Origin of the sequence: Marivita sp. S0852, from assembly GCF_046591575.1 — a bacterium.
Taxonomy (GTDB): domain Bacteria; phylum Pseudomonadota; class Alphaproteobacteria; order Rhodobacterales; family Rhodobacteraceae; genus Marivita.
The window spans coordinates 1-57,671 of the sequence record NZ_JBIQWA010000007.1 but is presented as its reverse complement, the minus strand read 5'-3'; the positions used below and the strand labels follow the sequence as shown (position 1 = coordinate 57,671).

The window sequence follows — 57,671 nt, the reverse complement described above, 5'->3', positions numbered from 1 at the left end:
AGTCGGTCATTCACATGAAACGGAGAATGGTCAAAATCAATGGCCGGGTTTGGTTTTTCAAACCCAAGACTGGGCGGTATCTGCTCATTGTAAACGGCCATTGACGCTTTGATCAGGCTTGCCACACCAGCAGCCGTATCCAAATGGCCGATATTGGTTTTCACCGATCCAACCCGGCACTGTCCAGCGCTGTCGCTTGTCGCTGCGAATGCCTGGGTCAAAGCCGCGATTTCGATTGGGTCACCAAGATACGTCCCGGTTCCGTGGCATTCGACATAGTCGATACTGTCGGAGGTCACCCCCGCCATTGCATGCGCTTCGGCGATGGCATCTGCCTGCCCTTCGACCGATGGAGCAAGATACCCTGCTTTGGCCGCGCCGTCGTTGTTGACCGCGCTTCCCTTGATCACAGCCCAGATGTGATCACCATCGGACTGGGCGTCCGACGCTCTGCGCAGCACCACCACCCCGGCACCAGAGCCAAACACCGTCCCTTTTGCACGGTGATCAAAGGCGTGGCATTGACCGTCCGGCGATAGAATTTCGTTTTCCTTGTAAAGATATCCCTGCCCCTGCGGCAGTTCGATCGTCACACCTCCGGCAAGGGCCATGTCGCATTCGCCATTCAGCAAGGACTGGCACGCATAATGGGTGGCCACAAGAGAGGTCGAGCACGCGGTTTGCACGTTCACGGACGGGCCATCAAGGTCGAAGATGTGGCTGACACGCGTCGTCAGAAAGTCTTTGTCATTGCCGGTATGGCGCAACAGGAACATCCCCGTGTTTTCGACCAAATCCGGATTGGAACACAGGTTCACGTAAAAATAGCTGCCCATGCCACAGCCGCCGAACACGCCGATCCGCCCGTCGTGACGTTCTGGCATATGACCTGCGTTTTCCAACGCCTCCCAGGCGCATTCCAGGAATTTGCGATGTTGCGGGTCCATAATCGCCGCATCTTTGGGCGACAGGCCGAAAAACTCTGCATCGAATTGATCGTACCCCTCAAGCCGAGCCGCGTATGGCACATAATCTTTGTGCCGCAAGAGACCCGGAGAGACGCCCGCTTCGAGCAGCTCTTCCTCGCTTAACTTTCGGATAGAGGAGACGCCGTCGCGAAGATTGCGCCAGTACGCAGCCAGAGTCGACGACCCCGGCAAATGCGCAGACATGCCGACAATCGCAATGTCCCCATCCGCGATCACAGACGATGCGGTTGTTTCCTGAGCCATACTCGAACCTTAATATGTTATCGCAGCTGATACCTCAAAAATATGATAAAACTTTGGCGGCTCAGGCAGTCTTTAAGCGTTGGATATATGACCGTACTTTTTCGCTGCTACAACAACGCCAGCTCTGCCACCGCATCAGCATTTATCCACACCGCCGCGGCGATCACCAGCACACCGACGCCGGCATAGATAGCATCGTGTTTGGAATCCCAGGCCCCTGCGTGGCGAGCCAACCAAACCACAAACGGATAGGCCGCCACCCCGGCCAGGCCCTGCCCGATCAAAGCGCCGATTAACCCAGCATACATCAGACCGATGTACAAAAAAGATAGCGTGAAACCGGCTCGCGCTGCAGACAGCACAAAGAAGCGGCGGGAATCGCCCGCCGCCAATGCCGCCTGCTCGTATGTCAAAACGATCAATTGCGGGATTTGCATCGCGGCGATCAGAACAACCACGGCCCCGGCCATTTCATATCGCGGGTCATACATGACGTTGATCAACAAAACCCCCGCTGCAGACACGGTGCCGGTCATGGCAATCATGGCCCCGGTCAACAAAAACCGCATTTTCTGGAGCTTTCGAAAATTCTCTTCGCTCGCGGCAGGCGGTCGTTCCCGATATAGCGGGATCAGAACCTTACGCGTCAGAACACCCCCCATCAAAAGCGGGAAACTCGCCAGAAAGAAGCCGATATTGTAGATACCAAATTGGTCCAGCGGTAAAAATTTACTTAAAAAAAGCTTGTCTCCCTGCATGTAGAGAAACCCGCAAATTGTACTCAAAAATATCCATTTACCGAACCCGATAAGCTCCTGTGCTGCGGCAAGCTCCCACCGGAACCGATTGCGGGTGCCCGGCAGGAAGACGCTGTAAAGGACCAGTTGGATAAACGCCCAGGCGATACCACTGATCACCAACGCCCAAACCGATTCCATATACCACGCCAACCCCACGGCAATTGCGATCATGGCTGCCTGGCTCACCAGTTCCAGCACTGTCAGCCGACCAAGAAGCAAATGACGGTTCGCTGTGTCCATTCGCGTCGGATTGAATCCGGAAATAAGCAGGTTCAGCCCGGCGAAGGGCATAATCCAAGCAAGCAGTGGTTCTTCGTAGAAATACGCGAGCGGATATGCGATGGCACAGGCAAACAGCCATAACAGCGTTCCGCGGATGACCTGAATGGTCCAGGCTGTATCCAGAAAATGCTGATCGTCACCCCGTTTGGATTGCATGATCGACGGGCTGACGCCAACGTCCGAGAACATCGCTAACCCCTGAAGGATGACGGCAACCAATGCCATCAGACCGAAGGCTTCGGGAAACAGCAACCGCGTCAGGATCAGGTTCGATCCAAGCCGTAACACCTGCGCCGCGACATAGCCTGCCATGGTGAACATCGAACTTCGCATGAAGCGCGCGTTCAAAGATCCGCCTTGGAACCGGGACATCAACGCCTGAATCACCGCCCTCTGCTCCAGGTGGATGTTTTGGCAGGAATGAATTTCACGGCCAGCGCAACACCCGCATACACCGCAAATCCAATCGGGTCTTTCAACGCCAATCTGGCTTTATCAATCAAAGGGAAGTCAGGTTTGTCATCATTCAGCATCAATTCAGGATAAAGCCTTCTGATTTCATCCACACCCGCGTTTTGACGTCGCCGCACCCGAACAAGATTGCTCCAGCCTTCGACGAGAGGCCACAGATAAGACGCATCCACACCGACGCGCTCCTCTGGTCCAAAGCTTAGCCGCACAAATGTATCGTCGGAGATGATTGCTGGGAAGACGCCCCACCGCACCCGCCCTGCCGCATTGACAGCGAAAAGCCCGGCACCCGGCACACCGGACGTCATGAATGGAACTTGTGCATAAATCCGACCATAGGCACGGGTCGTCCAAGTGTTTGCCGCGCTGAGTGTCAGTGACCCACTCACATACCGTGCGTCCGGCACATCAAGTGCAGTTACCAGTTCGATCAGGAGTTTCTCCGATACGACCACATCGGCGTCGAGATATACGCGAAAGGTGCCGGATGCGATCAGATCACCGGCATTCAACGCCCCAAGCTTTCCACCTTCAGCTCGCTCCAGAACCTTGAACGCCCAACCTCTGTCACAAAAAGACTGACTATATTCCAGCGCCCTCGTTGCGGTTTGATCTGTACTTCCATTCGAAATCACAATAATTTCAATGGGATAAGAATTATCCCACTCAGACCTCAGAAGCGCCTCAAGGCAGGAACCTATCAATGCCTCTTCATTCGAGGCAGGGATCAGGACGGTCGTAGTTGGGAACACGCCTTGATCCTTTTCACCGGTTTTAAATGACATGGATGGGGCTGTCTTTGGATTACACATCCCTGTCTTAGGTCATACGTGGCGGTAACACAAAAGGGCAAAGATGTCTGGATATGATTTTGCTCGGTTGCCCGCCCCTGATTGACACAACCAAAAATGGGCACCGGATCGCACTGTCAAACTTATGACTTCCAATGATCATGCAGAACTCAATAACTGTTGGTTAGGAACGGTCGTTTTCATACAGGTCGGATACCTGTCGGATGGCTCTGTTTGCTTCGACATCGACAATAACGCCATGGTCAATGTCGATCATATAAAGCGTCCTTTCGAAAATCTGAATCACTGGAATTTCTATATTGCAGTTTTTATGATTCATGCTGTTTGTGAGGATGGATTTTGTCAGTACTTTTGCCGGAGGCGCTGTCGGAGATTGGATGAAGAAGGGTCAAGCGAGCGCGCGAAGGTTAAAGCTGCTGCGTTGGTCGGACGCAGTGTGTCATAAAAGCTGCTCCAGCTTATGCAAAGCAACCCGGCCTGACGTGCCAGGTTCAGATTGTGATCATGGTTTTTCATTTCGTTATCCTCGGCAACAGACCAGCGTTGTCGAGCGCACCTCCCAAAAAACCATTCTCCACCGTCAGCTGGCCAACCTTCGGACGCACGATTTCACGTCGATCTTTGGGGCTTTCGGCACCTTCGCCATGTCACCGAAACCATCGGATACGTCTTCGAGCGATTGGTCTTTCAAATGCTTGGTCTTGACCTGCTCTTCTGAAATGTCCTGGAATTTTGGTTAGCTCTGTTCAGGGTTTGGTCCTCTCTTGACCGTTGGTGATACTCCCACGAGCCCGTCGAGGCTCGAAAGCGGCCAGACAGTCCCGGCTAAAGTCATCAATCACGTTCAACACCCTGAACCGACGCCCGTCTTCCAGCGCATCCGACATGCAGGCGAGGGACCACCTCTGGTTCGGTCCCTGTGGGATTGCCATGGGCGTTCTGGTGCCAACCGCGCGCTTGCGACCGCCACGTTTGCGAACGGTTAACCCTTCTTCGCGGTAGAGCCGATACAGTTTCTTCCAGTTCACCCGTTGCCCGGCAGGCGATTTGCAAAGCAAATCTGGCGAGATGGGCCAGCCTTCCCGCTTCAGCAGCATGTGCAGGCGGCGATAACCGAACCGACGCCTCTCGGACGCCAGCTCCTTCATCCTGGCGCGTAACGCGGTGTCTGCCGGACGCTTCGACGTCCGTCGATAGACACGCGGATCGATCCCGGCCAACGCACAGGCGCGGCGTTGATTGTAACCCTTGGTCTTCATGGCCCAGTTCACAGCATTCCTCCTTGAACCAGGCCTCAGAAGTAATGGGATAGTCCGCCCCGCATCCAGACTCCACACTCAGTGCATTGATCAAAGGAGGACTTACGGATGCGCACAAAACCAAACCCTGACGCGGCAGCCTATGGTATCGACATTGGCAAGAAGGTCTTTCACGTCGTCGCAATGGATGCTGCTGGACAACCAATACAGCGCGCGAAGTTTGCGCGGGAGACGTTGCTTCGTTTCTTTGAAGCTGCCAACCCAGTGCTCGTTGGCATGGAGGCCTGTGCTGGATCGCAATGGTTGGCGCGCAAGCTGATCGCTCTGGTTCATGATGCTCGGATTATCCCGGCCAAATTTGTGAAGGCCTATGTGAAGTCCAACAAGTCCGACACCATCGACGCCGAAGCCATTGCAGAGGCAGTAACACGACCGACGATGCGCTTTGTACAAGTGCGCTCAGATGCCCAAGTCGACCTGCAGGCATTGCATCGTATCCGGGATCGCCTTGTGCGCAATCGGACGGGTCTCATGAACCAAGCACGCGCGTTTTGCATCGAGTGCGGTTTGGCGATGCGCACCGGTGCCGGTGGCTTTCATTCAGACATCCGCCGTCATCTTGCGAATGAAGAGAATGATCTGTCCGGCGCAATGCGCACTTTGCTCACGAGTTTGTTGGACGATCTCGATCACCTGGAGCGGCGTATCGCGGAGTTGTCCAAAGAGATTGAAGCCATCGCACATAGCGACGAGACGATCAAACGCCTACTCACAATCCCCGGCATCGGACCACTCGGCGCGACCGCACTTGTTGCAGCGGCTGGAGATGGCAAGCAGTTCAGGAAGGCGCGAGACATGGCGGCATGGCTTGGCCTCGTTCCAGCTGAACACTCATCGGGCGGCAATCAAAACCTGCTTGGCATCAGCAAACGTGGGAACGGATATGTCAGACGACTTCTCATCCGTGGCGCAAGGTCCTGTTTCTTGCACCTCCACCGCGAGACACACGCGCTAGGTCGATGGCTCAGCGCACTCGAAGATCGGACGCATCGCAATAAAGCCATTGTCGCTTTGGCGAACAAACTCACCCGGATCGCATGGGCCATTCTGACGAAGCCCGGCGAGAACTACCTGCGGACGGAGGGGGCGGCAGCATGATCTGACACCTCAACCGCAGACCGATTGCAGGGGATGTGATGACCAAACGGCTGATCGACCACGGGTAAGCTACGCGCAAAAAAGAGGGACATGATCCCGGAGCTAGTAATTTGGAACCTGAGGTGCGGATCTCATCAAGGCCTAGCTGGCAAAATCAGCCACTGATCAGAGGCCGGATACATTTACGCAAGCCAAAGACGTCATCAAACAACTTGCAACCGCGGGGCGGACCATACATTATTCCGAGCATCTCCTTGAGCGTCGCAACATCCATCATCTGCTCAGCCAGCATCTTCTTCAGTTTAGCGTTCTCAGATTCCAGCGTCTTCAAACGCCGCGCATCCGACACTTCCATGCCGCTACACTTGGATCGCCATTTGTAAAAAGTCGCGTCGCTGATCCCATGCTTGCGGCACAGCTCCTTTGCGCCAAGCCCAGCCTGGTGCTCTTTCAGAATGCCAATGATCTGTTCTTCACTAAAACGGTTTCTCTTCATCGTCTGTCTCCTCAGTTGGAGAACAGGCTAACCAAAATTCCAGGACATTTCAGGGGAGCAGGTCAGTCTGGTTGGCATGCGGATCAAACTGCGGCCAGTTCGCTCGTCGTTCTGTCGCCCTTCACCACCGCCAATGCGACCTTCACCTTAAAGACTGGTCTGTAGCTCTGGCTGGGTCGTCTTGTCATATTCGCTCCAACGTCGCGGCCACGCTGCCAGATTGACAGCGGAAAATCCACTTAACTCAATTGTTAAGATTTGTCGAACGACCTCTGCCGAAGCATTAACAGACAGTGCCGATAAAACCTGTATTGCGCTTTCAATGAAATGAGGTTTGACATTTTCATTTATGGTACAGATGGTTTTTTGCGAAATACTCGTGACCCCAAACCCTTGAGGCTTGGTAGCGCCTGCGCGTTCGGGAAATTCCCGTTCACGTCTGAGCGTCGAATGCCCCTTTCTCTCACGCACGAAGTTGGCACTGTTAATTTCGGAACCACCAAGACAAAAATGTGCAGGCCAACGCGCGACAGCACTCCGCACATCAAATGGACATCATTCTAGTGACAGGTCTAGCCCCGGATGTATTGCCCACGCATGCCCATCTTCCCGCTCCAAACCTCCACGCAACGCCTGATGGACCTGAAAACGCTAGACTAACATTAAGTTTCCATCATCTATTAATGTCATATGATAACATTATTATATAGCTCTTTCGCGCAAAAGCGCGCTCGTCGGAAACCTCGAGGGCGAGAAAAAAGTCATAAATATTGAATATAAATTACAAAACGATAATTGACCAATTATGTATTTAAAATTGATCCCGAATCCTGTCCCGTGCTTCCCCTGCATGACCAATAATCTCTTTGGCAATCTCTACTGATATATCAAGATCCGATTGAGGAATATCAATTCGATCAGCGCTCTCCAATACAACAGACGATTCATTTATTGCCGTAACTTCACTCGGCGTTCTCAACGATGTCATCTGTTCAAGCGACTCTTCAACAGCGATTGGGTTTTCGGCCGTAACAGTAGAAATACTCTTAGTTAAGTTACCTGACCCCTCAAATGACGAAGTAGGATTAACATCGGAATCGAGGAACATTTGAGCGAAATTGCTGGCAGCTGCTGTAAAACCATCGGTCACTAATCTAGCGTATATTTGTCGCTTTACCTCACTTGATACATCCTCACCAGCCAGCGGGAACTCTTCAACAACAATATGCAGGAATACCGACACCTCAGCATACGAAGTAATATGTTCAAAAAACTGATTAATTAGTATTACTTTTTTGTCTAAATTAAGCCCCTCCCATCCTTCTAGAAACGCCAATGCATCAAAATACCGCCCGGAAGTTAGATAAGATTTAAAAGTGACGGCAAAGCTTTTGTCATAATGTACGGTGCCCAATAACTCATTTGATACCGCATTTAACTGATCAGAAGAAATATTATTTAATACCTGTTGATCTTCACCATAGGATATGTCGCCAAATAAATTTGGTAATGATAGCTCAGCTTGTCTTTGTCGCTCAAGAGAAGCAAATGTTGGTTTCTTATTAACCTCACCAACCTTAACGAGCTTAGGGTATAGATATAATTGCCATCCGATGGGAAACTTAAAAAAATTCTCAATTAAAGTCAACATCTCGATATCTGTGACAAAATCTTGTTTAACAGATCCATGCACAGCCGTGACAAAGGAGCTTATTGGCGAACACGACTGACTACCACCTTTCTCAAGAAAAGACTGTCGATCTAAAATATTGTAAATCAGCCTCTTCACTTCTTGGTGGTAAGAAGATTTCTGTTCTTGTATTTCTAAATATAACAAGATCTCCTCAAAGCGCCCTTTTAACATGTACTGCCTAACAAATAACTCCTCGTAACTATCTTCAAGAATGCTATCATATCCGTCATGATATTCGACTCTTTGCCCTAAAGATGGATTTTTAATCATATCTTGCCATAAAGCAGTTTCAAATTTACATTTATTTATTCTATTAATATTAGAATTATCCTTAAAGTATGGTAAATTACCAATAAAGCTGACCGACTGATAATCAGCTATAAGCCCCTTTGAAATTGAAGCATTTCTATTGTTTAAGGGTACCTTCATTAACCACATAGAAATACTAGCGGCAATTTGCCGAATAGACTCGGAGCTTACGAATGAATTATCTTTAAAATTGTATGCTAATCCAACATTAGTCTTGCGTCCTTGATTAGAGCTTAAAAATGAACTACTTTCAACTCTATTACTTATATCCAAGACAATTGCATCCTGGTTAAGCATATACGCGAAGAGCTCACACTTACAATTGAGTTCTAAAACTAAATTTCCATTGCGTAGAAATAAATTGCTTACGCGTTTTGCCGATTGCTCCGCAAACATACTTCGAATATCAATATCCACCAACTTATTATTTACTTCGATAACAAAAATCTTCGACTCAAGCTGTTTGACCGACACACCCTCAACGACCTCATTGGTCGCTACAGTGATCCGCGTAAAGTTATTAAACTCCTCACTACGCGCAACTCCACTCATTGCGGCAACTTTACTACATGTAAAAACAATAAATGTGATTTTAACAAATATTTTAACTATCGACTTTTGCATTCTTCAGCACTTCCTCAACCTTAGAAAATGACGGGCGCAAACTATGAGGAATATTTTGCCTTGCGACCTCCACACACATCTTTGGCGGATGTTTATGAAAATAAGATAATAAAACCTCTTTGATAGCCAAATAAAAACTCATGTCTTCATCAACGACTGCTTTTACCTTCGCTGCAAAAGGAGCCACAAGACAGTACGCTAAAAATACACCTAAAAAAGTTCCAACTAGCGCCCCTCCGATAAGCTTACCCAAAACTTCGGGAGGTTGATCAATTGATCCCATAGTTTTTATCACACCTAGAACTGCTGCGACAATACCAAGCGCAGGCAGGCCGTCTGCAATTGATTGCAAACCATGAACTGATGCCAGGCGATGGTGTTTTATTTCTTCAATTTTACGGTCAAGGAGCTCTTCTACTTGATTTGGATCGCTATAATTCATTGACCCTGAGCGAAGAGTGTCGCATATTGAGTCGATTGCTGCTTGATCTCCTAGTAGTTTTGGAAATTTTTGAAAAATATTTGAATCGAGCGGGCTTTCTATATGCCGCTCAAGAATAATTGGATTAGATTTTGCAGACATAAGCAATAAATATAGCACCTGAAGCAAACGCTCGTAATCCTCTTTTTTCCATTGACCTCCCTTAAAGACCTTGAGAACGTCTTTTCCCGTTTGTCTGAAAGAGTTTGTTGAATTTGCCACCGCAAAGGATCCTAAAGCTGCACCACCGATCATCATTATCTCAAAAGGTAAGGATTTTAGGATTATTCCAAGCTTCCCACCTGCTAATAAGTAGCCGCCAAAAACCATAAAAAATGTAAATGCAATCCCAATTACGGCAATCATGCCTTGAACCTCCTTACAGCCTAAAATTATAATACAATAAATTCAGCATGGAGAGCACCTGCCGCCTTTACAGTTTTCAAAATATCAATTAAATCAATTGGCGAAACGCCAAGAGCGTTGAGCCCAGTAATAATATCGCTTAGTGTTGTAATAGTTGATATTTCTACTAATGACACCGCCGGTGCCTGTTCAATGTCAACAACAGACCTCGGCACAACAACTGTTTCACCCTCGGAGAAAGGATTAGGCTGAATCACTAAGGGATCCTCCTCCACTGTCAATACTAAGTTACCTTTAGCTATAGCGACCCTAGAAATACGAACATTTTCGCTAATAACGATTGTTCCAGATCGTTGATCGACCACTACTTTAGCCAAATTATCTGGACGGATTAACAAATTTTCTATTTGCGATACGAATTGCGAGGGCGATATCGATGAAATACTGTCAAGCTCTACTTGAATAGTACGCGAATCTAGCATTTGAGCAAAGCTCTTATCGTACAGAGAGTTTATAGCTTTCTCAACCTTCGACGCTGTGGAAAAGTCTGCTGATTTTAAGCTAATAATAATTGACTTAAGCTCATTAAAGTTGAAATCGATTTCACGCTCTACATATGCACCGGACGGAATGCTACCGGAGGTAGGTACGCCTTGCACCTGTTTAGCCGCTTCTCCGTCTGCAACGAAACCTCCCGCGATTATCGCACCCTGTGCCACAGCATATATATCTCCATCAGCAGCCTTGAGTGGTGTCATAATTAATGTACCACCTAATAAACTTGAAGCATCTCCGATGGTTGATACAGCTATATCAATCTGACTGCCTGCTCGAGCAAAGGCTGGTAATGTCGCCGTTACAACAACTGCGGCAACATTTTTCGCGCGAAATTGCTCGCCAGTCACATTTACACCAAGTCGCTCAAGAATGTTTGACATCATATCTTCCGTAAAAGGCGAATTTCGCAAGCCATCACCTGTTCCATCCAAGCCTACGACCAAACCATACCCTACAAGATCGTTCCCGCGAACTCCTTCAAAGTTAGCCAGATCTTTTAGTCTGACCTCCTGTGCCTGAGCGTGGAATGACAAAAGAAGAAGAAAGACAAATGGAAATAATACTCTCATCTCAAATAATCCGAAAAAGACGCTTGTGATTGTCGAGCCACTATTTGATATAATATTTGTAAATTCTTCTGCGCTGCCTCAAACTTTGTTACTTCCTCAAATTGATTAATACCGATCATATTTTGAATCATCAGCTCAGTTTGAGAAACTTCTTGAGAAATTCTGTCCTTACTTTCAATTATATTTTCTTCAATTATGCCCAAGTTTGCCTGCTCAGTAATTAATGGACTACCACTCTCTATCAACCCTACATATGCATCTTCTAGAACCAACTTCCTCTGGGCACTTGATAAACTTGAACTTGGATCGGTAGCTATAGCAACCTTACAAATATTCTTCAATAATTGTCTTACTACTACGTCATCTGCTCGAAACCCATATTCCGCTTCGACATCTACGCCAATAGGAATATTTATGTAGCTACTAGATGATCCTTTATAGGCGATACTGTCAAAACCACCACCCACTGACTCAAACCAAGTATCGATTTCTGAGATAACACTAGACGCGGTATTATACCCAGCAGTCTTAATTTTTACTTGAGACAATATAGTTGACGACTCAATTAATGGCTTATTATTATTTTCAGTTCCAGAAAAAACGTGTTTGCCAGCAATAGCTTTATTGAGGGCTTGCACCACATTTTTCATATCAGCTTCAGCACGTTCGGACAATGGGACCAATTCATTTTGTAAATTTTGCTGGCTAATTGGCGGCAAGCTATTTGCAAGGTCTTCGCTTACATTTCTTATATATTCAAGGCTACTTTGTTGCCCATTAGCATATATAAGAGCCTCAGAAAGATTCGCCTGTAATTGTTTCAATAATGTTGCTTTTCTCTCTAGAAGAGACAGTCCAAGCGTGGATCCCCCTAGATGTTCGGTTTTATCCGCAACAATACCGGTCGTTACTGACTGCGCCGCCTGATTCACAGTGCGCTCAAGAAAATTCTGTGAGTTCCTCGATTTAAGCATAACGCTAAGATCTCCGATTGGGCGCATTTGTCTCTCCTTAAATTTGCAAAAGGTCCGTTAACATTTCATCGACTACCTGAATAATACGCGCATTTGCAGCAAAAGATTTTTCAAGTATGATAAGTTTTTGCAGCTCCTCATCACTATTCACACCATTTTTTGCATGGGCTTGATTGTACATATCGAATTGTTGTCGTGCTAAATCAGTGGCTTCAGTTGTTTCGTTTCGATTTGACGCTATAAATTCAGAAAAATTTTCCACATGCCCAATTAGTGTTTTAGCAGTGAGCCCTAATATTGCTGACGACGGGAGGCGTTGGCTTAGTATTTGCCCTCTAATATCTTCTAATAGGCTAGAATTTCCTACCGCTCCAATAGTTGTTGCATACAATCCATCTCGCCATTTAAAAAGCTCATTAGATTCCGGCAATAGATTTTCATTTAGAGACAATCGACTGGCCAAACCTACTTCATTAGATGCATTGAATACTGCTCCTGCATCAGTAAATACGCCTAAATCCCCAGGAGTTATTGTGTTATCTCCACCACCATGCCCGAAACGTTCAATCATTTCCCGTGCTATCGCATCAAGCCGTGCTTGAGAGCGTGGAGCTATAGTATCACGAACTTCGAATAATGCCGAAAGTTTTCCGCCGGAAAACATATTTTCTAAGGATATGGAGTTTGTGACATTAATTTCAGTTAAATCTGACAACAAACCATTTTCGATTGTCATTTCCGGTTGGATGATCTGTGATTTTGTGAAATTAAATTGTGTTGCTTTTACATCAAGGAGTGTTCGCCCTTGATTTGAAAAAATAGCGATGGCACCACTATCTCGTTCAATTACTCGAAGAGGAATAAATTCAGATAGGTCATTTAATATTTTTTCGCGACTATCGATTAAACTCAGCATGTCTTGGCCGCGATGCCGTGCAGACATTATATCGATATTCAAGCGTTCAAGCTGGGACAATTGTGTATTTATTGTATCAACGGCTGATGCAATTTGATGATCGGCTGTCGTTCGGACTGCCTGAACACCTTTGCTTGCTGATTTGATACCATTGGCAAGAGTGTCAGCTGCTTGACCTACAGCGCGAAGTCTTATGTCTGATGAAGGGTCACTTGACGCAGACAGTAGAGCTGTTTCAAATTTTGTTAACTTTTTAGACATTGAAGTTATAGTGTCGACACTCCCCCAAAGGTTTTCAAATTCAACACTGAATTTAGAAAGAGTCTGTTTTTCAGCAAAACTGGCTGAGGCAAGACGTTTTTGGTGGTTTAACACTGGATCAGAAAATCGTTCAATTTGAGTAACGCGTACTCCGCCATAGGATTGGTTTACGTTCGTTGTTAAATTTACAGTTCGGCGGCCATAATTTTCATTCAGTGCGTTTGCAACGTTTGCAGAAAGAGTGGATGTACCAATCGTATTCGCCGTTAAGCCACTGATTGCATTTGATAAAGCCCCAGATAGACTCATATTAAAGTTCCTTTTACAATCGGTTAGCGCTTAATATTGGTGGCTTCCTGGAGCATTTCATCAACAGTCTGAATAACTTTTGCATTGGAAGAATAGGCTCGCTGCGTACGGATAAGTTCGGTTAATTCATTGGCGACGTCTGTAGCTGATTCTTCAAGGGCGAAAGAGAGAATATCGCCAGTTGATCCATTACCTGCATCCCACAGAAAAAAGCTGCCGCTTTCTGGTGTTGGCATGTAAAGCTGGCTTCCAACGGCGGCCATTCCATTTGGGTTCGGCATGTCAACAAGTGGTACCTGATATAGGGTCCGAATGGTGCCTGTGTCATAAAATGCATTTACCCGGCCAGTTTCGTCCACTTCGACGGAAGTAACCTTCCCAACAGGCGCGCCATCCCGACTTATATTGAAGGGCGCAAATATGTCGGATAGTTGAGATAATCCTTCGTTAAGACCGGGGCGCCCAATGTTGATATCAATTGGTCCGCTAGGCGCGGTCACCGTTAAAATGCCGGTCGCCGGATCATATGGCCCTCCGCCAATGTCGGTAACTCCTAAAAGGGTCCCGCCAAGGGTGGGTGCATCGTTAAACTCAAGATCATACTCTCCGATAATCGTAGCGGGATCTGCACTATCGACAATCTGCAGGGCCCACTGATTGGATGTCCCAGCGCCGGGAACAACCGGAGTGAACGTGAACTCTAGTGTTTCGGCGCGTCCAAGATTGTCGAAATACTCAATGGTCTGGATCAACGGATCGCCGGGCGCGCCAAACTCTGTTTCGGTCGCAGGCAGGTTGATGCCCAATTCAATCCGTGTTGTCGGTTCGCCACTGAGTTGGTTTACATTTACGCGCACCGGTTCCAAAGCTTCGTTGGTGGCACGGGGGAAATTCGGGATGCTGCCGTCCAGATTTGCTGGCCAGCCAAGGAGCATCTGCCCTGATGGGGTTCGAAGATATCCGTTCGCATCGGTACGGAAAGAGCCAGTTGTTGCGAGGAACATCTGCGGATTCTCTTCTCCCGCAAGAACTTCAGTCGCTTGGGCGACTGGTAAAAAGCCCCGTCCACTGACAGCGAGGTCAGTGGCATTGGACGTGGATGCAATCGCACTGTTCTGGTCAATATAGCGTTGCGTCGTGGCGCGAACGCCCCCAGCGGTGTAGCTGCCGTTGCCAGATGTCACAACCATGGAATGGAAGTTTGCTTCTACCCGTTTATAGCCAGGCGTCTGTGAATTGGCGATATTATCGGAGATGGTCGCAAGCCTTGTTGCATTGGACGCAAGCCCAACGATGCCTGCGCTGAAAGAAGAAGAAATCGACATGTATCGCCTTTCTAGAGTGTTGGCACATTTGCAAGCACATCTATAAGGCAGCCTATTTAAGGATGACCTAACAGATAAAATTCGAGTGATTTAAGGACTTCGCCTAGTACCGGAGGAAGATGATCTCGAGGCGATTGTTCCGCGGTGACATCAGGTTATCGACGACGGGTTCGCGATCTCCGTAAGCCGTTACGCGGCGCAAACGGTCTGGCGGAAACCCGAATCCTGTCAAAATGTCAGAGAATTGAAACGCACGCGCAGATGACCAGTCCCAGGTCGGATCTTCACGCTGGACCAACGGAATGGTCGCAACATGTGCCTCAATGGCGATTTCGTTATTAAGCATCTTACTTGCTTCCTGAACTGCGAAGCCAATCTCGTAGAGAATATCGGTTGGCGTCGCGCCGTCCGTAAAAAGCGGGCTTTCTGGTCTGTCGTGAAATTCAAGCACAAGACCTTCATCTGTGACCCGGGTCACAACATGCCGGAGCCATCGGTCTTCCAGCATGCTTTCGCCACCGAGACCAAGAAAGACATCCGTCATCTCTTTGAAAGTTTTATCCTGCGCCGTGTCTTCTTCGGATGCGTCACCGCCGCCGGATGCATCCCCCTGTGTTTGGTGCAGCGAGCTTGCACCCACGCCCATACGTGGCAGAACATCATTAGCGAACACGCTTTCGCCCATCATCATTCCGTCAGACCCGCTCGACAAACGGCTGATCGGTGCGGTTGGGCTGAAATAGTCAGCGATGCCTTTACGTTGTTTTTCCGTTGTCGCATTCAACAGCCACATCAACATAAAGAACGCCATCATTGCGGTGACGAAGTCGGCATACGCCACCTTCCAGGCACCACCATGATGCCCGTCCTCAACGACCACTTTCTTACGTTTGATGATGACCGGCGCGACATTACTGTCGAACGCCATACCCATACCTTTCCTTACACCCCAAGGAACGGGATAGCAGAAGGACGTAAACCTTGGCTTAACACTTAAAAGTCGACATGTTTTGAATGGCTCACGCGTATCCCTTTAAACCGACCGTTTTTACAAGCTGTTCAGCGGAACCGATGGGGGTCGAACAGCTTTAGATTCAGGTTTGACGATTGGTCCATAATCAACCCCGCGACCAGTCTTCCTGTTCTCGGGCCTGCGGTCAGACCTACGTGCTGGTGTCCGAACGCCGTATAAACACCTGTGTTTCTGACCTGACCAATCAAAGGAAGGCTGTCGGGTGTCGCCGGACGATGACCCATCCAGGTTTCCTCACCTTGAAACTCTAGGTTTGGGAAAGCATCCCGGACCTGACGTCGTAAAAGCGCAAAAGGTGCATCAGACGGGCCTGCCTCCAGTCCGCCGAATTCGACAATTCCGGCGCACCGCAGCCCAGCGCGCATGGGCGTCGCAACGAATTTTCCCGCCGATATCATAGAGGGCGCACGCGGACCGCCAGTGGCGTCTTTTAGCACAATATGATATCCGCGCTCTGTTTCGAGAGGTACGGACACCCCCAATTTTGACATCAGGTTTTTGGACCATGCCCCTGAAGCAAGGACGATATTATCACAATCCAATGGACCAGCTTTTGTAACCACGCGCGGGCGAAGATTGTCATGTGTTTCAATATCCTGCACGGATGCTTTTAGAACACGGCCACCCATTTCTTGGAATGCCGCTGCAAGTGCTGCAATATATCCACCCGGATCAACAATGAAGCCGTGATGTTTGACCACTGCCAAACACGCGATTTTCGGGCCGAAACCTGGATCATACTCTTGAACCATTGGTCCCTCGATAAGGGTGGGAACAAATCCGTGTTCCGCACGGAGATCCCATTCATAGCGGTCTTTTAAGTATTCTGCCCTAGAGCCGTAGGCGAAAACGTAGTCGCTGCAGGTAATAAACTCCCGCGCGGTCAACCCGTCGGTCAAGGCCATATGTTGATCGACCGTATCCGCGGTGATGTCAGTCAAACTTGCTGCAATTCGCTGCGTGTCGGCGTCATTGGCGTGTTTGAGGTAGCGAAACAGCCACGGGGCCAGTTTCGGCAAATAAGACCAACGCAGAAACAGTGGCGAGTTGGAATCCAGGATCATTCTGGGCGCTTTCGCCAAAAGGCCTGGTGTGGTGACGGGAACCATCGCGCAGGCCGCAAGTAAACCGGCATTGCCGAACGAGGCCCCTAACCCGGGATCTTGCCGATCCAAAAGCGTGACGTCGGACCCCAACCGCTGTAGCCAGATGGCGGTTGAAACCCCAACAATTCCAGCGCCGATGACGATTACATGTTTACGGTCGGTCGGCATTAACACCTCATTCAACTGCCACTTGTGGCATTAATCCTTGATGACATAGTTTCAAAAAGCAGAACAAGGATCTCCTGAGCCATTGGCGGGTTTCTCTTGAAATTCTCGGACTTTGAAACATCTCAATTTCTATGATGGAGATGGTTGATGCGCGGTAAACTGATGTCAGCTCTCGTTGCGATCGCAACATCCCAGATCGGTGCAGTCCAGGCGGACATTTTTCATCGCGAAACACTCCAGAATTTCCGAGCCGTCAGCATCGCGTATGATGCTCAGGTTTGTGGAATCTGGATCGCGAATGAAAGTTCGGAAATCGTTCTGCTTTCGACCTTTGGCAAAGAGCTGCGCCGGCTCGACACGAAAATGAGTTCGGTACGGAGTTTGACCGTCGAACGGGATGGTCTTTTGATCGCCAACGGCTGGGGGGAATTCCGCAGGCTGGATCGTGACGGACGGGCCATTGATCAACCTTTTAGGTTGAGCGACACGTTATTTGATACAGAAGGCCTGCACAAAGACGCTGATGGCAGCTTTCTTGTCGTGGAAGATGATCCATCGCGCCTTATGCGCATCGCACCGGACGGATCTGTACTGATGGAACTGTTCGGCGACACATTTGATCCGCCGATGACAGAACCTCAAGGCGTCACGCGCGACCCCTATTCCGGCAATATCCTTGTCGTCGACGACAATGAAGGCTTGAACAGTCTGTTTGAGCTTGCTCCTGATGGGCGCGTCCTGTCGGTTCATCCACTGTCGGCTTATGGTGTGGATGCGGAAGGCGTCGCCTTACAGCCTGAAACCGGTACGCTTTATGTTGGGTTTGACAGCGGACAGGCTTTGGCAATCTTTGACTGGATGCCGACCGAGAGAACGATTGACACGCCACTCGAACGTGGCCCTGATTGCGCCTATTCCTGAACGCGCAATTCTTCGCAGTGGCTTGGCGAAAACGCCACGCGCCTCTGAAGTCGTTCAATTTGCAATTCTAGACCGCGACTTCGGTAACCGAATTTTTGGTGAACCGAATATTCCAAAACAATAGCGCAAGAACCGCGACCGCACCCAACAGATTGGCGATCACCGCACCGGGCCAGAGACACGCCACACCGGCAAGAAAACACAGCCCGCGCATCAATAACCCGAACGGTTTTTCCATACATCCCTGAAGCGCAGAAGACAGACCGTAAACACCGATGACTGCAAAACAGAATACCTGAATCATCACGGGCCAGTCACCGGACAAAAACGGTGTATAGGCGAACAAGACCGGCACAATATAAAGGCCTTTGGCCAATTTCCAGCTGGCCACCCCGGTCGCCATGGCGGGTGCTTTGGCAATCGCAGCAGCGGTAAAGGCGGCCAGAGCCACGGGTGGCGTCACGTTGCTATCCTGCGAGAGCCAAAAAATAATCATGTGCGCCGACAAAAGAGCACTCATCGCAACCGATTGCGGAACAACAAGCTCGCGCAGTGGTGCCGCGATTTCGAGTGGCAGGGTTTGAATCAGGCTGGCGGCCTCGGCCCTGGTCACGTCCCGGCTCAATAGTTCTGCCTGTTCAGGCACACCGAACATCAACACCGCTTTGGCAGCCTCTGGCAAATTGCCAGCCGCCAACTCTGCGATCACAAACTGGTCACTTATCATGCCCGACAAGGCAGGTGCTGACAGTGTCGCCAGCACGATATAGGCCGCCGTGACAGGCAGCCCCATGCCAAGGATAAGGCTGGCCAGTGCGATCAGGATCAACGCGATCAGGATGTTTCCACCGGCCCAGCTTGAGATCATAAGACTGAACGTATTGCCGATGCCAGCAGTCGCAATCACGTTCACAATCAGACCAACAGAACACAACAAGACTGCGGTCAAAACCATCCCTTTCGTTCCCATGACGAAGGCTTCGAAAACGGCCCTTGGCCCCATGCGATTTTTCGTCAGCCAACTGGAGGCAACGACCGCCAAAATGCCAAAAACCGCAGCATAAGTCGGGGTAAATCCGGCCACCAACATACCGATCAACGTGGCAATCGGAATGCAGAAACTTGCACCACCCTCTTTGAACGCCGAGACCAGAGTCTGGCCTTCATCCGGCATTGGCGGCAAATTGTGGCGACGCGCTTCAATACGCACAAAGAATGCCACCGACAGAAAATAAAGCAGCGCCGGAAGTGCAGCAACGGCGACGATTTTTTCGTATGGGATCTGCGTAAAACTGGCCATGACAAAGGCTCCTGCACCCATGATTGGCGGCATCAATTGGCCACCGGTTGATGCAGCGGCCTCAACGCCACCCGCGAATTTTGGCTGAAACCCCGCGCGTTTCATCAAAGGGATGGTGATCACACCTGTTGACGCCGTATTGGCAACCGCAGACCCGGAAATCGTCCCGGTCAAACCAGACGCGATGACGGCAACTATGCCCGGCCCGCCCACCATTTTGCCTGCAACGGCGCGGGCCATATTGATCACGAACTCGCCCGCCCCAGAGCGTAAGAGGAATGCCCCGAAGATAATGAACAAAAAGACATATGTGGAAGAGATGCGTGCAATCGTTCCAAACATCGCGTCATCCCCAAAAATGGAACGAAATGCGACGGTCTCAACGCTCAGACCGGGAAAGGCGAAAACGCCGCTGACATATTTTCCCCAAAACGCAACATAGCTAAGCGCCAGAATGATAAGGATCGGTATGATCAAACCGGCAACACGGCGGGTCAGCTCGATTGCTCCGAAAACGCAGATGGCTGTTGCAACCCAATCTACCGGAGCAAGCTTAACGCCCCGCGCATAAATCGCGTTTTCGGCAAAGGTCAGCCACACCGCTGACATGGCAACCGCCACGCCAAGCACAAGGTCAAGCGCAAGCGGCGCTGTCCTTCCCGAAGGCGTACGCCACATCGGATACAGGATTGCCGCCAGTGCCGCGAACCCGGCAAAATGAAAAGCATTGCGTTGGAATTCGGACAGGATCGGGTCAAAGGCAACGTAGATATGCCCGACCGCAATAAGAAAACAGACAATCGACAACGCCGTATCTGCCATCCCTTTGAAAGACCGCAAGCGGCTTCCGTCCTCGTTTTCGTCGATCTTTGACATGATCCCACCCCAACGTCAGAGAGCCAGCCCCAGATCGACCGGGGCTGGTTAAACAAAGCGGTTGGTTATTGGGCGATCAGGCGCTCTGGAACGTCCAATCCGACTTCCTGGTAATATCTTAAAGCACCGGGATGCAGCGGAAGCGGCAGACCGGCTATTGCCCGATCAATCGCCATTGCCTTGGTTGCAGGATGGATCGCTTGCAGGAATGGCAGGTTTTCATACATGGCTTTGGTGATCTGATACACATGCTCTTCCGGCACGTCTGCGCTTGTTGCAAGGAAGTTCGGCTGCGCAATTGTTTGCACATCCGCATCCTGACCGGGATACGTGCCCGCCGGAATGGTGAACGGGGTCCAAAGACCGCGATCGCCATCCCCCATCGCCATCTCTTCTTCGGTGAAGTTTAGCAATGTGACCGACTCCCCCGCGGAAGCCATCAGCTGGCTGATCGCGCCCACCGGAATACCGGCCGGAATGCCGACACCCTTGACCTGACCGTTCTGAAGCGCCTCGGACGACGGGCCATAGCCGCCGAACACCAGTTCGTAGTCGCTTTCGATATCAATGCCGAAACCAGACAGAATCGCTGCATTTGATCCAATGGTCCCCGAATTCTGGCTGCCCAGCGCCATGCCTTCACCCTTGAGCGCAACCATGTCTGCCATCGTACCGGTGGTCACTGCATCCGATGAAATTATGTAATGCTCGACATTCTGCCACAGCATTGAAACCGACCGCAGGTTTTCCTGCGGCCCCACCTCTTCCAATGGGCCTGTGCCGGTCGCGGCGTAGTAGCCGTAAAGACCTTGCATGATGCCGAATTGCGCTTCGCCTTCGCGGATCAACCGGACGTTTTCACCAGATCCGGCAGAACTGATCGCAGCCATGCCGATCTTCTGCTTTGGCTCAAGCTTTACTTTCACCAGTGTCGCAAGCGCAACGCCCACCGGGTAATAGGTGCCGCCGGTCGATGCGGTTGCCAACACGTAATTTGCGCCGTCGTCCTGCGCCTGGACGGCCGCACTCGACAACGCAATGGTCGCCGCAAGCGCGGCAGTCTTGAAATGTTTCATAATGTCCTCCCACAGAAATGCACTTTTGCAGTGCTGAGGCAAATATAGGGGATCGGTGGGACATTTGGTATGAAACAATCCGCAGGCCGCGAAAAACATGGAATGCGCATTTACGCGGCACCGGGTCCAAAAGCTTGGACGTCGCCAAACCCAGCTTCACGATTTTCTCATTCAGCGGTCCGCGCCTTAGTCCCATAGCTTCGGCAACAGCATCCGCGTGGACGAGGTGGTGCCCCGAAAGACGGGGCAGATGTGGTCATTGTTCGATCTATGCCGAAGGTTTCTGCGCACCATCAGCGTCAAACCAAGATTTACTCAGCCGCAATCGGCTCCGGACCTCGTTCTGCCTCGGATGTGCGTGCTTTCAGCACAAGGCGCAACAGCGGGGGAACCGTCAACAGCGTCAAAAACGCCGACATGGACAGCCCGCCAACCACCACGGCACCCAATCCACGGTAAAGCTCTGATCCTGCTCCTGGGAACAACACCAAAGGAAGCATTCCACAAACCGATGTCAGCGTTGACATAAAGATCGGCCGTATACGATTGCGCGTTGCCTCCTCGATCGCGTCAGTCGGGGACATCTGGTCTTCACGCAAGTGATACAAAGATTGGTGTACGATCAAAATCGCGTTGTTCACCACAATGCCCACCAAAATCACGAAGCCCAGCAAAGTCAGCATATCAAGGGGTTGCGTGCCAATGATGTTCAAAACCGCAAGCCCGCCAACACCACCGGCGGCCGCAACCGGGACCGAGATCATCACGACAAGCGGAAGAACAAAGGATTCGAACAAAATCGCCATGACAAGGAAGACAATCACCAAAGCCACCCCAAGATTGATCTGAATCGCACTCCAGGTCTGCGACAGCTGATCAGCCGTCCCGGACACTGACAGACGTACACCCGCAGGAAGCCCTTGCTCCTCCAGGACGTCGATGACGCCAGTCTCTAAAAGGTCAACAGCCGCCTCCAATGGCAGAGCGTCTGACGGCCGGACTTCCAAAGTCACGGTACGCAGACGTTCCAGATGCCGGATCTCCGTAGGCCCCGCGGTCACGCGCACTTCTGCAAGCTCGGATGCCGGAACAATCTGTCCCGACGGCGTGACAACCGGAAAACTGCCGACATCCTGTGTGCGCAGTCCGCTCAACACCGTGCTGTCACCTTTTAGGGTCAGATCCAGTCGCCGGTTGCCCACATTGATCTCGGCGACCCGCAAACCGTCATTATAGGCGTCCAGAGTCGCCGCCAGATCCTGCGTTGTCAGCCCCGCATCCGCCAGGCGGACGCGATCCGGGATCAGGCGTACCTCTGGCGCGCCAAGTTCGAGTCCGGGAAGCGGGCGGAACTGATGTCCTTCTGACCGGGGAAGCAGTTGGCTGATCCGACCGGCAGCTTGCCCGGCAACGGCAAGGATATCTTCGAGCTCGTCACCGGAGACATTCAACTCTATTGATCGTCCTCCACCGACACCGCGGCCAAACAAGGACGGTTGCGTCATAAAACCAAAAGTGCCGGGTTCGGCAAAGATCGGACGAGACAGGATCGGAATAACCTCGGCCACGCGGCTGCCATCCATTGCAGCTGCGCCAACAAAACTGTTACCGGGTGTGGCCACAAAGAAGAACGATTCCAGCGCCGGCAATCCATCTTCGGTTTCCAGTGCCGGACGCGCCGTCCACATCGGCTCTGCGACCTCCTCGATGCGTTGCGCAATCGTTTCAGTGGTTTCCAGATTGTATCCGGGTGGCGGAATGATCAGGCCAAAGACAAGGTTGCGGTTGCCCTCTGGCAAGTATTCCAGTTTGGGCAGAAACAACCACGCCGCCACAGCAGCGCTTGTGGCAATGGCGGCAACCATCACCAAACCAGCGGCCCTGAACCGAACTGTAAACCGCACATAGGCCATGATCAGCCATGAAAACCCGCGACCGAAATGATCAATGCCCGGCAAGGGAATTTTCTTGGCTTCGCCGCCTTTCAACAGCCGACTGGACAGCGCTGGAATGACCGTTACAGCCACAACCAGCGACAGAAGAACAGACACCGAAATCGCAACAGCGATGTCCCTGAACAATTGTCCAGCCTCAAGCTGCATGACCAGAATGGGAATAAACACCATCACAGTGGTCAATGCTGATACAAGGATCGCGCCCCAAACCTGTTTGGCACCAACATAGGCCGCTTCTCGGCGCGATTTGCCTTCTTCGCGGTGACGAAAGATGTTTTCAAGCACAACGATAGCGGCATCGACGATCATACCAACCGCAAATGCGATGCCCGCCAGAGAAATCACGTTAAGCGTACGACCTGTGACAGCCATCGCCACAAAGGTGGCAACGATGGACACTGGAATTGCCATACTGATCACCAGCGTGGCCCGAGGACTGCGCAAGAAAATCAGCAACACAGCCGCCGCCAGTAAACCACCGATCCAGATGTTTTGCGTCACCAGATCAATGGCACCTTCAATGTAGACCGTTTCGTCATAAACCTGCTCAAGGGTCAGGCCGTTTGCCCGAACCGGACCGTTCTCAAGCTCGACAATGACCGACTTGACCTCTTCCATTGTTGAAATCACGTTCGCGCCCTGTTCGCGCACGACATTGAAGGCCAATGCAGGCTCACCTCTAAACCGCAATCGCGCCGTGTTTTCTTTGTAAGCGAAAGCAACATCTGCCACATCACCGACACGCACGCGGCCCAGCGCCCCGTTCGACCCAAGGCTTTCGCTGCGCAGAACAACCGAATTGATTGCGTCGATGGTGTTAAGCTTGCCATCCGCGCGCACGGTGTAGCGGCGCTTGCCTTCTTCGACATCGCCAGCCGAAACGCTGATGTTTTCGGCACGCAACCGCGCCACAACGGCCGGGATTGTCAAACCCAGACGGGCCAGCTCTTCGGGGCGGATCACGATCTGCAATTCCCGCGAGACACCGCCATATACATTCACGGTCGACACGCCATTTACCCGTTCAATGCGCTCCTTGATCACGTCTTCCACGAAATCACCGAATTCCGGCAAGGGCTGCGTCGTCCCGTCAAGCGCTTTGACCATGACCCAGGCGATCGGGCTGTCATCTGCGCCAGATGTGTTAAGGGTTGGCTCTACGGCTTCGCTTGGATACCCGCCGACACGATCCAGGCGGTTCGACACCAAAAGCAGGATATCCCCCATATCCGATCCGGTCGCGAATTCCAGCGTGACTGACCCTTGACCGGTCTCGGAACGGCTGGTCATGATTTCAAGACCTTCCAAACCACGGAAAGCGTCTTCCTGCGGATTGATAATCTCGCGCTCGATTTCCACAGGTGCCGCCCCGGGCCACGAGGTCTGAACCACGACAACCGGTTTGCGCACATCGGGTGCCAGCTGAACAGGGATGCGGCTCAAGGCCAATGCACCAAAAAGCACGGCCATGAAAACAACCGCCACAACCGCAATGGGTCGGTCAATCGATGCGCGGATCAGATCCATAGCGATTATCCTTTGATCTCAGACGTCGCCGCCGCGTCTGCAGAATTTCCAAGACGCCCTTCGTCTTCTGGCGCGGCCTGCGGAGGCCCTGACGGCGCGATTTCCTGTCCCGGACGCAACCTCTCATTGCCGCGCACAACGACCTCGTCCCCCTCAGACAACCCGGAAATCACTTCAAAAGCGTTGTTCAAAGCCGCGCCTATTTGGACTGTTCGGGGCATCGCCTTGCCATTTTCATTGACAAAAACGCTCCAACCATCTTGCGATTGTATGATGGCGTCCTTGGGCACCACCAACGCCTCACGCGACTGACTGACCGGCACGTCAAGTGTCACGGTCTGTCCAACCGCAATTGCGCCTGTCTCTCCGGACAGAGCAAACCGCACCGGGCGGGTCCGCGTCGCGGAAAATTCCGTGGGCAGAATGGCTCGCATTTTCAAAGACACCACCTGCCCGATATCCGTTGTTGCTGTCACAAGCTCATCGGGCTGAAGCGCACCGACAAACCGTGCCGGGACATTCGCTTCGATCTCCAGCGCGCTTGTGTCGATCAATGTCGCGACCCGGCTGCCGGGGGCAATGAATTGTCCAACTTCCGTGGATACTTCCAACACAACCGCATCAAAAGGGGCGCGGACGATCGCATTGTTCAATCTGTACCGTGCCTGGTCCAGCGCGGTCTGGGAGGCCTTGAGGCGCGCCTCGGCTTCTTGCTGAGACCCTCTTGCCTCGGCAAAATCGCTCTCGCGCTCTTCGAGCTGTGCCTGCGAAATCGTCGAATTGCCGCGCAGGGTTTCGGCCCGCCGAAATGCCTTTTCCGCCCTGTCGAGTTGTGCCGCAGAAACCGCAACACCTGCATCAGCGATAGCAACTTCCGCCTCTGCCTGAGCCAGCTCAATATCCAGCAATTCGACATCGAGACGCGCAAGCACATCATCTTGGTTCACCCGGTCTCCGACCTGCACCGGAACAAATTCGGCAATTCCGCCGACCCGCGCGGCAACAGCGCTTTCGCGTCCGGCCACGACCTCGCCAAACACCGCGACCGTTTCGGACATGACATTGACCGTGACACGTTCTGTTAAAACACCAGCGGGCTGTTCCTGCGCCAAAGAAAGCTGGGGGATGGCCAGAAATAAAATCACCACCCAAGTGCGGGACCAAAGCTGCATTAAACCACTCCTGTTCAAAGCGACGCTGCGCCGCAGGCTACGAGATAGAGCAAATCTGACCAAAGGCAGGTTTTCACAGAACAACCGACCTTGTTAAGCTCACCCATTACAATCGAAAATTCAGCGACACATGAAAAATGGCCACACTTTATGTTTGCGACAATGAGTTTGTTTTACAGCAGATGAAACACTCGTTATCCAATCGAGAACCAGATATCTCACAAGGTTGATCATGAGCCAAGACGGCCATCTTCTCGTTATTATCGCGCTGCTGCCGTTTATTGGCGCATTGTTACCGGGCCTCATGATCCGCGCTGGGCGCACCTCCAGCGCGGTGTTCACCGCCGTTCCTACCGCGTTGGCGCTGATCATGTTGTTGACCCTTGCTCCGGCAGTTCTGCGTGGTGAGGTGATCCAGGCCGAGATTGCCTGGCTGCCGCAACTGGGATTGTCGGCATCGTTCTTTCTGGATGGGCTGGGCCTGCTATTTGCGTGTATGATCACCGGCGTCGGCCTTTTGATCACGCTCTATGCGCGGTTTTACCTGTCTGGCGACGATCCAATGGGGCAGTTCTATACTTATCTGCTGCTCTTCCAAGGCGCGATGCTGGGAATCGTGCTGTCTGACAACATCCTGCTTTTGCTCATTTTCTGGGAGCTGACGTCACTGTCGTCTTTCCTGCTTATCGGGTATTGGAAACACCTCCCCGAGGGCCGCCAGGGCGCGAAAATGGCGTTGACGGTCACGGGTGCGGGTGGGCTTGCCATGATTGGCGGGATGCTGATCCTTGGCAATATCGTGGGCAGCTACAACCTCACGGATATTCTGGCGGCGGGTGATCAGATCAAGGCGTCTGAATGGTATCTGCCCGCTCTGATCCTGATATTGCTGGGCGCGTTCACCAAATCGGCGCAGTTCCCGTTCCATTTCTGGTTGCCGCACGCCATGGCCGCACCGACGCCGGTTTCGGCCTATCTCCATTCTGCAACGATGGTAAAAGCCGGCGTGTTCCTGATGGCACGCATGTGGCCGGCGCTTGCCGGTACGGATGCCTGGTTCTACATCGTGGCCACCACAGGTTTGATCACTATGGTGCTGGGCGCGCTTATCGCTTTGTTCAAAGATGACCTGAAAGCGCTTTTGGCTTTCTCCACTGTCAGTCATCTGGGCCTGCTGACGATGTTGCTGGGCTTTGGCACACAAGCCGCTGCGGTTGCGGCGGTGTTCCACATCATCAACCATCTGACATTCAAAGCCGCGCTTTTTATGACGGCAGGCATCATCGACCACGAAACCCACACGCGCGACATAAAACGGCTCGGGGGGCTCAGGCATCTGATGCCTGTCACCTTTGTAATTGGCACGGTTGCTGCACTGTCGATGGCGGGGATACCCCTTTTCAACGGGTTCCTGTCCAAAGAGATGATGCTGGAAGAGGCTTCGCACACGGCGTGGTTCGGCAGCCAATATGCCGTGCCAATTGCGGCCACGCTTGGCGCGCTGTTGTCGGTGGCGTATTCGTTCCGCTTTATTTCGCACGTATTTTTAGGACCGGTACGCGATGACTATCCGGCCAAGCCGCATGATCCGCCCTTTGGCATGTGGGCCGCACCGGCTTTGCTGTGCACCTTGGTGGTGCTCATCGGCGTGATGCCTTTTCTGGCCGATGGCATTGTGGCAGCCGCAGCAAGTGCGGTCACCGGGGCAACGCTCGATCCGCACCTCAAGATCTGGCATGGCGTGACGCCCGCGCTTTGGATGTCCGTCATCGCGGTAGGCGGCGGCCTTGCTCTTTTGGCGATGCACCGTCCCTTGGACAAGGCCTGGATCAAAGCGCCCCGTCCAGAAGCCAAGGCGATTTTTGACCGGCTTGTCGGCGCAAGCGTATCCCTGAGCCGGGGCATCACGGAGTGGTCTCATAACGGCGCGATCAGCCGATATCTCGCGATCTTTACGGTAACGTCCGTGGCTCTGGGCTGGATCGCCTATTCCGGCAGTGGATTGTCCGCGCCGACACGTGATCTGTTGCCAGTGCCTCTTGTTGTCGCTGTCGGATGGGTCATGCTGGTTGTGGCAACGCTGTCTGTGGTTGTGATGCATCACCATCGCTTTCGCGCGCTGGTTCTGATTGGCATCATCGGATTGTCGATATCCGCAGGGTTCGTCTACCTATCTGCCCCGGATCTTGCGTTGACACAGATCTCGGTGGAAACGGTAACCATTATGTTGCTGCTTTTGGCCCTGCATTTCCTGCCGAAAACCACTCCCAAAGAAAGCCCGCTGGCGCTTAAACTGCGCGACGGAGCAATCGCGCTGACCGCCGGTAGTGGTGTTGGTGCATTGGCCTATGCGTTTCTGATGCGCGATATCGACACGATTTCAAGCTACCACATCGCCAACAGCTATGAAGGGGGCGGAGGCACCAATGTGGTGAATGTGATCCTTGTGGATTTCCGCGGATATGACACCTATGGCGAAATCATCGTCTTGGGGATTGCCGGGTTTGTCATCTATGCGCTCATGCATGCGCTTTTGGACGGACCAGCGGCGCGTCGTTTGAAAAACACAGACTACTCCAGCGATCGGTCGCGCGACCGCCACCCATTGATGATGGTCGTTGTGACCCGCGTTCTGATGCCAATTGCCGTTGTGGTTGGGATCTATATCTTCCTGCGCGGCCATAACGAACCTGGCGGCGGATTTGTGGCAGGGCTTGTCATCGCGATCGCCCTTTTGATGCAATATATGGCCTCGGGGTTTGCCTGGACACAAGAGCGCAAGAAAATCGAATATCATTCGATGATCGGGTTCGGCGTCGTTATCGCAGGTTTGACCGGCATCGGTGCATGGCTTGCCGGACGGCCGTTCCTCACCAGTTCGTACACATATATCAACCTGCCGCCGATCGAGGAATTTGAACTTGCCACAGCCATGCTCTTTGACCTGGGTGTGTTCCTGACTGTTCTCGGGGCGGTCATGCTCATGCTGTACAGCCTCTCTCGTATCGCGCGCGCGGCAGGCACCTCTTCGGATGTGAATGTGTCCGCTATGGATTATGACCCCGGCGATCAGGGTGCCAATGACAAGGCAGAGGTCTGACATGGAAATTCTGGTTGCAAGCACAGTTGCCATTCTGACGGCGGGTGGTGTGTATCTTTTGCTAAGGCTGCGGACGTTCCCCGTGATCCTCGGCCTTGGTCTTTTGTCATACGCGGTCAATGTCTTTCTGTTCGCCAGCGGGCGATTGGCGATAGACATGTCTCCGATACTGTCAAAATACGGAGATGGCGCCTATTCTGACCCCCTGCCGCAGGCTCTGGTGCTGACTGCCATTGTCATTTCTTTCGGAATGACCGCTGTTCTGGTGATGATCGGTCTTGGTGCATTTCTCGAAGCGGATAGCGACAAGATCAATGTCGACCCTGACAACAAAGACGACGTGACGGAGCCGCGCGCATGATGCACTGGATAATTCTGCCCGTCATTCTTCCGGCAATGTTTGCGCCGTTGATCGGGTTTGTGATGCGTTATGACATCACGCTTGCACGCGTGGCATCGGCGACATCGACCGTGTTGCTTCTGGCAATTGCCATTGGCCTCGTCATCCTCGCGTCTGATGGCGACACGCATATTTACAGGTTGGGCAACTGGCCGGCACCTTTTGGCATTGTGCTGGTGCTTGATCAGTTATCGGCTCTCATGGTGCTGCTGACAGCGGTTCTTGCGCTGATTGTCTTGATACATGCAATCTCCACCGGCTGGGATAACCGCGGTCGCCATTTTCATGCGCTGTTCCAATTTCAGCTGATGGGCATCTGCGGTGCGTTCCTGACAGGGGATGTTTTTAACCTTTTCGTATTTTTTGAGGTGCTGTTGATCGCCTCCTACGGCCTGATGATTCATTCGGGCGGGAAAGATCGCATGCAGGCGGGCTTGCAATATGTGGTGATGAACCTTGCAGGCTCTACCCTTTTTCTCTTTGCGCTTGGCACGCTTTACGCTTCGACCGGGACGCTCAATATTGCTGATCTTGCTGTGCGTATTCCGCAAATACCGGCCGAAGAAGCCGCATTGGTGCGGGTTGCCGCGATCCTTTTGATGATTGTTTTTGCAGTCAAGGCCGCGCTTTTCCCGGTCCAATTCTGGCTGCCTGCCACCTACGCAAATGCACCGGCACCGGTTGCAGCCCTGTTCGCGATTATGACAAAAGTCGGCGCTTATGCCATTTTGCGGATTCACACAGTGGTGTTTGGACCGGACGTTCCAGGCACCGAAGGCTTGGCGAACTCCTGGCTTTTCATGGCATCTTTCGTGACAATCGCGATAGGGGCCATTGGCGTGTTGGGAGCGCGTCGGTTGATGACGTTGATCGGCTTTTCCGTCGTGGGTTCGATGGGTACCTTGCTGATTGCGGTGTCCGCCTTCACCCAAACGGCAACCACCGCGGCCCTTTACTATATGGTGCATTCAACATTTGCCGCAGCTTGCCTGTTTCTTATCGCCGATCTGGTTGTAACACGCCGTCAATCAGATGTTCTCAAACCGATTCCGGCCACCGTGCAAAACGGACTTTTTGCTGCGCTGTTCTTTGCCGCGGCGATTGCGATGGCGGGAATGCCCCCGCTGAGCGGATTTCTGGGGAAATTATTGGTTTTGGATGCGCTTCGCGACCCCGGAGCAATGGTCTGGGCGTGGAGTGCAATTCTCATCGGGTCGCTTTTGACCATTCTCGGCTTTGCCCGCGCAGGCAGTACCTTGTTCTGGAAATCCACATCAATGCAGACTGATCCCGTTGTCGCCGAAGACGGTCCGCACAAACCACCGGCAACGGCGCTACAGGTTGCGCCAACCATGCTTGCACTGGGGGCGCTGGCTGGGCTTGCGGTTTTTGCCGGACCTGTGTCGGCATATCTTGAGAACACGTCAGCGCAGTTGTTTGACCGCGCAGGCTATATCTCGGCAGTTTTAGAGCCGAATGAAGGGGGATAACAGATGCTTAGACGCCTTGTACCCCACCCTATCCTGAGCCTCGTTCTGGTATTTGTCTGGATTGGCCTGGTGAACAAATTCACACTTGGCAATCTGATCCTGGGAACCGCCATCGGACTGATCATCCCGATGGTCACTGCGGCCTATTGGCCTGACCGGCCCAAGATACACCGACCCCTCAAGATCGTGGAATACGGGTTGATTGTCCTGTGGGACATCGTAGTTGCCAATGTTCAGGTCGCATTGGTCATATTGTTCAAACGTGAAACCGCGATCCGGTCTCAGTGGATTCCGGTTCCGATCGACCTAAACTCTGCCGAGGCGATTACCGTTCTTGCGGGAACCATTACAATGACACCCGGCACCGTATCCGCGATGCTATCAGCAGACTGCAATACGATCCTTGTGCATTGCTTGCATACCGACGATCCCGATGCTGTACGCGATGAGATCAAGTCTCGTTATGAACGACGCCTTCGGGAGATCTTTCCATGATTGAATATGCCTTGCTCTTTGCAGCCGCTTGTTACGGCATTGCACTTTTACTGGATCTCTGGCGGATCGCAGTCGGACCAAGCGCGGCAGACCGTATTCTTGCGTTGGACACCATGGTTATCAATGTGATCGCTCTTTTGGTGCTCTACGGAATATGGCGCGGTACCGCGATTTACTTTGAAGCCGCCATGCTGGTGGCAATGGTCGGCTTTGTTTCAACCGTTGCGTATTGCCGCTTTCTGTTGCGCGGCGACATTATTGAGTGAGGTGACATTATGGGCTTTTTCGCCGAACTGCTTATCTCAATTTTTCTCGTCATCAGCGGAATCTTTGGATTTGTCGGCTCTTATGGATTGATCAAGTTGAAAGACAGTCTGCAACGCCTGCACGCACCGACAAAAGCAACCACGCTTGGCGTCGGCGGCGTTCTGATTGCGTCGATGATCTATTTCTTTGCCAAAACAGGCTATGTCTCGGTGCATGAATTGTTGATCTCGTTGTTCTTGTTCTTGACGGCACCGATCACTGCCAACTTCATCGCGAAAGCCTATATTGCGCGCAACATGAAGGAAAAAGACCTGCCCGAGAGCCAGGGAGAATTTGGCTGGTCCGTCTATGACGACCCGCCCGAAGGAACCCCCGCAGCGAGAGATCTGTGAAACTATAGCGGGATCAACCCTGCTGGCCTTTGGTGAAGCGGCCCAACAGAAGCCCCTTAAAGCGACGCGATTGCCCGAAGCCCACCCGCTGCGAACGCTGGTACATAGGCACCCAATTCTAACGCACGTTCGGGGTTAGAGGCATTGCCATCCAGTGCACGGCGTTTCACCCCCTGCAAGATCGCCGCCATTCGGAAAAAGCTAAACCCGAGATAAAAACCAAAACGATCAATGCCGGGTAGATCCATTCGGGCACAATAGGCGTCAATGAAGGCTTGATCTTCTGGAATGCCAAGCTCAGCACGATCCACACCCGCAAGCCCGCGCCCGGTGACACCGGGGGGCAGTGACCATTGCATGATCACAGAGGCAAGATCCGCAAAAGGATGGCCGAGGGTCGAAAGTTCCCAATCAAGGACCGCCACACATTTGGGGGCGTCCAACGCGAATAGAAGATTGTCGATCCTGTAATCTCCGTGCACCAATGCGATGCGGCCATCGTCCTTGACCACATTTTGCGTCAGCCAGTCAATCAACGCATCCATGTCCGGGATCACCTCGGTTTCAGAGGCACGATACTGTTTGACCCAGCGATCAATCTGGCGCTGATAGTAGTTGCCATGCGGACCAAAACCAGTCAGTCCTGTTGCCGACAGATCAACAGAATGAATTGCCGCAAGCACGCGGTTCATATCATCAAAAATCAAACGCCGTTCGTCAAAATTGAGGATCTGCAATCGCGGGTCCACAAAGGTGCGGCCTTCAACATAATCCATGATGTAGAACACGGACCCAATTACCGAGTCGTCGTCGCAGAATGCACGCATCTTGGCGATCGGAACATCCGTTCCCGCCAAGGCCCGCTGGACATGAAATTCACGATCGACAGCATGGGCTGATTTCAAAAGCTGGCCCGGTGGCTTGCGACGCAAAACGTATTCACCGGACTTTGAACTCAGTTTATATGTCGGGTTTGATTGACCACCTGTAAACTTTTGCGCCGTAATCTGGCCGTTGAACCCCTGAACATGTGCCTGCATCCAGGTCGCAATCGCGGTTGTGTCAATAAGCCCGTCTGTCATACGTTGGTGTATTTCCGCAATTCCGCCCGCGCGACTTGACGGCGATGGACGGCATCTGGACCGTCGGCAAAGCGCAAGGTTCGCAGGTGGGTCCACATGCGCCAAAGGGGTGTATCCTGGCTGATCCCCGTACCACCGAAAAGCTGCATCGCTTCATCCACCACCTTAAGCGACATAAGGGGAGCCACAACCTTGATCTGGCTGATCCACGGTTGCGCGGCACGTGTGCCTTGGGTGTCCATCATCCACGCCGCCTTAAGGCACAAAAGACGCGCCTGTTCGATTTCCATCCGGGCGTTGGCGATGATGTCGTAATTGGCCCCCAATTCAATGATCGGCTTGCCAAACGCCTCGCGGGTCAAACCACGTTGGCACATAAGGTGCAGAGCCTTTTCGGCCAAACCGATGGACCGCATACAATGATGAATTCGCCCCGGACCAAGCCGACCCTGAGCCACTTCAAACCCGCGGCCCTCGCCGAGAACCACATTCTTTGCGGGGATGCGGACATTGGTAAAGCGCAGATGCATGTGACCATGCGGAGCGTCGTCCTGTCCAAACACATGCATCGGGCGCAGCACCTCGATTCCGGCTGTGTCAGCATCCATGACAAACATCGTGTGACGATTGTGTTTCGCAGCGGCAGGATCGGTACAGGCCATCAGGATATACAGTACGCATCTGGGATCGCCCGCCCCCGAGATCCAGTATTTTTCACCATTGAGAACCCACTCATCACCGTCTTTCCGCGCTTCAAACGCCAATTGCGCGGCGTCCGACGAGGCAATATCGGGTTCGGTCATCACGTAGGCAGATCGAATATCGCCCTCCAAGAGCGGCATCAGCCACCGCTTTTTCATCCATTCCGCACCATAACGCTCAAGCACCTCCATGTTTCCGGTGTCGGGCGCGTTACAATTGAACACCTCGGCCGCCAGGTGAACCTTACCCATTTCTTCGGCCAAATAGGCATATTCGACCGTGGTCAGGCCATGCCCCTTGTCACTGCCCGTTAACCAGAAATTCCACAAACCACGTGCTTTGGCCGTGCTTTTCAGGTTATCAAGGATCTCATATTGCCGATCGGTCAACTGAAATCGATCACCTGAGGGGTGTTTTCCCACCTCGGCATGATATTCCGCATCAAGCGGCGCGATGTCGGTTTCGACCATGTCGCGCACTTGATCAACCAGCGCCTGCACGCGGTCTGAAAGTCCCAGATCCATAACGCCCTCCCAAGCGATATTCACCGGCATGGTAGGCTTAGACTGTTAGAACGGCCAGAGGCTCACACGTTTCTTCGTTTCGAAATATCCTCACCAAGCCATCAAGCCTCAGAAATCAAGGTTCTCCACGCTAAGCGCGTTCTGTTGAATAAACTCGCGGCGTGGTTCGACCACATCCCCCATCAGCTTGGTAAACAGATCATCCGCTTCGGTCATGTCATCGACTTTGACCTGCAAGAGCGTCCGTGCATCCGGGTCCAGCGTGGTTTCCCAAAGCTGATCGGGGTTCATTTCACCAAGCCCCTTGTAGCGCTGAAGCGACAATCCCTTTTCGCCCTCTTCCAAGATAGCACCCAACAGATCGAGCGGACCGTGGATAAGCTGACGCCGGTCTTTGCGCTCAAGCGTTGCAGGTTGATCGTAAACCGCTTGCAAGCTTTCCGTGAAACTACCGGTTTTGCGCGCCTCACCCGAGCGCAGCATGGGACCGTCAAGGGTGCGCACCTCTTCAACACCGCGCAGGATACGGGCAAGCCGCATGCCACGGTCCTGCGTGATGCGGCCTTGCCACCCACGTTCGTATTCAAGCGCGATCAGATCAAGACGGCTGGCCACTTTATCGGCAACACCTTGTAGATCGGCATCCACAGCACCCGCCACAAATGCCCCGGCTATGGCGGCCTGTTCGAGAATGTGGCGCGGGTAATGCGTTGGAAAGGCGTCAAGAACGCGCTTGAGCTGGCGTGCTTCATCAACAACGCGGATCAGGTCCGGACCAAGGATCACCTCGCCGTTGCCTTGAATAAGATGCGCGCCGTCAACGCCTTGTTGGATCAAGTAATCATCCAGTGCTGCCTGATCTTTCAGGTAAACCTCGGATTTGCCGCGCGCGACCTTATACAGAGGCGGCTGTGCAATATAGAGGTAACCACCTTCGATCAATTCAGGCATCTGACGATAAAAGAACGTGAGCAAAAGCGTCCTGATATGCGCGCCATCGACGTCGGCGTCGGTCATCAGGATGATCTTGTGATAACGCAGCTTATCGATGTCGAATTCATCACGCCCGATCCCGGTGCCAAGCGCCATAACAAGGTTGCCGATTTCCTGTGATCCCAGCATCCGGTCAAAGCGCGCCCGTTCGACATTCAGGATTTTACCCTTAAGCGGGAGGATTGCCTGCGTGCCCCGGTCCCGCCCGGTTTGCGCAGAACCGCCAGCGCTGTCTCCCTCGACGATGAAAAGCTCGGTCTTGGCTGGGTCTTTTTCGGAACAATCCTTGAGCTTTCCAGCCAAAAAATTCACATCCATCGCCGTCTTGCGCCGGGTCAGTTCACGCGCTTTTCGCGCTGCTTCACGCGCAAGCGCGGCTTCGATGATTTTGCCAACAATAATTTTGGCCTCGTTCGGGTTTTCTTCGAACCACTCGGACAATTTCTCGTTCACAAGGCTTTCAACCGCCGGGCGCACCTCGGACGAAACCAGTTTATCTTTGGTTTGGCTGGAAAACTTTGGGTCCGGGACTTTGACGGACAGAACACAAGTCAGGCCTTCGCGCGCGTCGTCGCCGGTAAAGCTGACCTTCTCTTTCTTCGCGATGCCCGACGATTGCGCGTAATTGTTGATCGTCCGCGTCAGAGCACCTCGAAATCCCGCCATATGGGTGCCGCCGTCGCGTTGCGGGATGTTGTTTGTAAACGGCAGGACGGTTTCGTGATAGCTGTCGTTCCACCACATCGCCACTTCCACGCCGATGCCGTCTTTTTCACCTGTCATAAACACAGGTTCCGGCATCACGGGCGATTTCGAGCGATCAAGGTATTTTACAAATTCCCGAACACCGCCTTCATAAAACAACTCAGATTTGATCGGTTCTGCCGGACGCTCGTCCTCCAGTATGATCCGCACACCGGAATTCAGAAAGGCCAATTCGCGCAGGCGCTTTTCCAGCGTGTGGAAATCATAGTCGAGGTTGGAAAATGTGCTCGTGGAGGCAAGGAAACGGACTTCGGTGCCTTTTTCGCCATTGGCATCACCGACGACCTCCAGATGCTTCACAGTATCGCCATGTTCGAACCGGGCAATGTGCTCTTTCCCATTGCGCCAAACCCGCAGTTCGAGCCAATTCGACAGCGCGTTCACGACCGACACACCCACCCCGTGCAAACCGCCAGACACCTTGTAAGAGTTCTGATCGAATTTACCGCCGGCATGTAGCTGGGTCATGATAACTTCGGCGGCTGAGACACCTTCTTCTTCATGGATATCGACAGGAATTCCGCGCCCATTGTCGCGCACGGACACGCTGCTATCGGCATGGATTTTGACGCGCACAAAGTCGGCGTGACCGGCCAATGCCTCATCAATGCCGTTGTCCACGACCTCATACACCATGTGGTGCAGGCCAGAGCCATCGTCGGTGTCACCGATATACATGCCTGGACGTTTGCGGACGGCCTCCAAGCCCTTGAGAACCTTGATTGAATCCGCGCCGTATTCTTCAGGGACCTGTGCGGGGTCTGACATGGTGTTACCCTTTGTTATTTAGCTGATTTTATACGCGAAGCGCCTGGCGTTGTCACGCAACTGACACAAGATTTAGCGGTCAATGCTTTGTCGGTGCACACGCAGGATCAGCTTGGGTTTGCTTGCGAAACAGAGGTTTTGCCATCTGTCTCGGTCACTTCAAAATACTGGGCGCGGTCGCCAAGTTCCGTGAAAAGCTCGGCACCTGTTCCGGTCATCCAGGCCTGCGCGCCCAGCGCGCAAATCTCATCGTACAAGGCGGCGCGTCTTTGTGCATCAAGATGGGCGGCAACCTCATCCAAAAGCACAATGGGCGGTGCGCCAAAGTCTTTGACCAAAGCGCGCGCATTTGACAGGACCAAGGAAATCAGCAGCGCTTTTTGCTCACCGGTAGAGCTGTCTGCTGCCGGCACACCTTTCGCGGCGAACACGCCATACAGATCTGCGCGGTGCGGACCGATCAAGGTGCGGCCCGCAGCGAGATCTCTGAACCGACTTTCCTGCAAGGCAAAGCGCAAATCATCCTCAGTCTGAGGCATTTCCCCCTCGGTTTGGGTCAGATCAAGCTGCGCGGTGGGAAAGGCTGTGCTGGCTTCGGCTTGGGCCGATGTAATACGGTCTAGCGCGCGTTGGCGATTATGGTGGATCACCGTGCCGGAGGCCGCCATCTGCGCCTCAATCGCCTTGTACCACATTGGATCTCGGATTTGATCCTTGAGAAGGCGGTTGCGTTCGCGCATCGCCTTTTCGTAAGAAAGCGACGCTTCGCCGTGATCGGGATAAAAGCTTAGCGTCATACGATCCAGGAATCGTCGCCTGCCCTCGGCCCCTTCGATCCAGAGACGATCCATAGACGGCAACAGCCACAGAAGGCGTACAAGCTCACCAAGCCTTGTTTGCGGCGCTGGTTTGTCGTTGATCCTGACCTGACGCGGTGCCCCCTGTTCAGAGACAAAAGCGATGTCTTGCACACCTTCGGGCGTGTCGACCAAACCACTGATCTTCCATCCCAAAGCTTCGGGGCGGCGGGTCATGTCCTGCGCGGAGGCACGGCGCATGCCGCGACCCGGGGAAAAAAGCGAAACGGCTTCAATCAGGTTGGTCTTGCCCGCGCCATTCGGACCAAAAAGCACAACAGGGCGTGCATCAGGTTGCAGCGACACTTGTAAATGTGACCTGAAATGCGACAGCGTCAGACGGTTGATATGAAGTGGCAACAGCGCCCCCGTTCAAAGGCGCAAGCGGGTCACACCCGCATCGGCATCACGACATAAACTGCGCTTGTGTCATTGCCTTCGCGCATCAATGTCGGGTCGCCGGCAGAGTTGAACATAAAGACCGCATTTTCGCGGTCGACCTGACTTGCAATCTCAAGCAGATATTTCGCGTTGAAGCCGATTTCAAGCTTGTCGTCACCATAAGCCACAGCCAACTCTTCTTCGGCGGCACCGCTGTCCGGCGCGTTGACGGACAGGATCAGACGGTCTTCGTCAAGCTGCAGCTTTACAGCGCGGGATCGTTCCGAGGAGACCGTCGCGACGCGATCCACGGCTTTGGCAAATTCGGCGGCATCCACCTCAAGGCGACGTGTATTTCCTTGCGGGATCACCCGCGTGTAATCGGGGAATGTTCCGTCAATCACCTTGGATGTCAGAGTTATGTTTGGCGTAGCGAAGCGCACTTTAGTCTCGGAAACGGAAACGGCAATTTCCATCTCGTCGTCATCCAGAAGCTTACGAAGCTCACCAACGGTCTTTCGAGGAACAATGACACCGGGCATGTCGGCCGCACCACCAGGAAGATCCGCATCAATACGGGCAAGTCGGTGGCCGTCGGTCGCGACACAGCGCAGCGCCTTTCCATCCTCTCCATCCGCGACGTGCATATAGACGCCATTCAGATAATACCGCGTCTCTTCGGTCGAGATGGCAAATTTCGATTTGTCGAACAAACGGCGCAATGTCGGTGCCGGGGCCGAGAAATTCGCGCTGTATTCAGACGACGCCATGACAGGGAAGTCTTCTTTTGGCAGCGTCGCCAAAGAAAAGTTCGAGCGGCCCGCTTCGACAGTGAGCCGTCCCGTTGCACTGTCCTCGGTCAGTGACACAAGCGCGCCATCCGGCAGCTTGCGGACAATTTCATGTAACGTGACCGCAGAAACCGTTGTGGCCCCTGCTCGTTCCACTTGCGCCACGGCCCGATCAACAACTTCGATATCAAGGTCTGTCGCGCGAAACTGTACCGTTTCGCCATCCGCTTCGATCAGAACATTCGCAAGAATTGGAATGGTATTGCGCCGCTCCACCACGGATTGCGCTTGCGAGACAGCCTTGAGCAGCGTCCCTCGTTCCATGCTGAATTTCATGCGTTCTTCCTCCGAGCAGCCGGACGCTGACAGTAGCCCCCATTGGGGTTGCTCTCCAACCCCTTGTTTTGCAATTTCTTGGCTGTATTGCGCGCAGGGTCAAGAGCAGGCGCGCTGTTGGGTACGCCTGCGCGTGTTTTGTGGTGTCTGAGTCTCAGGCTTCGAGCGATCTTCGCAACAATTCCACGTCTTCAGCGATTTGTGCATCCTGCTTCTTAAGCTCTTCTATACGCCGCACCCCATGCATGACCGTGGTGTGGTCACGCCCGCCAAAGTGGCGACCGATCTCGGGCAGGGATCGCGTTGTCAACTGTTTGCACAGATACATCGCAATCTGGCGTGGGCGGGCAAATGTGCGAATGCGTTTGGGACCAACAAGATCGGAATGGCGGATCAGATAATGATCGGCTACCTTGCGCTGAATTTCCTCGATGGAAACCTTGCGCTCTGACACCCGAAGAATATCCGTCAGGCACTCCTGCGTAAGATCCATGGTAATGGGTTTGCCAACCAGCGATGCAAACGCGAATAGACGCGTCAGCGCGCCCTCAAGGATGCGTACATTGCTGACAATCCGCGCGGCAAGAAATTCGAGAATACCATTTTCGACTTCCAACCCGGGATACATGAGATTGAACGCTTCGGATTTCGACTGAAGAATCCCGAGGCGCAGCTCGTAATCCGTTGGATGCAGGTCAACGACAAGTCCGCTTTGCAACCGCGAGCGAATGCGGTTCTCCAATGCCTTGATTTCATCCGGCGCACGATCCGCCGAGATGATGATTTGTTTGTGCTGATCCACAAGGGCATTGAATGTATGAAAAAACTCTTCCTGGGTGCTGTCTTTTCCGGCGATGAATTGAACGTCATCAACCATCAGCACATCGACTGACCGAAACAGTTCTTTGAAGTCCATCATCTTGCGATCTCGCAAGGCCTGAACAAAGCGATACATAAACTGTTCCGCTGACAGGTTCAGAACATTCAAATGCGGCTGGTTCGTGCGTAGCTCCCAGGCAATCGCATGCATGAGGTGTGTCTTGCCTAGTCCAACGCCCCCATAAAGAAACAGTGGATTGAACGTGACAGGCCCCCCCTCGGACACGCGTTTTGCAGCGGCATGTGCAAGCTCGTTGGGTTTACCCACAACGAAATTGTCGAAAGTAAACCGTTTGTCCAACGGCGACCCGTTAAGAGGATCTTTGGGGTTGACTGGTTCGGTGGTTGAGATGACCTGCGGTGCCGCCAGAGGTGCGGATGCTGTCTTGGACGAGCAAGTCAACGAGGTTTCAAACGCTATGCGCCGAACTGATGCATCAAATTTGGAAATTTTCGACAGGATTACATCACCAAAATTTTGTGAAACATAGTTACCAAGAAAATTTGTCGGGACCTGAAACCGCGCGATCCCATCTTCGGAACCAACATAAGTCAGGGGCTTTATCCAATTCTTAAAGCTATTGGCCCCGAGCGTCTCGTTAAGTTCATCCTGTATTGATCCCCACTGATCGCCCGTCATCGTGTTTCCCATCCCCAATTCAACGCGTACTAGACCGCTTGGTTTTTAACCCATCGTGACGCACGCTGCGTCTTTGCGCGTCACGTCATTGGGACAAAGATGGTGTGGCGTCTGAGGTGGCTCAAACGCATAACACAACTGGTTGGAGCCACCCAAACGGATGCCCATGACAACCATATCATCAATTTGGACAAGGCAACTGATCAAAAATCAAGTTGCATCACCGGATCGATTTCGAGGCAGTTTTTTCGTTCTACTTCGATCCGGCGGAGCCTGTCCCCCCAGGCGATGTGACTCGCTGGGCAGAAGATAGCAGTCGGGATTTAGACCCAGCAACCGTTCTTATTTGTTGACTCAGGAATAACGGACAAAGAATCTCAAACCGGTGCAAAGTCGCGCAAGCATCAGCAAAAAACGCCGCCCCGGCTGGGACGGCGTCTTGATTTTTAGGACAGCTTTTGTAAGCCGTCGATTCTTAGCCAAGCGCTTTGACGCGGGCTGCAAGGCGCGAGACTTTGCGCGACGCTGTGTTCTTGTGGAACACACCTTTGGTCACGCCGCGCATGATTTCAGGCTGGGCTGCACGCAGTGCAACTGTCGCTGCCTCTTTGTCACCGGATGCGATAGCTTCTTCAACTTTACGCAGGAATGTACGGATGCGCGAACGGCGTGCTTTGTTGATTTGAAAGCGCTTTTCGTTCTGACGCGCGCGCTTTTTGGCTTGGGGTGAATTTGCCATGTGATCGGTCCTTGGTCGTTGGTTCGAATGAGGGTGCGCAATAAAGCCAGCCCGGAACCAATCCCGGAACGAATCTTGCCAAGCGGGCATCACACGCATTTCTGTGCCGCGTATAGACTCTGATGCGGGGTGTGAAAAGGCCCTATCTGTCGCGGAACTGCGCGGTGCGCTTTTCAAGGAACGCCGCCATCCCTTCTTTCTGATCTTCGGTCGCGAACAGCATGTGGAACAAACGGCGCTCAACAAGCAGACCTTCGCTTAGAGTGGTTTCATACGCCCGGTTGACCGCTTCTTTGACGGCAAATGTGGCAAGCATGGATTTTTCTGCAATTTTGGCGGCGGCCTCTTGCGCCTCTTCCATCAGATTTTTAGCCGGGACAACGCGACTGACCAAGCCCGACCGCTCTGCCTCTTCGGCATCCATAAACCGGCCCGTCAGGTGCATATCCATGGATTTGGACTTGCCAACAAATCGGGTAAGGCGCTGCGTGCCGCCAATGCCCGCAACCACGCCCAGATTGATTTCGGGTTGGCCGAATTTGGCAGTGTCTGACGCAATGATGAAATCGCACATCATCGCCAATTCGCATCCGCCTCCCAGTGCATAACCGGAAACCGCGGCGATGATGGGTTTGCGTGTTCTGCAAATGGCCTGGGATTCTGAGCCGAAGAAGTCGGACATGAACATCTCGACAAAGCTCTTTTCGGACATTTCTTTGATATCGGCACCCGCAGCAAAGGCTTTCGTGGAACCGGTCAACACAATGCAACGTACTTTTTCATTCGCATCGGCATCTTCGAGAGCGCTGGCCAATTCAGACAAAAGCTGCCTGTTCAACGCATTGAGCGCGTCAGGCCGATTAAGTTTGATGGTGGCAACGTGATCTTCGACATCGACGATGATCGTCTCATAAGCCATGAGTGAGGGCTCCATTCGGTGATCTGTGATGCGCAGCCTTACGCATCTGATCGACACCGTTCAAGCTATCTTTGGCAGCTTGGGCAATAGAAAGTGGACCGCCCCGATTGCACAATCCGACGAATGGTAGAGCCGCATCCTGACGTGCGGCAGGGGTCGGCTTCACGCCCGTAAACATCAAAGCTATGTTGAAAATATCCAAGCTCTCCATCGGCTTGTCGAAAATCCCTCAAGGATGATCCGCCTGCGGCTATCGCGTCGCTCAGGACATCCCGGATGATGGGAACAAGTCTGGCAATACGCGTCTTTGACACTTTTTTTGCAGGACGCGTTGGATGAATTTTTGATCGAAAGAGCGCTTCGCAGACATAAATATTGCCCAAACCTGCGATGATTTTTTGATCCAGCAATGCGGACTTCATCGGGGAATTGCGATTGGCAAGGGCACTGGTGAGATAGTCTTCGTTGAACAAATTGCCCAATGGTTCGGGCCCAAGCGATGACAGCAGCGGGTGGATGTCCGCCTCTTTGGTTGCAAACATATCCATCGCCCCGAAACGGCGCGGATCGTTGAACGTGATGCGCGCGCCATTGTCCATGTTGATCACGACATGATCATGTTTTTCAGGGGCCGGGTGGTTGTGCACGAATTGTCCAAGAGGATCGCCAGATACCAGCATACGACCTGACATGCCCAAGTGAATGAGCAGCGTTTCATCGCTGTCGAGATCCGCGAGGATGTATTTTGACCGCCTGCGCAACCCCAGAACGCGCTTTCCCGTCAGTCGATTCGCCATATTCTTGGGGAACGGCCAGCGCAGATCGGGTCGGTTGACGTCAGCTTGCGCGATTACGGCACCTTCCATAACGGGGGCAAGTCCGCGTCGGACCGTTTCGACTTCGGGAAGTTCGGGCATTCAGGGATCTCGGACATGTATCGACTGGAATTCAGTTTGTCTTGTAGGTCGCTCCAGCCGTCAAGGTAGCGCAAAATATTGGTTTGATGCCCGTCTTTGAAATGCAGCGTCACACGCCCATTCTCACGCTTTGTCATGCCCAAAAAATCAGGAAGGTCGAAAATGCGGTCCCGGTTCAGCCAATCCGGAAAATTGATCTGGTTGCGGGTCACAGTGAGTCGGTAAGCCCATATGTTCCAGACATAGAAGCCTGCCGCGATACCGGCGATCAACGTCAGCCCATCGCCAAAGGGCAGTTGGTGAACAAAATATACACACAGGGCCATGAGCAGGGTCACAAGAATTCGAAGTCCAAGGGTAGTCCGGTATTGGACATGATCGGCGGCAGGCCGATCATCTCGAACATGCCACGCACTTTGCCGAAACTGGTTCGATGTCTTGGTGCTGGGCGCAGGGCGCGGTAGATCTTTACCACCATCGAAATGACCGTCAGGGCAACAAAACCCCGTATGACATAAGGCGTGTATGCCAATTCTGGAGCCATGGGAAACCTGTCTGACTTTGCGCCGATTTGACCGTTTGTTCTTGGACTTACATCCCTGTAGGACAGTTGCGACAAACCTTGGGCAAAAGCAGACCTTCCTGATGACGGAACCGGATGAAAACAAAACCCATTTCGGGTTTACAGAAGTCAACGAAAGCGAAAAGGCGGGGCGCGTTCAAGGCGTCTTCAGCTCTGTCGCATCAAAGTACGACGTGATGAATGACGCGATGTCACTGGGCATCCATCGTATCTGGAAAGATGCGATGATGGATTGGCTGGCACCGCGCCGTGGTCAAAAACTGCTGGATGTGGCCGGCGGCACGGGCGACATTTCTTTTCGGTTTCTGAAAAGAGCCGGCGGTGGGCATGCGACCGTTCTGGACCTTACGGAATCCATGTTGATTGAAGGACGCAAACGCGCCGAGGCAGGCGCGATGAGCGACAGCCTTGATTGGGTTGTCGGCGATGCGATGAACCTCCCGTTCGAAGACAATGTTTTTGATGTTTACACAATCTCGTTTGGCATTCGAAACGTGACCCGTCCACAGGACGCCCTTAACGAAGCATTTCGGGTTCTGCGTCCCGGAGGCCGGCTTATGGTTTTGGAATTCAGCCAGATTCCAAACGAGCTCATGCAAAAAGTGTATGATCTATATTCCTTCAACATTATTCCACGTCTGGGCCAGGCGATTGCGAAGGATCGTGACAGCTATCAATACCTTGTGGAATCGATTCGAAATTTTCCCGATCAGGATACGTTTTTAGGCATGCTTCGCAGTGCCGGATTCGAAAATGCCAAATACCGGAACCTAAGCATGGGGATTGCTTGCCTGCACTCCGGATGGAAACTCTGACGTGCGGGGTCCACACAATATTTTGCGTCTGATCCGCACAGGTGCCACCCTGGAACGCACCGGTGCCATGGGTGTCGTCCTGGACGCGTTTGATGCACCTAAGGCTTTGCGCGTCGCCGCCCGGCTTCTCGGTTGGCCGTTCAAGTGGTTGGGATACAATGGTGACCCCAATGTGCCGCCCGCCCCACGCGCCTTAACGGCCTTGGGACCAGCTTATATCAAGTTTGGTCAGGTCCTTAGCACCCGGCCCGATGTTGTCGGTGATACGATGGCAAAGCAGTTGCGTGTCTTGCAAGACAAGCTGCCGCCATTTTCCGTGGCAGAAGCCAAGGCGATGGTCGAATCCGAGCTGGGCATTCCGGTTGACAAGATCTTCTCCGAGTTCAGCGAACCTGTCGCTGCGGCCTCTATCGCGCAGGTGCATAAGGCAAAATTGGCACAAACCGGCGAAACGGTCGCGGTGAAAGTGCTGCGTCCGAATATCGAAAAAGATTTCCGCAAGGATATTGACGCCTTTTACTTTGCCGCTGGCTTGATTGAGTTTTTGTCGCCGTCATCGCGGCGTTTGCGCCCCAAGGATGTCATCACCCATTTCGAAGGCGTCGTCATGGGAGAGCTGGATTTAAGGCTAGAATCGGCCGCTGCGTCGGAATTTGCCGCGAACACCGAAAATGATCCGGGGTTTCAGCTGCCAGATGTGAAATGGGACGTCTCAGGTCGACGCGTCATGACGCTTAGTTGGGCAGAGGGGCTGCCACTTGGCGACAATGATGCATTGGATGCGGCGGGCCATAATCGCGCGGAGCTGAGCCAACGGGTTCTGCAACTTTTCCTGCAACACGCGTTACGCGACGGTTTTTTTCACGCTGACATGCACCAGGGGAACCTCAAGGTTGCAGCAAACGGCGATATCATCGCCCTCGATTTTGGCATCATGGGCCATATCGACGAATACACCCGCCGGGTCTATGCCGAGATCCTGTATGGCTTTATTCGGCGAGATTACAAACGTGTCGCAGAAGTTCATTTCGAAGCTGGGTATGTTCCAAGTGACCGCGATGTGGATGAGTTTGCCCGTGCCTTGCGGGCCGTTGGAGAGCCAATTTTCGGCATGGATGCGACACGCATCTCAATGGGTCGCTTGCTTGCCTATCTATTTGAAGTCACAGAACGTTTCGGCATGGAAACACGGACTGAATTGATACTCCTGCAGCGAACAATGGTCGTTGTCGAGGGCGTGGCCAGGTCGCTTGATCCTAAAATGAACATCTGGGATGTCGCGGGACCAATTGTTGAGGATTACATTAAAACCAGCATTGGCCCACGCGCATTTGCAAAAGATCTGGGAAAGACGGCAATGGTGTTGGCCCGGTTTGGTCCAAGACTGCCTGGTTTGGTTGAACAGGCGCTTATTGCTCAGGCTCAGGACATACCAGAGCCGCCGCGAAAAAGCGGTCGACTTGCCGCCTTGTGCTTGATCTCTGGTGCCGTTGTAGGAGGCGTGATCGTCCTGATTGTCGGGTCTGTTTTCTGACGTCGCCTTTTTGCGTAACCAAATCCTAACCATCTGGCGCTTAGTGTTCTGTCAATCCGCAGAATGCGAGGGTACCCGTGCCAGATCAAGATTCGGTAAGTTTCGCTTGCCTTGGTGTCATCGCCTTTATGGCCAGCACATTTGCCGTGCAGGCAAATATTTGCGATGACGCAGCCCAAAAAGCGGCTGTTCGCTCCACTGTACCTGTTGATGTTCTTTTAACAATCACACGGCTTGAAACGGGGCGTGGGGATACTGCAGAACCTTGGCCATGGGCCGTCAACCAGGCCGGAAACGGAACCTGGTTCAATTCGGAGGATGACGCGCGCTCCTTTGTTTTTTCAGAAATCAAAGCAGGTAAGAAAAACATCGATATTGGGTGTTTCCAGATCAACTATCGCTGGCATGCCGAAGAATTTCGCAGCCTTGATGACATGTTCGATCCCTATCAAAATGCTCTATACGCTGCGGAATTCCTGACTCAACTTCATGACGAATTTGGAAGCTGGGAAGACGCGGCCGGGGCCTATCACAGCCGCACTCCGGAATTCGGGAAAAAATATCAGGCCAAGTTTCGACAATACCGAGCAAATGTCGAACAATTGGATTTGCCCCCCCCAACTCGCCGCTCTGAGGCCGTAACACAGCCAAGAATCGTTGCTGTAAGGGGGGCTGGGTCCTTGTTTATCGATCGTTCAAACGGATTGCCATTTATAGATATCGGTCGGATTAAATGAACGGTCTAAACGTGCGAAACCTATTTGCGCAACCAACTGTTGTTCTTGCAGTGGCGTTGATGGCAATCATCGTGATGATGATTTTACCAGTGCCAGCGTTCATTCTGGATATCGGCCTGGCAACATCATTTGCGCTCGCCATTCTGATTTTCACAGTCACTTTGTTTGTTGAACGGCCTCTCGATTTTTCGGCCTTCCCGACCATTCTGCTTGCATCTCTGATGCTGCGGTTATCTTTGAATATCAGCTCAACCAAGTTGATCATTGGCCAAGGCCACACAGGAACCGATGCCGCCGGCAACGTGATCCAGGGATTCGCCGATTTTGTCATGGGCGGCAGCGTCTTTTTGGGATTGGTGGTCTTCTGCGTTCTTTTGATCGTCAACTTTATGGTAATCACAAAAGGTGCAGCACGGATGGCAGAGGTCGGAGCCAGGTTTGCGCTGGACGGCATGCCCGGCAAGCAACTTGCGATCGACAGTGATATGGCTGCGGGTGCCATCACACACGCGGATGCACGCGCCCGCCGAGCCATCGAATTGCAGGAAACAACTTTCTTTGGTTCTTTGGATGGGGCGTCCAAATTTGTCAAAGGCGATGCCGTTGCGGGGCTTTTGATCACGCTGCTTAACATCGTTGTTGGGTTGATCATGGGCACATTGATCCATGGGATGCCCCTTTGGGATGCATTTGAAACATATGCCATCCTCACAGTCGGCGATGGGCTGGTCACACAAATTCCAGCCGTCATCATCTCTATCGCGGCCGCTCTGCTTTTGGCGCGGGGCGGCGCGGTTGGTGCTACGGATATCGCGATTACCACCCAATTGGGCCGCCATCCCGCCGCACTAGCAACCGTTGCTGTGTTGATGGTGCTCTTTGCTTTGGTGCCGGGCTTGCCCTTCGTACCCTTTCTCATTGGCGGCCTCATTCTTGGTGGTTTGGCCTATTGGGTAAGCCGACATCCACCCAAAACTGAGACCATCGATGAGGAGGAGGAGGCACCGGTTTTGCCCAGAGAACGCCCGATCGGAGACGCGTTGGATCTGGATGACATTCACGTCGAATTCGCGCCGGACCTCGTGGATATGGTGCTTGATCCCGCCGATGGTCTGGATTCCCGTATCACCAATATGCGCACTCACATTGCCAGAAGCTTTGGCGTCATCATGCCGGAAGTCCGGCTCACAGATGATGCCATGCTAAAGGACGGAACATATGTCGTCCGCATACATGGTGTGGAAACGGCGCGCGGTGTTCTTCATCCCGATCTTTTGTTGGCCTTGATCCCCGAGGGAACAACCGAGTTACCAAGTGGCACGGATGTGGAAGAACCTGTTTATGGTGCACCGGCGCGCTGGATTCAACAGGAAGAACGGGTCGATGCCCAAATGGGAGGGCTTACCGTAGTGTCTCCCAGCGAAGTGCTGGCAACCCATCTTTTGGAAATTATCAAAAGAAACCTAGGCCGTCTTTTGACCATGAAGTCACTCAAACGGCTTTTGGATGAGCTGGGATCACTGTCAAACCCCGCGCGCGCGGAAGCAAACCGCACTATGATCGAGCAAATTATTCCGGACAAAGTCCCGACCGACACGCTTTTACAGGTTCTTAAGCTTCTTCTGGAAGAACAGGTCTCAATCCGAAACTTTCAACTCATTCTTGAAGCGCTTTCCGAGACGCGCGGACAAGGACATAGCGCAGAATCTTTGTGCGAGCACGTTCGCCAGCGTCTGGGGTTCCAACTCGTCGCATCAATGCGGCGCGAGGATGGAACAATTCCATTGGTTCATTTAGCCTCTGATTGGGAAAAGGTTTTTGAGGCCAGTGAACTCAAAAACGAACGCGGTGCTCCCGATGTTGCGTTGGCCCCCGAAGACTTCGAGAAACTGTCCAAAAGCGTAGCAGAAGAAATGAACCGCGCCGGTCAGAAAGGCATTTTCCCAGCTTTGGTAATCCATGGAAGGCGGCGCAGATTTCTTAAAAGCTTGATGGCAGCAAAAGGCATTTCAAACCCTGTCTTGGCATTTGAAGAAATTGGCTTGGATGCAAAACCGGCAATCGTGGGAACTGTGGCAGCATGATGATCGAAGGTCTAACACAGGAATTGAATTCTCAGCTTTGGCTCGTCTACGCAATTTTTCTAAGGGTTGGCCCCGCTATATCTTTAATGCCTGGCTACGGCGAAAAATCTGTTCCGCCTCAGGTCAAAGTCATGCTTGCACTATTTTTGTCGTCAGCCGCTGCGCCAATTTTAGAACCCTTCTTACCACCAGAACCGCCGTTGGGAAAAGAGCTTTTATATTTCACCGTCCGTGAAACAACGGTTGGATTCTTTCTTGGGCTCATCTCCCGAGGTGCCCTATTTTTACTACAGAAAGCTGGTGCTGTTATTAGTCAATCTGTTTCACTTTCCCAAATGCTCGGCAATGCCGTTGATCCGATGCCAGTGATAAGTCATATTCTAACCGTGAGTGGACTCGCTCTCTTTTTTACTACACCCTTAAGCGACCACGCGATATTTGCATTACTTTCATCTTTCCACCTTGACCTCTCAAGTCTAAGCAATCTTTGGGGATTTTTTGCCGAAAATGTTATCGCATTAATTAGCTATGTAACTGAGCGTGGGATTACGCTTTCGGCTGGATTCATTGCGTTATTCTCAATTTACTACTTATTCACTGGCTTTACAAATAAAGCCATGCCACAATTTATGATTACATTTATCGGGATACCGTTTGTGAGTTTATTATCAATTTTTTTTTATACAATCACTACGATCTAATTTTATCTACGTGGAAGGAGCAAGTAATCCCACTTGTAACCTCATCATTTCTAGGTGAAAAATGAATTCCACTGAAGAAGATCACAATGATAAACCTCACGAGGCAACACCACGAAAGCTGGAGGACGCTCGCAAAAAGGGACAAATTGTTAGGTCACAAGATACAAACACTTTTATTGCAGTCTTAATATTTTTCATCGCCTTCTCCATTTTTTTCAACGGATCAGCTACGGACATTGTCGAAGCTATTAAATTTTTCTTAGCTGAGCAGATAGAGCGTAAAGCGATCGCTTCACCCGACAACCTTACCAAACAATTATATTCATGGGTTAGCATCCCACTATTTTTTTTCTTTATTTTACCCCTTATAGTGATAACACTTGGGCTGGTAGGCGCGCGGCAAATCATATTCACATCAGATAACCTTAAATTTAAAATTTCACGTATTTCAATTATATCAAATATAAAGAAACGCCTGGGAATATCGGGTCTATTCGAATTTCTTAAAAGCACCTTAAAGTTTGGTATATTTTCGATAATTCTTGCATATTTTATTATAAGTGGAATAGATATGTATCTTGAGGAGATAATCCTATTTTCCTCTAACAACGCATTTTTAAAATTATTTCATATCACTCAAAAATGGCTAATAGTTATGTTAGCGATTTATGCATGTATCGCAATTTTAGATATATTCTGGCGAACAAAATCGCATGCAAAGAAAAACCGAATGTCGGATAAAGAAATTAAAGACGAGCATAAAAATGAAGAAGGCGATGCTCAGATGAAACAAAAAAGGCGATCCAAAGCAGAGGAACTTGCCACTAATCGTATGTTACTTGATGTACCAAAATCCTCAGTTGTTATAACAAATCCAACTCATTATGCTGTTGCATTGAGCTGGAACGGTGGCACAAACTCTGTGCCAAAATGTGTCGCTAGAGGCACTGATGAAACTGCTCGTAAAATACGCGAAGTTGCGATTGAGTCAGGCGTGCCGCTTTATCGCGATCCTCCAACAGCGCGAGAGCTTTACGCAACTGTAAAAATAGGGATGTTTATCGACCGAGATCACTATAAAGCGGTCGCAATCGCCATCGGATATGCACGTAAAATTCAAAAAATGGTTGAGGACGCTGATGGAGAATAATTTACTAAAAATTCTTAAGGTTGTTAACCTACAACTAGATCGCCTAGAAGCACAGTTAATAGAGGAAAAGCTAAAAAAAGTAGAAATTGAGCGGCAGTACTCAGATGTAATTCAACAATTACAATTTATTGCAACATCTACTATGGAAGATTCTGCTGCAGATCCGGCAATTTTTAGATACAAACAAATGCGACTTAGAAAACTAGTATGCGATTTGGAAGATCTTAAACCTGAACGCGCTCGCTCCTATGCGGCCACTGCTTCAATTGAAAATAAAGTAAAAGCAACGATGCGAAAACGCCTTGGACTACAACTGCAAATTTCGAAAATTCTAGCTGAAAAACCTCATAATGATGTGGAAATGGAGCGCTTGACAGCACTTTTCCACATCACCACGAGAGTCTAATTTGTATCCTGTCTGACCATATCGGTAATAAGTACTGTAACGTGCTGATCGGCTAGAATTTCACGCGCGCGTACCGTTAAAGCCGTTCTCACCAGCTCCAGTGTGGTTTTTGCAATTAGTTCATCCTTGAAACCATCCATCGCAGCGAGTTCGAAGAGCTCACCTAAAAAGGTATCACGCAATTTGGGTTCGGCCATCCGCACATCATCCGCCTTTGCGGCACTTACCTCCACTGCTACAGTAAGGATGACCATCGCGCGAACTCGATTTCTAACAATCACCGGTACGACAAACTGATTTGGAAGTTTTACGATCTCGGTATCTTTTTGATCGACCTCGTCGCCCACAGTTACTGGCTCGGTGCCGACTGCTATTTCTTTCGGTGCATCACTGTCCTCTGATTGTAAAAATACTGCTATAGCAATACCACCACTCAAACCTAGAACCAGACCAAGTATGGGAACAAATATTTTAAGCAATATACTTTATCCTATTAAAACGGCAGAACGGCATCTAGCACCTGTTGGCCGATCCGTGGCTGTTGAACGTCACTGATCTGACCTCGGCCCCCATAAGAGATCCGCGCAGATGCAATCTTGTCATATCCGATTTCATTTTTGCGCGTGATATCCTCACGCCTGACAAAGCCGGAAACTAATAATTCTCTAAGTTCAAAATTGACACGCACCTCTTGCGTACCTTCAATTGCAAGGATACCGTTTGATAATACACTAGTTACAGTTGCTGCAATGCGTAAAGTAAGCTTTTCATTGCGGCGAACAGATCCATTTCCTTCACTTTGGCTGGAGGCGTCGAGCTCGACCGCAGTATCCAGAGTCGCCCCGTCAGGCAAAGATTTATTCTTGCGCTGTGGAAGACCAAAGAGTTGTGGTACTCCAAGATTTTCGGATGCCGATCGGCCCCTAGACGTTGTATTCGAAATCTCTGCTTTATCGTCAATTTCGATAATGACCGTCAAGATATCACCTGTGGTATATGCACGCCGATCACCAAACAGCGAACCTTGGCTACCGCTCCACAAAGAGGCATTCCTGTAGGTTGACATGTCTTCCGTCACTGTAGGCAGACCTGAAAAGATCATGGCTTGTCTTTCGACACTTTTTTCTTGTGGAGTGAACGACGGTGGCTGGCCTACGTGATCAAAACGCGCGCAATTGGTTAGGATTAATAAGCTGGTCGTTATTATGATCGAGGTATTTTTCATATTAAGGAAGAGCTTTCAAATTACCGTCGGCTTGAACTTCGGCGGTTATTTTTGCACGGGACACTAAATTCAATGCAACAATAACGTCGCCCATGGCTCCCCGCTCCAAGGCCCGTGCTTCGGTTGTGATTGTCAACCCCCCCACAGAAAAAGTGGCTTGAACAATCTGGTTGCGTTCGACCAGTGCTGGCGGACTAAGATTGCTGAGTAATACCGGGCGGCCGGCGTAGACGGCGCGCTTCACTTCTTTTCCGATCACGGCTTTGATATTTTGGGCAGCGCCTGCAACGATCACATCCTGTGTTTCAAGCATGTCCATAGTAACAATTTCCTTCGCGCGTAGCGTTGCACGTGCGAAAACGGTTTCCGCGAAAACTCCATGAGGCAAACACGTTATTATGATAGCCATTACGTTTCGCATCAGCGCACCTGCGTCGTCGCACCAAGCATCTGATCAACTGCAGAGATAACCTTGGCATTCAGCTCATAGCCGCGTTGGGCTTCGATGAGTTCCGTCAATTCACGGACAGGATCAACGGAACTGTCTTCCAAGTAACCTTGACGAAGTGTTCCGAGTCCATCTTCCCCCGGAGTGGCAACAAGGGGACCACCCGACGCTTCAGTTTCGCCAAAAAGATTCCCACCAAGTGCTTCGAGCCCTTTGGCATTTGCAAATCCAGCAAGGTTTAATTGACCAAGCTGTTGCGGTTCTGCCGTATCCGCAAAATAAGCATAAACCTCACCTTCAGGATTGATGGAAATGCTTCGCGCATCTTGGGGGATCACGATTTCCGGCGCGACGGCAAAACCTTCGGAGGTCACGATGACGCCTTCCGCATCCCGCTTGAGCGACCCGTCACGCGTATAGGCCGTTTGTCCTGACGGCAGCGTCACTTCCAGATATCCATTTCCATCGATCGCCAGATCGAGGTCGGCATTGGTTTGACTCAGCGACCCTTGGGCGAGGTGGACAGAAACTGCCGCAGGGCGGACACCCAATCCAACTTGAACGCCGGTCGGCAGAACTGTTCCGTCAGCCGCGTTCACCGTGCCAGCACGGGCTATCTGTTGGTAATGAAGATCCGAAAATTCGGCTCTCCTCGCGTTATAGCCCGTGGTATTCATGTTTGACAGGTTATTCGAAATGACTTCAACCCGCATTTGTTGCGCGGTCATTCCTGTCGCAGCGATCTTGAGAGCTCGCATATCAAATCCTCTATTTTATAAGTGTTTTAAGGGCGGTGGTCGAACGCTCATGCTGCATATCCAGCAACTTTTGGCCCATCTCATAAGAGCGCTGCACCTCAATCATGCGGGTGAGTTGGGATATTGCGTCAACGTTTGAGCCCTCCAGATGACCTTGAAGAACTTTGCCCGTATCCGAAGGTAACAGTTCCGCATCCGTTTTGAACAAAACACCGGTTTCACGCTCTAGGTTTGCACCGGGTTCCGGCTCAACAAGCCCAATTTGTCCTAGAAGTCGGTCCCCAATGCTGATGGTACCGTCTGAGGCAATTTTTATGTCAGATTCACCCGGAGGAACATTGATCGGCGCACCACCTGCATCAAGCAAACGATACCCATCCGGGGAAACTATGTCTCCAGCAGCATCAACATTGAATGCACCAGCTCGAGTCAATCTATTTCCATTCGGTGATTCTATCTGAAAGTAACCATTTCCTTCGATGGCCAGATCAAGAACGTTTCCCGACTGAGTTAAAATACCTTGAGCTAAAGAGGTTTTTTTAACACGAGCAGCTGCCATTGATATACTTTCACCACCTTTGACAGATTCAATATATTCTGAAAATACCAATCCCTGTTGACGAAAACCAGTAGTTGCCGAATTTGCAATATTGTGTGCAATCAACTCCATCTCTCGCATCAAGCCAGATTGTCGGGTTAAAGTAACGTATCCTGTACTTTCCATTTTAGCTTCCTGCTATTGATGGGATGACAGTGGCTTGAAAGAAATCGACAAGCGTTCGTGTCATAAAACTCATCGAAACCCAAAAAACCGCCAGCATTGCAACAAGTTTGGGTACAAAGGTAAGCGTCATCTCTTGAATCGACGTTAGCGCTTGAAACAACCCAATAGACACACCCGCCAAGAGGGCAGACATGAGAACGGGCGCGGAAACAACGACAGCAATCCGAAGTGTTTCGCGAAGCAGGTCAAAGATGAATTGCTCGGTGAACATTTTTCAAACTGGCATTCTCAGGATTTCCTGATAAGCTTCGACAACACGGTTTCGCACGGTGACTGCAGTCTCAACGGCAAGCTGAGATTGCGACAACGCCTCAACCAATGCGTGCGGGTCCGCATCGCCATACATTGATCCCATTGATGTTTCTTCCGATGTTTTCAGTGTTTGGGCAAAATTCTCAGTAATTTGCGCAAAACTTTCAGCGATTGCTGCTTTAGGATCAGGTGTGGTTGCTGGTTTAAGGGCTGCATACTGCTGAGAGGCGAAAAGTGATTTTACATCCATTGATATTCTCCATTCTGGAAGATTTATTTACGTAAAAGATCCATCAAGCCGGACGACATTTGCCGTGACTGATCGAACATCTTGAGGTTTGCCTCGTAGCTGCGCTGCGCTTCCCGTGCATCTGCAATTTCAATGACGAGATCGACGTTCGACCCGATATAATGTCCGTCTTTGTCCGCCAAAGGATGGCCCGGCTCGAAAATCCGCTCGCCTTCTCGCCGATCCAGTTTGACAGCGTCCACCGCAACCTTTGGCAGGCCAGATCTCTCGACTTCGGATTTGAAAGTAATCGTTTTACGACGATAACCCGGAGTATCTGTATTTGCGACGTTCTCCGAAACAATCTGTAAACGATACGCTTGTGCTTTTAGTCCGCTGGCAGAAACGCCAAGCGCTTTTGAAAATGCTGACAAAAGGGTCTCCTATTGCTTGCTTAGGGTGGCGCGTAAAATGCCAAGCGACGCCCTGTAAACGGCCAACGCACGATCATGCTGCCGTTTGGCTTCGACCGAGTTTAAAATCTCCGACTGGAGATCGACGCCATTTCCATTGGGTTCTGCAAACAGTCTTGACGTTTCAGAACGGGCTATCGCGTTGTTTGCACCGGAAAGGTGACCGGTCCGCGTGTGTTTTAGGGCAAAGTCACCACCTATCGTGGGTAAGATGTCAGAGAAATCCCTTACAGACCTCGCGCGATAACCAGGCGTGTCGGCATTGGCTATGTTTTGCGACGTCAGAGCCTGTTTCAGGCCTGCGTGTCTGGCCATGGACATGGCAGTTTTGAAGGTATCCAGGTTCTGGAACATTTCGGGGTTTCTCCCTCGCTTGCTTCAACGAAGACTTAACCCTGATTCCTTTAAAAAGAGTTTGCAGAACAATTTTTCAGGGAATTTGATGAAAATTTTGAAGCTTGAAAATCTACAGAAAAGGGTCGCGGACATCACCCCTTCAACACCAATCGGACGCGTAAGCGGCGTCACCGGTCATGTGATCACAATTGAGGGATTTGAAAATGAGGTTAAAACTGGTGACCGCCTAAAACTGATCAAGGCCGATTCGAAAGAACTCACCGGCGAAGTCATTCGCATTGATAAATCCACGGTCACGATGCTTCCGGATGGGCCATCTGACCAGATTTCGCTTTTAGATCGTGTGTTTTCTCTAGGGCCGAGCAGAATTGCACCAAGCAAGGCTTGGATTGGACGTGTGATTGACCCATACGGCCTGCCGCTTGACGGCCGACCTCTCCCACCGGGTGACACATTGCTGGATGTTTTTCATGACGCGCCAAGCCCTATGAAACGCAAAACTCTGGGCGTGCGTTTGAACACTGGTTTCAACCTTTTCAATACGATGCTGCCAATTGTACAGGGACAACGCATTGGTATTTTTGCCGGACCCGGGGTTGGCAAATCCACTTTGCTTTCCAGCTTTACGGCCAACATAGAAGCAGACGTCGTTGTGCTTGCGTTGGTTGGCGAACGTGGGCGCGAAATTCATGATTTCACGTCGAACGTTCTTGGTGACGCTGGAATGAAACGAACTGTTGTCGTTGCCGCTGCTGCAGATGCCTCCTCGACATCCCGTGCAAGATGCCCACTGACCGCAATGCGAATATCCGAATGGTTCCGCGACCTTGGATATCGTGTTCTGCTCATCGTTGATTCAATAACACGCTTTGCCGAAGCTCAGCGCGAGGTTGCAATAACGGCAGGCGAATTTCCCAGCTTACGTGGCTTTCCGGCGTCAACACCGTCGCAAATTACAAAATTGGCAGAACGCGCCGGCCCAGGAGAATTTGAAACCGGAGATATTACCGCAATTTTTAGTGTCTTGGTCGCGGGTTCAGACTTTACCGAACCCGTATCAGATATGTTGAAAGGTGTTTTAGATGGTCACATTTTGCTTGATCAAACTCTTGCCGAGCGGGGGCATTTTCCAGCGGTCAACCTTCTGCAATCGGTATCAAGGGCGCTCCCAAAAGCCGCGAACGACGTAGAAAACGAACTGATATCACGCGCACGCGCTCTGAAATCAATCTACACCGAAGCTTCCACGATGATTAATGCTGGACTATACACGCCTGGAAGTAATACGGAAATCGATAAATCAATCGAATTTGAAAAACACTTTTCCAACTTCTCAACGGGCTCAGAGACGAAAGGCTGTTCTGCAAGTTTCGAAAAATTGCGGTTATGCTTGCGAAGTAGTATTAACGGCACTCAATCTGTACCGCAAAACTGAAAATTCCGTGGAGTTCAGTTGAAAGATGAAACGAAATTTATCGTAATGTATTGAGACTTTTAACTTTGTCAAAACCTTCTAGGGTCAGGATGCATTGATTTTCAACGCGTTGCGTGTTTCACGGCTCGGAAAACGGAGCGGTAACATGAGCGACCTTTTCTGGCTGACCGATGAGCAGATGGCCAAGCTGTCTCCTTTCTTCCCGAAGTCGCACGGCAAGCCGCGGGTCGATGA

Annotated in this window: 51 protein-coding genes and 3 pseudogenes (1 of these 54 running past the window's edge); 17 read left to right on the top strand and 37 right to left on the bottom strand. The window is 51.7% G+C overall.

Features of this window, described 5'->3' with window-relative positions:
- The 4 genes and pseudogenes from ACG74X_RS15440 to ACG74X_RS15425 all read right to left on the bottom strand — a co-directional run.
- Positions 1 to 1,232 carry the 5' end (the start) of an SDR family NAD(P)-dependent oxidoreductase gene (locus tag ACG74X_RS15440; RefSeq protein ID WP_411235995.1) on the bottom strand. It extends 5,245 nt beyond the left edge of the window, so only the first 1,232 of its 6,477 coding nucleotides appear in the window; it begins with the start codon at positions 1,230 to 1,232; the stop codon falls past the left edge of the window.
- A 107-nt stretch (positions 1,233 to 1,339) separates the two neighbouring features.
- Complete coding sequence (locus tag ACG74X_RS15435; protein WP_411235994.1) at positions 1,340 to 2,686, bottom strand: oligosaccharide flippase family protein; 1,347 nt, start codon at positions 2,684 to 2,686, stop codon at positions 1,340 to 1,342.
- 11 nt (positions 2,687 to 2,697) lie between these two features.
- On the bottom strand, positions 2,698 to 3,570 hold the full coding sequence (locus ACG74X_RS15430; RefSeq protein ID WP_411235993.1) for a glycosyltransferase: 873 nt from the start codon (positions 3,568 to 3,570) through the stop codon (positions 2,698 to 2,700).
- An 833-nt stretch (positions 3,571 to 4,403) separates the two neighbouring features.
- Positions 4,404 to 4,898, bottom strand: a pseudogene (locus ACG74X_RS15425) (IS3 family transposase); the annotation flags it as partial.
- A gap of 66 nt (positions 4,899 to 4,964) precedes the next feature.
- On the opposite strand from ACG74X_RS15425, the gene ACG74X_RS15420 reads away from it, so the two are divergent.
- Positions 4,965 to 6,014 carry an IS110 family transposase gene (locus tag ACG74X_RS15420; protein ID WP_411235992.1) on the top strand — a complete coding sequence of 350 codons (1,050 nt, stop codon included), beginning with the start codon at positions 4,965 to 4,967 and terminating at the stop codon, positions 6,012 to 6,014.
- Between the two features lie 241 nt (positions 6,015 to 6,255).
- On the opposite strand, the pseudogene ACG74X_RS15415 reads toward ACG74X_RS15420, so the two are convergent.
- The 9 genes and pseudogenes from ACG74X_RS15415 to ACG74X_RS15375 all read right to left on the bottom strand — a co-directional run.
- A pseudogene (locus ACG74X_RS15415) lies at positions 6,256 to 6,510 on the bottom strand (transposase); the annotation flags it as partial.
- A gap of 811 nt (positions 6,511 to 7,321) precedes the next feature.
- On the bottom strand, positions 7,322 to 9,136 hold the full coding sequence (locus ACG74X_RS15410; RefSeq protein WP_411235991.1) for a hypothetical protein: 1,815 nt from the start codon (positions 9,134 to 9,136) through the stop codon (positions 7,322 to 7,324).
- Positions 9,117 to 9,983 (bottom strand): flagellar motor stator protein MotA, encoded by an 867-nt coding sequence (gene motA / locus ACG74X_RS15405; protein WP_411235990.1) that lies wholly within the window; start codon positions 9,981 to 9,983, stop codon positions 9,117 to 9,119. Before motA ends, ACG74X_RS15410 begins: the two co-directional genes overlap by 20 nt.
- 26 nt (positions 9,984 to 10,009) lie before the next feature.
- Complete coding sequence (locus ACG74X_RS15400; RefSeq protein ID WP_411235989.1) at positions 10,010 to 11,110, bottom strand: flagellar basal body P-ring protein FlgI; 1,101 nt, start codon at positions 11,108 to 11,110, stop codon at positions 10,010 to 10,012.
- On the bottom strand, positions 11,107 to 12,111 hold the full coding sequence (locus ACG74X_RS15395; protein ID WP_411235987.1) for a hypothetical protein: 1,005 nt from the start codon (positions 12,109 to 12,111) through the stop codon (positions 11,107 to 11,109). The genes ACG74X_RS15400 and ACG74X_RS15395 overlap by 4 nt, the downstream gene beginning before the upstream one ends.
- Before the next feature lie 10 nt (positions 12,112 to 12,121).
- Positions 12,122 to 13,570, bottom strand: coding sequence for a flagellar hook-associated protein FlgK (gene flgK / locus ACG74X_RS15390; RefSeq protein WP_411235986.1), 1,449 nt, complete (start codon positions 13,568 to 13,570; stop codon positions 12,122 to 12,124).
- 23 nt (positions 13,571 to 13,593) lie between these two features.
- Positions 13,594 to 14,895 carry a flagellar hook protein FlgE gene (locus ACG74X_RS15385; protein ID WP_411235985.1) on the bottom strand — a complete coding sequence of 434 codons (1,302 nt, stop codon included), beginning with the start codon at positions 14,893 to 14,895 and terminating at the stop codon, positions 13,594 to 13,596.
- Positions 14,896 to 14,998: 103 nt separating this feature from the next.
- Positions 14,999 to 15,823, bottom strand: coding sequence for a flagellar motor protein MotB (locus ACG74X_RS15380; RefSeq protein ID WP_411235984.1), 825 nt, complete (start codon positions 15,821 to 15,823; stop codon positions 14,999 to 15,001).
- A 131-nt stretch (positions 15,824 to 15,954) separates the two neighbouring features.
- A complete protein-coding gene (locus ACG74X_RS15375) occupies positions 15,955 to 17,202 on the bottom strand; it encodes an NAD(P)/FAD-dependent oxidoreductase (RefSeq protein ID WP_411236090.1) in 1,248 nt (415 codons plus the stop codon).
- Between the two features lie 147 nt (positions 17,203 to 17,349).
- Between ACG74X_RS15375 and ACG74X_RS15370 the strand changes: the two genes are divergently transcribed.
- On the top strand, positions 17,350 to 18,123 hold the full coding sequence (locus ACG74X_RS15370) for a hypothetical protein (protein WP_411235983.1): 774 nt from the start codon (positions 17,350 to 17,352) through the stop codon (positions 18,121 to 18,123).
- Between the two features lie 67 nt (positions 18,124 to 18,190).
- Here the strand turns inward: ACG74X_RS15370 and ACG74X_RS15365 are convergent, their stop codons facing one another.
- The 4 genes from ACG74X_RS15365 to ACG74X_RS15350 all read right to left on the bottom strand — a co-directional run bounded on the left by ACG74X_RS15365 (position 18,191) and on the right by ACG74X_RS15350 (position 26,029).
- Complete coding sequence (locus ACG74X_RS15365) at positions 18,191 to 20,299, bottom strand: TRAP transporter permease (protein ID WP_411235982.1); 2,109 nt, start codon at positions 20,297 to 20,299, stop codon at positions 18,191 to 18,193.
- Between the two features lie 65 nt (positions 20,300 to 20,364).
- The gene (locus ACG74X_RS15360; protein WP_411235981.1) at positions 20,365 to 21,375 is read right to left on the bottom strand and encodes a TAXI family TRAP transporter solute-binding subunit; all 1,011 of its coding nucleotides are present in this window, start codon (positions 21,373 to 21,375) and stop codon (positions 20,365 to 20,367) included.
- Between the two features lie 311 nt (positions 21,376 to 21,686).
- Complete coding sequence (locus ACG74X_RS15355) at positions 21,687 to 24,857, bottom strand: efflux RND transporter permease subunit (protein WP_411235980.1); 3,171 nt, start codon at positions 24,855 to 24,857, stop codon at positions 21,687 to 21,689.
- A gap of 5 nt (positions 24,858 to 24,862) precedes the next feature.
- On the bottom strand, positions 24,863 to 26,029 hold the full coding sequence (locus tag ACG74X_RS15350) for an efflux RND transporter periplasmic adaptor subunit (RefSeq protein ID WP_411235979.1): 1,167 nt from the start codon (positions 26,027 to 26,029) through the stop codon (positions 24,863 to 24,865).
- A 232-nt stretch (positions 26,030 to 26,261) separates the two neighbouring features.
- On the opposite strand from ACG74X_RS15350, the gene ACG74X_RS15345 reads away from it, so the two are divergent.
- The 6 genes from ACG74X_RS15345 to ACG74X_RS15320 are packed head-to-tail and all read left to right on the top strand — an operon-like array spanning position 26,262 to position 32,173.
- Positions 26,262 to 29,129, top strand: a complete 2,868-nt coding sequence (locus tag ACG74X_RS15345; protein ID WP_411235978.1) for a monovalent cation/H+ antiporter subunit A — start codon at positions 26,262 to 26,264, stop codon at positions 29,127 to 29,129.
- A 1-nt stretch (position 29,130) separates the two neighbouring features.
- Positions 29,131 to 29,490 (top strand): Na+/H+ antiporter subunit C, encoded by a 360-nt coding sequence (locus ACG74X_RS15340; protein ID WP_411235977.1) that lies wholly within the window; start codon positions 29,131 to 29,133, stop codon positions 29,488 to 29,490.
- Positions 29,487 to 31,019 carry a monovalent cation/H+ antiporter subunit D gene (locus ACG74X_RS15335; protein ID WP_411235975.1) on the top strand — a complete coding sequence of 511 codons (1,533 nt, stop codon included), beginning with the start codon at positions 29,487 to 29,489 and terminating at the stop codon, positions 31,017 to 31,019. The genes ACG74X_RS15340 and ACG74X_RS15335 overlap by 4 nt, the downstream gene beginning before the upstream one ends.
- 3 nt (positions 31,020 to 31,022) lie before the next feature.
- Positions 31,023 to 31,514, top strand: a complete 492-nt coding sequence (locus tag ACG74X_RS15330; RefSeq protein WP_411235973.1) for a Na+/H+ antiporter subunit E — start codon at positions 31,023 to 31,025, stop codon at positions 31,512 to 31,514.
- Positions 31,511 to 31,780 carry a K+/H+ antiporter subunit F gene (locus ACG74X_RS15325; RefSeq protein ID WP_411235972.1) on the top strand — a complete coding sequence of 90 codons (270 nt, stop codon included), beginning with the start codon at positions 31,511 to 31,513 and terminating at the stop codon, positions 31,778 to 31,780. Before ACG74X_RS15330 ends, ACG74X_RS15325 begins: the two co-directional genes overlap by 4 nt.
- Positions 31,781 to 31,789: 9 nt before the next feature.
- Positions 31,790 to 32,173: a Na+/H+ antiporter subunit G gene (locus tag ACG74X_RS15320; protein WP_411235971.1), complete on the top strand. Its 384-nt coding sequence runs from the start codon at positions 31,790 to 31,792 to the stop codon at positions 32,171 to 32,173.
- A 56-nt stretch (positions 32,174 to 32,229) separates the two neighbouring features.
- Here the strand turns inward: ACG74X_RS15320 and ACG74X_RS15315 are convergent, their stop codons facing one another.
- From ACG74X_RS15315 to ACG74X_RS15265, 11 genes are all read right to left on the bottom strand, one after another.
- The gene (locus ACG74X_RS15315) at positions 32,230 to 33,255 is read right to left on the bottom strand and encodes a phosphotransferase family protein (protein WP_411235970.1); all 1,026 of its coding nucleotides are present in this window, start codon (positions 33,253 to 33,255) and stop codon (positions 32,230 to 32,232) included.
- Positions 33,252 to 34,481: an acyl-CoA dehydrogenase family protein gene (locus ACG74X_RS15310; RefSeq protein ID WP_411235968.1), complete on the bottom strand. Its 1,230-nt coding sequence runs from the start codon at positions 34,479 to 34,481 to the stop codon at positions 33,252 to 33,254. The genes ACG74X_RS15315 and ACG74X_RS15310 overlap by 4 nt, the downstream gene beginning before the upstream one ends.
- 108 nt (positions 34,482 to 34,589) lie before the next feature.
- On the bottom strand, positions 34,590 to 37,007 hold the full coding sequence (gyrB, locus tag ACG74X_RS15305) for a DNA topoisomerase (ATP-hydrolyzing) subunit B (protein WP_411235967.1): 2,418 nt from the start codon (positions 37,005 to 37,007) through the stop codon (positions 34,590 to 34,592).
- 107 nt (positions 37,008 to 37,114) lie between these two features.
- Entirely contained in the window at positions 37,115 to 38,224 is a 1,110-nt protein-coding gene (recF, locus tag ACG74X_RS15300; RefSeq protein WP_411235965.1) for a DNA replication/repair protein RecF, read from the bottom strand.
- A 29-nt stretch (positions 38,225 to 38,253) separates the two neighbouring features.
- Complete coding sequence (gene dnaN, locus ACG74X_RS15295) at positions 38,254 to 39,372, bottom strand: DNA polymerase III subunit beta (protein WP_411235963.1); 1,119 nt, start codon at positions 39,370 to 39,372, stop codon at positions 38,254 to 38,256.
- Positions 39,373 to 39,526: 154 nt separating this feature from the next.
- Complete coding sequence (gene dnaA / locus ACG74X_RS15290) at positions 39,527 to 40,891, bottom strand: chromosomal replication initiator protein DnaA (protein WP_411235962.1); 1,365 nt, start codon at positions 40,889 to 40,891, stop codon at positions 39,527 to 39,529.
- Between the two features lie 475 nt (positions 40,892 to 41,366).
- Positions 41,367 to 41,630: a 30S ribosomal protein S20 gene (gene rpsT, locus ACG74X_RS15285; RefSeq protein ID WP_411235961.1), complete on the bottom strand. Its 264-nt coding sequence runs from the start codon at positions 41,628 to 41,630 to the stop codon at positions 41,367 to 41,369.
- Between the two features lie 142 nt (positions 41,631 to 41,772).
- Positions 41,773 to 42,549 (bottom strand): enoyl-CoA hydratase, encoded by a 777-nt coding sequence (locus ACG74X_RS15280; protein WP_411235959.1) that lies wholly within the window; start codon positions 42,547 to 42,549, stop codon positions 41,773 to 41,775.
- Between the two features lie 65 nt (positions 42,550 to 42,614).
- On the bottom strand, positions 42,615 to 43,466 hold the full coding sequence (gene mutM, locus ACG74X_RS15275; protein WP_411235958.1) for a bifunctional DNA-formamidopyrimidine glycosylase/DNA-(apurinic or apyrimidinic site) lyase: 852 nt from the start codon (positions 43,464 to 43,466) through the stop codon (positions 42,615 to 42,617).
- The gene (locus ACG74X_RS15270) at positions 43,400 to 43,792 is read right to left on the bottom strand and encodes a hypothetical protein (RefSeq protein ID WP_411235957.1); all 393 of its coding nucleotides are present in this window, start codon (positions 43,790 to 43,792) and stop codon (positions 43,400 to 43,402) included. The genes mutM and ACG74X_RS15270 overlap by 67 nt, the downstream gene beginning before the upstream one ends.
- Positions 43,793 to 43,800: 8 nt before the next feature.
- A complete protein-coding gene (locus tag ACG74X_RS15265) occupies positions 43,801 to 44,010 on the bottom strand; it encodes a hypothetical protein (protein WP_411235956.1) in 210 nt (69 codons plus the stop codon).
- Positions 44,011 to 44,111: 101 nt separating this feature from the next.
- On the opposite strand from ACG74X_RS15265, the gene ubiE reads away from it, so the two are divergent.
- The 7 genes from ubiE to ACG74X_RS15230 all read left to right on the top strand — a co-directional run bounded on the left by ubiE (position 44,112) and on the right by ACG74X_RS15230 (position 51,476).
- Positions 44,112 to 44,864 (top strand): bifunctional demethylmenaquinone methyltransferase/2-methoxy-6-polyprenyl-1,4-benzoquinol methylase UbiE, encoded by a 753-nt coding sequence (ubiE, locus tag ACG74X_RS15260; protein WP_411235955.1) that lies wholly within the window; start codon positions 44,112 to 44,114, stop codon positions 44,862 to 44,864.
- Position 44,865: 1 nt separating this feature from the next.
- Positions 44,866 to 46,398, top strand: a complete 1,533-nt coding sequence (ubiB, locus tag ACG74X_RS15255; protein ID WP_411235954.1) for a 2-polyprenylphenol 6-hydroxylase — start codon at positions 44,866 to 44,868, stop codon at positions 46,396 to 46,398.
- Positions 46,399 to 46,475: 77 nt separating this feature from the next.
- Positions 46,476 to 47,135, top strand: a complete 660-nt coding sequence (locus ACG74X_RS15250) for a lytic transglycosylase domain-containing protein (RefSeq protein ID WP_411235953.1) — start codon at positions 46,476 to 46,478, stop codon at positions 47,133 to 47,135.
- A complete protein-coding gene (gene flhA, locus ACG74X_RS15245; protein WP_411235951.1) occupies positions 47,132 to 49,219 on the top strand; it encodes a flagellar biosynthesis protein FlhA in 2,088 nt (695 codons plus the stop codon). Before ACG74X_RS15250 ends, flhA begins: the two co-directional genes overlap by 4 nt.
- On the top strand, positions 49,216 to 49,920 hold the full coding sequence (locus ACG74X_RS15240; protein ID WP_411235950.1) for a flagellar biosynthetic protein FliR: 705 nt from the start codon (positions 49,216 to 49,218) through the stop codon (positions 49,918 to 49,920). Before flhA ends, ACG74X_RS15240 begins: the two co-directional genes overlap by 4 nt.
- A 61-nt stretch (positions 49,921 to 49,981) precedes the next feature.
- Positions 49,982 to 51,070: a flagellar biosynthesis protein FlhB gene (locus tag ACG74X_RS15235; protein WP_411235949.1), complete on the top strand. Its 1,089-nt coding sequence runs from the start codon at positions 49,982 to 49,984 to the stop codon at positions 51,068 to 51,070.
- A complete protein-coding gene (locus ACG74X_RS15230; protein ID WP_411235948.1) occupies positions 51,060 to 51,476 on the top strand; it encodes a hypothetical protein in 417 nt (138 codons plus the stop codon). The genes ACG74X_RS15235 and ACG74X_RS15230 overlap by 11 nt, the downstream gene beginning before the upstream one ends.
- On the opposite strand, the gene ACG74X_RS15225 is transcribed toward ACG74X_RS15230, so the two are convergent.
- From ACG74X_RS15225 to ACG74X_RS15185, 9 genes are read right to left on the bottom strand one after another with little or no spacing between them, the layout of a single operon-like run.
- Positions 51,473 to 51,955 (bottom strand): flagellar basal body-associated FliL family protein, encoded by a 483-nt coding sequence (locus ACG74X_RS15225; protein ID WP_411235947.1) that lies wholly within the window; start codon positions 51,953 to 51,955, stop codon positions 51,473 to 51,475. The genes ACG74X_RS15230 and ACG74X_RS15225 overlap by 4 nt on opposite strands.
- Before the next feature lie 14 nt (positions 51,956 to 51,969).
- On the bottom strand, positions 51,970 to 52,701 hold the full coding sequence (gene flgH, locus ACG74X_RS15220; protein ID WP_411235946.1) for a flagellar basal body L-ring protein FlgH: 732 nt from the start codon (positions 52,699 to 52,701) through the stop codon (positions 51,970 to 51,972).
- 1 nt (position 52,702) lies between these two features.
- Positions 52,703 to 53,110 (bottom strand): flagellar basal body P-ring formation chaperone FlgA, encoded by a 408-nt coding sequence (gene flgA, locus ACG74X_RS15215; RefSeq protein WP_411235944.1) that lies wholly within the window; start codon positions 53,108 to 53,110, stop codon positions 52,703 to 52,705.
- A gap of 11 nt (positions 53,111 to 53,121) precedes the next feature.
- On the bottom strand, positions 53,122 to 53,907 hold the full coding sequence (flgG, locus tag ACG74X_RS15210; protein ID WP_411235943.1) for a flagellar basal-body rod protein FlgG: 786 nt from the start codon (positions 53,905 to 53,907) through the stop codon (positions 53,122 to 53,124).
- A 10-nt stretch (positions 53,908 to 53,917) separates the two neighbouring features.
- Positions 53,918 to 54,631, bottom strand: coding sequence for a flagellar hook-basal body complex protein (locus tag ACG74X_RS15205; RefSeq protein WP_411235942.1), 714 nt, complete (start codon positions 54,629 to 54,631; stop codon positions 53,918 to 53,920).
- Position 54,632: 1 nt separating this feature from the next.
- Positions 54,633 to 54,902: a flagellar biosynthetic protein FliQ gene (locus ACG74X_RS15200; protein ID WP_411235941.1), complete on the bottom strand. Its 270-nt coding sequence runs from the start codon at positions 54,900 to 54,902 to the stop codon at positions 54,633 to 54,635.
- A gap of 3 nt (positions 54,903 to 54,905) precedes the next feature.
- Positions 54,906 to 55,193, bottom strand: a complete 288-nt coding sequence (gene fliE / locus ACG74X_RS15195) for a flagellar hook-basal body complex protein FliE (RefSeq protein WP_411235939.1) — start codon at positions 55,191 to 55,193, stop codon at positions 54,906 to 54,908.
- 23 nt (positions 55,194 to 55,216) lie between these two features.
- Positions 55,217 to 55,606 carry a flagellar basal body rod protein FlgC gene (flgC, locus tag ACG74X_RS15190; RefSeq protein WP_411235938.1) on the bottom strand — a complete coding sequence of 130 codons (390 nt, stop codon included), beginning with the start codon at positions 55,604 to 55,606 and terminating at the stop codon, positions 55,217 to 55,219.
- A 9-nt stretch (positions 55,607 to 55,615) separates the two neighbouring features.
- Positions 55,616 to 55,999: a FlgB family protein gene (locus ACG74X_RS15185; RefSeq protein ID WP_411235937.1), complete on the bottom strand. Its 384-nt coding sequence runs from the start codon at positions 55,997 to 55,999 to the stop codon at positions 55,616 to 55,618.
- Positions 56,000 to 56,087: 88 nt separating this feature from the next.
- Between ACG74X_RS15185 and ACG74X_RS15180 the strand changes: the two genes are divergently transcribed.
- Entirely contained in the window at positions 56,088 to 57,437 is a 1,350-nt protein-coding gene (locus ACG74X_RS15180; protein ID WP_411235936.1) for a FliI/YscN family ATPase, read from the top strand.
- Between the two features lie 145 nt (positions 57,438 to 57,582).
- A pseudogene (locus tag ACG74X_RS15175) lies at positions 57,583 to 57,671 on the top strand (IS5/IS1182 family transposase); the annotation flags it as partial.

Excerpts from the sequence above, each read along its gene's own strand:
- ACG74X_RS15435 (WP_411235994.1), bottom strand. The coding sequence starts at position 2,686 with ATGTCCCGGTTCCAAGGCGGATCTTTGAACGCGCGCTTCATGCGAAGT.
- ACG74X_RS15430 (WP_411235993.1), bottom strand. The coding sequence starts at position 3,570 with ATGTCATTTAAAACCGGTGAAAAGGATCAAGGCGTGTTCCCAACTACG.
- ACG74X_RS15420 (WP_411235992.1), top strand. The coding sequence starts at position 4,965 with ATGCGCACAAAACCAAACCCTGACGCGGCAGCCTATGGTATCGACATT.
- ACG74X_RS15410 (WP_411235991.1), bottom strand. The coding sequence starts at position 9,136 with ATGCAAAAGTCGATAGTTAAAATATTTGTTAAAATCACATTTATTGTT.
- motA (WP_411235990.1), bottom strand. The coding sequence starts at position 9,983 with ATGATTGCCGTAATTGGGATTGCATTTACATTTTTTATGGTTTTTGGC.
- ACG74X_RS15400 (WP_411235989.1), bottom strand. The coding sequence starts at position 11,110 with ATGAGAGTATTATTTCCATTTGTCTTTCTTCTTCTTTTGTCATTCCAC.
- ACG74X_RS15395 (WP_411235987.1), bottom strand. The coding sequence starts at position 12,111 with ATGCGCCCAATCGGAGATCTTAGCGTTATGCTTAAATCGAGGAACTCA.
- flgK (WP_411235986.1), bottom strand. The coding sequence starts at position 13,570 with ATGAGTCTATCTGGGGCTTTATCAAATGCAATCAGTGGCTTAACGGCG.
- ACG74X_RS15385 (WP_411235985.1), bottom strand. The coding sequence starts at position 14,895 with ATGTCGATTTCTTCTTCTTTCAGCGCAGGCATCGTTGGGCTTGCGTCC.
- ACG74X_RS15380 (WP_411235984.1), bottom strand. The coding sequence starts at position 15,823 with ATGGCGTTCGACAGTAATGTCGCGCCGGTCATCATCAAACGTAAGAAA.
- ACG74X_RS15375 (WP_411236090.1), bottom strand. The coding sequence starts at position 17,202 with ATGCCGACCGACCGTAAACATGTAATCGTCATCGGCGCTGGAATTGTT.
- ACG74X_RS15370 (WP_411235983.1), top strand. The coding sequence starts at position 17,350 with ATGCGCGGTAAACTGATGTCAGCTCTCGTTGCGATCGCAACATCCCAG.
- ACG74X_RS15365 (WP_411235982.1), bottom strand. The coding sequence starts at position 20,299 with ATGTCAAAGATCGACGAAAACGAGGACGGAAGCCGCTTGCGGTCTTTC.
- ACG74X_RS15360 (WP_411235981.1), bottom strand. The coding sequence starts at position 21,375 with ATGAAACATTTCAAGACTGCCGCGCTTGCGGCGACCATTGCGTTGTCG.
- ACG74X_RS15355 (WP_411235980.1), bottom strand. The coding sequence starts at position 24,857 with ATGGATCTGATCCGCGCATCGATTGACCGACCCATTGCGGTTGTGGCG.
- ACG74X_RS15350 (WP_411235979.1), bottom strand. The coding sequence starts at position 26,029 with ATGCAGCTTTGGTCCCGCACTTGGGTGGTGATTTTATTTCTGGCCATC.
- ACG74X_RS15345 (WP_411235978.1), top strand. The coding sequence starts at position 26,262 with ATGAGCCAAGACGGCCATCTTCTCGTTATTATCGCGCTGCTGCCGTTT.
- ACG74X_RS15340 (WP_411235977.1), top strand. The coding sequence starts at position 29,131 with ATGGAAATTCTGGTTGCAAGCACAGTTGCCATTCTGACGGCGGGTGGT.
- ACG74X_RS15335 (WP_411235975.1), top strand. The coding sequence starts at position 29,487 with ATGATGCACTGGATAATTCTGCCCGTCATTCTTCCGGCAATGTTTGCG.
- ACG74X_RS15330 (WP_411235973.1), top strand. The coding sequence starts at position 31,023 with ATGCTTAGACGCCTTGTACCCCACCCTATCCTGAGCCTCGTTCTGGTA.
- ACG74X_RS15325 (WP_411235972.1), top strand. The coding sequence starts at position 31,511 with ATGATTGAATATGCCTTGCTCTTTGCAGCCGCTTGTTACGGCATTGCA.
- ACG74X_RS15320 (WP_411235971.1), top strand. The coding sequence starts at position 31,790 with ATGGGCTTTTTCGCCGAACTGCTTATCTCAATTTTTCTCGTCATCAGC.
- ACG74X_RS15315 (WP_411235970.1), bottom strand. The coding sequence starts at position 33,255 with ATGACAGACGGGCTTATTGACACAACCGCGATTGCGACCTGGATGCAG.
- ACG74X_RS15310 (WP_411235968.1), bottom strand. The coding sequence starts at position 34,481 with ATGGATCTGGGACTTTCAGACCGCGTGCAGGCGCTGGTTGATCAAGTG.
- gyrB (WP_411235967.1), bottom strand. The coding sequence starts at position 37,007 with ATGTCAGACCCCGCACAGGTCCCTGAAGAATACGGCGCGGATTCAATC.
- dnaN (WP_411235963.1), bottom strand. The coding sequence starts at position 39,372 with ATGAAATTCAGCATGGAACGAGGGACGCTGCTCAAGGCTGTCTCGCAA.
- dnaA (WP_411235962.1), bottom strand. The coding sequence starts at position 40,891 with ATGACGGGCGATCAGTGGGGATCAATACAGGATGAACTTAACGAGACG.
- rpsT (WP_411235961.1), bottom strand. The coding sequence starts at position 41,630 with ATGGCAAATTCACCCCAAGCCAAAAAGCGCGCGCGTCAGAACGAAAAG.
- ACG74X_RS15280 (WP_411235959.1), bottom strand. The coding sequence starts at position 42,549 with ATGGCTTATGAGACGATCATCGTCGATGTCGAAGATCACGTTGCCACC.
- mutM (WP_411235958.1), bottom strand. The coding sequence starts at position 43,466 with ATGCCCGAACTTCCCGAAGTCGAAACGGTCCGACGCGGACTTGCCCCC.
- ACG74X_RS15270 (WP_411235957.1), bottom strand. The coding sequence starts at position 43,792 with ATGGCCCTGTGTGTATATTTTGTTCACCAACTGCCCTTTGGCGATGGG.
- ACG74X_RS15265 (WP_411235956.1), bottom strand. The coding sequence starts at position 44,010 with ATGGCTCCAGAATTGGCATACACGCCTTATGTCATACGGGGTTTTGTT.
- ubiE (WP_411235955.1), top strand. The coding sequence starts at position 44,112 with ATGACGGAACCGGATGAAAACAAAACCCATTTCGGGTTTACAGAAGTC.
- flhA (WP_411235951.1), top strand. The coding sequence starts at position 47,132 with ATGAACGGTCTAAACGTGCGAAACCTATTTGCGCAACCAACTGTTGTT.
- ACG74X_RS15240 (WP_411235950.1), top strand. The coding sequence starts at position 49,216 with ATGATGATCGAAGGTCTAACACAGGAATTGAATTCTCAGCTTTGGCTC.
- ACG74X_RS15235 (WP_411235949.1), top strand. The coding sequence starts at position 49,982 with ATGAATTCCACTGAAGAAGATCACAATGATAAACCTCACGAGGCAACA.
- ACG74X_RS15230 (WP_411235948.1), top strand. The coding sequence starts at position 51,060 with ATGGAGAATAATTTACTAAAAATTCTTAAGGTTGTTAACCTACAACTA.
- flgH (WP_411235946.1), bottom strand. The coding sequence starts at position 52,701 with ATGAAAAATACCTCGATCATAATAACGACCAGCTTATTAATCCTAACC.
- flgA (WP_411235944.1), bottom strand. The coding sequence starts at position 53,110 with ATGGCTATCATAATAACGTGTTTGCCTCATGGAGTTTTCGCGGAAACC.
- flgG (WP_411235943.1), bottom strand. The coding sequence starts at position 53,907 with ATGCGAGCTCTCAAGATCGCTGCGACAGGAATGACCGCGCAACAAATG.
- ACG74X_RS15205 (WP_411235942.1), bottom strand. The coding sequence starts at position 54,631 with ATGGAAAGTACAGGATACGTTACTTTAACCCGACAATCTGGCTTGATG.
- ACG74X_RS15200 (WP_411235941.1), bottom strand. The coding sequence starts at position 54,902 with ATGTTCACCGAGCAATTCATCTTTGACCTGCTTCGCGAAACACTTCGG.
- fliE (WP_411235939.1), bottom strand. The coding sequence starts at position 55,193 with ATGGATGTAAAATCACTTTTCGCCTCTCAGCAGTATGCAGCCCTTAAA.
- ACG74X_RS15185 (WP_411235937.1), bottom strand. The coding sequence starts at position 55,999 with ATGTTCCAGAACCTGGATACCTTCAAAACTGCCATGTCCATGGCCAGA.
- ACG74X_RS15180 (WP_411235936.1), top strand. The coding sequence starts at position 56,088 with ATGAAAATTTTGAAGCTTGAAAATCTACAGAAAAGGGTCGCGGACATC.